Raw genomic sequence first — 53,876 nt, 5'->3', positions numbered from 1 at the left:
CCCCAACGCGCGATCGGTGCTGGGCGCGATGAAGCGCATGGACGCTCTGCCCCCTGTGAACATGGTGGCCACTGGCCACGGCCCCCTGCTGCGCTACAACGTGGCGGAGCTAACCGGGCGCTACCAGCGCTGGAGCCAGGAGAAGGCCAAATCTGAAGATCTAGTGGCGGTGTTCTACGTGTCTGACTATGGGTTTAGCGATCGCCTCTCGCAATCGATCGCCCGCGGCATTACCAAAACTGGCGTTGCGGTCGAAATGATGGATATGCGCTCCGCCGACCCCCAGGAGGTGACCGAGCTGGTGAGCCGGGCCAAGGGTTTAGTCATCGGCATGCCTCCGGCCTCCGGCGTTGGGGCCAAAGAAACCCAGGCCACCCTGGGCACCATTCTGGCGGCAGTCCACAGCAAGCAGACCATCGGCCTGTTTGAGTCCTACGGCGGCGACGACGAACCTGTGGATCCGCTGGCCAACAAGTTTCAGGATCTGGAGCTAATTCAGTCCTTTGCCCCCATTCGCATCAAAGACACCCCCACCGAGGGTATCTACCAGTCCTGCGAAGAGGCGGGCACCGACCTGGGTCAGGGCCTGGCTAAGGCGGGTAAGCTGAAGAAGCTCAAGTCTCTCGATGCCGACCTGGAAAAAGCCCTGGGCCGCATCAGCAGTGGACTGTACATCATTACCGCCCAAAAGGGCGAGCTGTCTAGCGCCATGCTGGCCTCCTGGGTAGCCCAGGCCAGCTTCCAGCCCCTGGGCTTTACGGTGGCGGTGGCCAAAGACCGCGCCATTGAGTCGCTAATGCAGGTGGGCGACACCTTTGTGCTCAACATTCTCGAAGAGGGCAAGCACCTGGGCCTGATGAAGCACTTCCTGAAGCGGTTTGCCCCCGGTGCCGATCGCTTTGCCGGAGTGCGCACTCGCCCCGCCACCAACGGATCGCCCCTGCTGGCCGACGCCCTGGCCTATCTGGAATGCGAAGTCACCAGCCGCATGGAGGTGAGCGACCACTGGATCGTCTACTGCACGGTGCAGGACGGCAAGGTGTCTGACCCCGAGGGCCAAACCGCCATTCACCACCGCAAGGTCGGGAACTATTATTAATCGGGCTGTTAGGCAGGAATGCTGCCAATCCTGCAAGTGGCAATACCTTTGGTATGGAATTTGAGTGGCATCCCGATAAAGCAGCCAGTAATTTCCAGAAACACGGCGTTGCTTTTCAGGAAGCCGCTACGGTTTTTGGCGATGCCTTATCGCTTACCTTCCCTGCCCCTGATCACTCGGTAGGAGAAGACCGCTACGTTACCATTGGGATGTCGCGATCAGCTCGGTTATTAGTGGTTTCCCACACTGATCGGGGCAATCGCATTCGGCTCATCAGTGCTCGACAAGCAACACGTCAAGAGCAAAGGGTCTATGAAGAAGACGGTTGATGACATGGATGATGATCTGCGATCGGAGTACGACTTTTCCAAGATGGCAGGAGGGGTTAGAGGCAAGTATGTCGAGCGCTATCGCGCTGGCACGAACCTTGTACTTCTAGAGCCTGATATTGCCCAGGCGTTTCCAACCGATGCAGCTGTTAACGAAGCGCTGCGGCTGTTGATGCAGATTGCCCAACGCCAGCAGTCGAGCAACTGAGTGAGAGCAGCTTGAGGTCAAAACCAGCCGGGAACAACCCAATCGGTGCTTTGGGTTACCAGGTCTTCTAAGATGGGAGACTCTACGCTGTTTGAGGTCTGTTGTTGTCGTCCTTTGCTGCGATCGCTGTCACCCCCGCTGGGCTCAAGGCCCTCTTGCCTCTGGTCACTGGTCTACCCGCCGAGCTGTGGGTTCTCCCCGCCCTGGTTGCCGAGGCGGAGGCCTGGAATGTCGAGGTTCAGGTCTGCGATCGCCCCCTCAAAGCCGTCCTTGCCGACCTGTGGACCACCCACGACGGCCTCATCTTTGCCCTGGCCACCGGAGCGGTGGTGCGGTTGATTGCTCCCTTGCTAACCGATAAGACCAGCGACCCCGCTGTGGTCGTCGTCAGCGAAACGGGGGCACAGGCGATTAGCCTCTGCGGCGGTCACCAGGGCGGCGGCGACGACCTGACCCGCCAGGTGGCCCACCTGCTCAACGCCAATCCAGTCATTACCGGCTCTGCCCAAAACCACGGCCTGCCGGGGGTGGACATGCTGGGGGTGCCCTTTGGCTGGAGCCGGGGCAGCGGCGACTGGACAGGCGTGAGCGCTGCGGTGGCCCACAGCAAAGCCGTCGAGGTTTTGCAGGACTGCGGCACGTTTCTCTGGCAGGATCACCTGCCAACCACCCATCCCTTTGTGTTTGAATCGGTTCGCGCCCCCGCTGCGCGACTGTGGATTAGCCCGATTCAGCGGCGCTTTGACCCCGACAGCGGCTTCCCCAAGGCCCAGTGGCACCCGCGCGTGCTGTGGGTGGGCATCGGCTGCGAGCGGGGCACGCCCCAGGCGGTGATTGAGGCGGCGATCGCGCGGGTATGCCGGGCGGGGCATTTTGCCGAAGGGGCGATCGCGGGCCTTGCCAGCCTCGATCTCAAGGCCGACGAGGTAGGGTTAGTCGCCCTCTGTGCCGAACGCCAGTGGCCCCTGCGCTGCTTTACCGCTGAAGAACTGAAAGCAATTCCGGTGCCCAACCCGTCCACAGTTGTGGAACAGGCGGTGCAGACCCCCAGCGTGGCCGAGGCCGCCGCCATTCTTGCGGCGACAGAGGCCTCAGAGGGTCAGCTGCGGGTGGCCAAGCAGGTGGTGCGGGTAGAAGGGCAGCCCGGTGCCGTCACGGTAGCGATCGCCCAGGCCGAGCGCGAGTACATTCCCCACCCTGGCCACCTGGCGCTGGTGGGCACCGGCCCCGGTGACCTGAACCAGATCACTCCGGCGGCGAAGGCGGCCATTTCCCAGGCCAATGTGGTGATTGGCTACGGCCTCTACATCGACCAGATTCGCCCCCTCTGCCGCCCTGGCCAAATTGTCGAACCCTGGCCCATTACCCAGGAGCGGCAGCGGGCCGATCGCGCCATTGACCTGGCCCGCTGGGGGCTGAGCGTGGCGGTAGTCTCGTCGGGCGACTGCGGCATCTACGGCATGGCGGGGCTGGTGCTGGAACAGCTTCAGGGCACCGGCTGGGATGGCGAAACGCCCTCGGTCGAGGTGTTTCCCGGCATTTCGGCCCTACAGGCGGCGGCGGCGCGGGTGGGGGCACCGCTGATGCACGACTTTTGCGCCATCAGCCTCAGCGACCTGCTCACCCCCTGGGAGGTGATTGTGAAGCGGCTGGAGGCTGCCGCCGCCGCCGATTTTGTGGTGGCGCTCTACAATCCCAAATCGAAAACGCGCACTGAGCAAATCGCGATCGCCCACCAGATCTTTATGGCCCAGCGATCGCCCGATACCCCAGTAGCGGTAGTCAAGTCGGTCTATCGCCCTGACGAAGTCATTCACCGCACCACCCTGGCCGATCTGCTAGACGCTCCCATCGACATGCTGACCGTGGTGCTGATTGGCAACCAGAGCACCCAGCGCCACGGCCCCTGGCTAATTACCCCCCGAGGCTATAACGGCGGAGCAGCTGTCATAGAAAGTGGCCCAGAGAGCGGTGCAGAAAGCAGCACAGCAGGCGGCCCCAGCAGTCCCGGTTAGAACTGTACCCATCAGGGTAAGGGTGCTGGGGCCAATCCGCAAGTAGGATTGGGGAAGGTGCCGATGTAAGCGTAAATAGGTTTCTTTTCCCCTCACCGAGGAGGTTACGATGCCACCTGAGGATCTGACCGCTGCTGCCCCTGCCCCTGAGACCGCTGCCACGCTAATCAGCGGCCTCAGTGCCTACGGAAGGCTCTACGGGTTGCCCAACTCTTCGGAGCAGGTGCAGGGCATTTTGGGCACCCTGCTGCGGCTTTACCAGCCCGATCTGCCCGCTGCGCTGGTCGATACCGTCGCCCAGCAAGTGCTCGACGGCCTCACCCCTGACGACCTCAAAAATGCCATTGTCGATCGCGCCAGCAGCGCCCTGGCCAAAGCCGCCCACCGCTGGCAGCAACAGCTGAGCGACCAGGCCAAGGGCGTCTTAACCAGCTATGTACAGCGCTACAGGCCCACAGTTACACCAGACGACCTGAGCAGTATGGCAACGTCGGTGATACCGCTGGTGAGCGATGGCGCAATTACCCGCTCAGAGGCCTTGGGCCTGGTGAGTCTGGTGGTGCAAACCTTTGATTTAGAGAGTGCCCTGCGCGGGGTCATTCCGGCAGAGCTGGCCGCTAGGGTCAACGCCACCGCCCCTGCGCTGGCTCAAACCCTCGCCACTGTTCTGAACCAAAAGCCCATGGCCGAGGCCGTCAGCGAAACCGTGGCCGCTTACGTCGAAAAGTACGCTCCTGGTCTCGTTAACATTGGCTCTGATCTGATCGCTACGGCCCTCAGCGCCGTGCTCAAAAACCAGGTCGATTTCGACCTCGACCTCCAGCTCGCCGTTATCGATCAGACACTGCTGATCGAGCAGGTCAGCTTTCAGCTCAATGTTTTGCGGCAGTCGCCGCCGCCCTCCAAGCCCGCCTGGGCGATCGCAGAGCAGGTTAATACCGCCGTCGAGCAATACCGGCAAACCCAGAGCAGCGGGGTCGATATTACCGCTGGCCTAGTCAGCAACGATGGGCTCTCGATCTCAAGCCCGTTGACCTCCACCCGCCGCCTGAGCGATCGCCCCCCTCAGATTCCGCCGCGCTCAAATAGCTGAGCTTCGGCTCGCAGCGCCTCCAGGCCCTGCCACAGATCGCCCGTGTGCAGCCACCCCACGTAGCCCGAGTAGAGGCAGTCGTGCTCAGCCGAGGCCAAGAACACGTGCAGAATGCCCATCGGGCTGCGCCACAGCCGAATGCTGGTGCCATCGGCAAAGGTGTGCCAGGGCGTAGCGCGGGCAAAATCGCGGCGGTGGGCATCGGTCATGCCCGGTATCTGGCGCAGCTGCTCGACCAGAAAGTGGGGCAGCAGGGGGTCGCTGAGGCAGCTGCCGTCCCAAAACTGCTGAATTTGCTCTACGACGCGGGGATGGCAGCGCAGCGCGGCATGGCTAATACCGTCCAGGCAGACAAACTGGCCATGGGGCACCCGCGTGCTCTCAACCGGAATGGTGCCGTCGCTGCCGCCATCGACATCGCCCGCGATGACCAGGGTAGGAATGGCGGCGGCAATGCGGGCCGCTAACGGACGGCGATCGCGGCCCAGGTCAGCGGCAATGCCCACCCCCACCTGCAGCGGGTCGAGAATGCGGCCCAGATCGGCCCCGCCCACCGGAGAGCCGACCAGCACCAAAAACTCAATGCGTGGCCACCATTCTGGGTGTCGGTTCAGCACCTCTAGCCAAATCAGCCCGCCCATCGAGTGGCCCACAACGCGCACGGGCAACCTGGGCTGCCGCACCAGGGTCGCCGTGGCCAGGGCGTCTACCTCGTCTATCAAAGGCGTTATCCGCAGCCAGGTCATGGCGTAGTTGAGGCAGGGGGCCACAATGTGCGCCTCCTCTGCCGCCAGCGCCTCGGCCAGGGCCATCATCGACTGGTTGGTGTCGGCCCAGCCGTGCTGAGCAAAGAGAATGTAAGGTTCTGGCATTTTTCAGCAGCTCTAGGGGCTGTCATCAATTAGCTGCTCAACGTTCAAAAAATCAAGGGTTACAGCCCCTAGCTTGCCTTTTCGGTCAGGCGTGGCAAGGCTTGGTATCCCGAGCTTTTGGTCACAATTGATGACACGCCCTAGACCCCTTGTTTGCGCAGGGCCAGGGCCGCCCCCAGCAGCGAAGATCCAGTCAATAGTAGGCTAATGCCCACGTATAAGCCAATCAGCCAGAGGGCGCTGAAGGGCCAGCGGTTGAACGCCAAAATGCCCAAAATTAGCGTAATGATGCCGTTGATCGCCACAAACCACGACATGGTGCCCCCAGCCCGGTAGGTAAACGCCATGGCAATGGTAAATACGCCCTCAGCCATCAGCAGCAGCCCAAACGCCAGGGTAAGCAGCGCCGTGGCGTTGACCAGGTTGAGCAAGATGTACAGCCCTGCGATCGCGTAGAGAATGCCCACGCCCAGACCTAACCCCTGCCCCCTAAATGCCTTAGCCTGAAACGCCTGCCCAACCTGAAACACCCCGCTGACCAGCGCTATCCACCCAATCACCGAGGTAAAAACAGCCGAGGCGATCGCGGGCATCAAAATGGCCAAGATGCCTAAGCCAATCAGCCCTGCGCTGAGGGCAATTACCCAGCCCGTCGCCGCGTTAGTCGCTCTAATCTCGGTACTTGGGGGAGGTTCCATAGTCATAACAGCACCTCAATGAATGGGATCTGCTGATGGGATACACCAAGTCCAGCTCGGGATCCGGAGTTTTCCGACCGACAAACCTCCACGGCTGGCCCTGGAATCGATGCACCGCAGCCGCTAGTGTCGCCAATTCAGCAACCTTATACCCTACTTTTATAGTGCAACGCTATCCCCTGGAGGAGATAGCTGCCGTGCCCTAACCGCAGCGTTTTTACCCATGACCCATCCCTACAATTTGGTAACCGTCGACTGGCTGGCCCAGCACCTCAACGACCCCAGCGTGGTTGTGGTCGACTGTCGCTTTGCCCTGGCCGCCCCCCAGCAGGGTCAGCAGCAGTACGCCGCTGGCCACATTCCTGGGGCCTGCTACCTCGATCTCAACCAGGATCTGTCTAGCCCGGTGCAGGCCCACGGCGGTCGCCATCCCCTGCCCGACTTAGGGGCCTTTGGCCAAAAGCTGGCCGCGATCGGGGTGAGGTCTACCCCGCCGACTCTGGTGGTAGCCTACGACGACTCCCGCTTTGCCTTTGCCGCCCGCCTCTGGTGGCTGCTGCGCTACCTGGGCCACGACCAGGTAGCGGTTTTAGACGGCGGCTGGTCGGGCTGGGTGCAGGCAGGCCAGCCGACAACGACAGAGTTGCCGACACCGCAGCCAGGTCACTTTACCCCTGCGCCCCGGCCAGAGTGGATCGTCGATATCGAGGCCGTGCGCCAGCGCGAGGCAGAAACGGTGCTGATCGACTCGCGATCGCCCGAACGCTACCGGGGTGAAGTCGAGCCCATCGACCCCGTCGCGGGCAGCATTCCCGGCGCGGTGAACTACTTCTGGCAGGATGTTTCTGACCAGAACGGCCACATGAAAGCCCCATCTGAGCTGGCTCAGCACTGGGCCAGCTTAGACGGAGCCAATGAGGTGATCGTTTACTGCGGCTCTGGCGTCACCGCCTGCGTCAACCTGCTGGCCCAAGCCCTGGCCGAGCGACCGATGGCCAAGCTATACCCAGGCGGCTGGAGCGACTGGTGCTCTTACCAGTCGCCAGTCGCTAATCCTTGAGGGGAAAGGCTGGAGCAGGGTCTTCTTGACTGGAGGAAGCCTCTACCGGGGCGCTGTCCTGAGCCTCTAGTTCGGCAATGGTAGGCACTTTGCCCTGCTCCAAATGAGCCGCTTCGTCGGTAGCCAGGGCCGTACGCTTTGAGAAGCCCCAGGTAAAGACCAGGGCAATCACCAGCACCATCACCCACTCGGGGGGCACCAGGGTGGGGTCAATCACCCGCACCAGCAGGCGAATGCCGACGAACGCCACGGTAATAAATCCGGCGTCTTCTAGGTGCTCAAATTCTTCTAGCCAGCGAATGAACAGCCCTGCCATAAACCGCAGGGTAATAATGCCGATGGTGCCGCCCAGCAAAATCACCACCACATCCTTAGAGAGAGCCAGGGCTGTGGTAACGCTATCGAGGGAAAATGCCAAATCGGTAAACGCAATCACCGGAATCGCCTGCCACAAATTGGCAAAGCGCGGCTCGTGGCCGTGGGCCTCCCCATCGTCCTGGGTCTTGGCGGTGAAGTGCTTAAACACCAGCCACAGCAGATAGGCCGCCCCCATGACCTCAAACTGCCAGAACTGCAGCACCCAGCCAGCGGTCAAAATTAGCCCCATGCGCAGCACAAAGGCCACCACCAGACCCAAATTTAAGGCCCGCCGCTGCATGGTTTCGCTCTCTAGGCCCTGGGCGATTGCGGCCAGGGCGATCGCGTTATCTGCCGACAGCACCGCTTCGAGAGCAATCAGCACCGGCAGCAGCAGCAGGGTATCGACCCCAAAGTTGGTAGAAATATCTAGCAGGCGATCTAGCATTAGCTCAGGTCAGCTACCTAGGGCAGCAAAAGTAAAGGTCTAGGGTAAAGGCACAACGCTCGGCTGGCTCCCGATCGCAGAGGCCATTGCAATCCTACTGGCGCAAGCTCAGGGGCGCAAACCTCCAGAGGCACAACCCATGCCGGAAGGGCTCCCAGCCTGCACCCGGTTTGGTCAGCGGCGTAATGGTTTTAGTCTAACGTGCCCCTCTTCCCTAGAATAGTACGGGTACCATCCACCCGCAGGGGAGACATCTGGAGTGCTAAGTTCGCTGCTGAGTCAATTTCGACAACGGTATCCCCAGGGCAGCCTGCTCTCTGATCTGCTCACTATTCACGATGGGCTATACGTGGTGCGGGTCTGCGCTGGCGTAGATGGCCTCACCCTGGCCAGCGGTCTAGGGGCCAACACCACTCTGGAGGCAGCAGAAGATATCGCCACCACCCGCGCCCTGGAGCGCCTGATTGTCTCAGTTGCCCCGCCGACCAGCCTGGTGCCATCCCCCGGCCTTCAGCCCAGCAGCCTGCCGTCCAATGGTCTTCTGGCCAACGGTCTTCAGCCTGAGATTCTTCAGTCTGACAGTCTTGATACCAGCGCGCCTGCCCCGCCTGCCCGGCTCAAATCTGCGGTCAGCCCCACAGCTGATTCTCAAGTTGGCGTACCAGCCGCCGAGGGCCAAACTTTGCTCAGCGTAGTTCCCCCGAGCCAGCCAGTCGATATGCCTAAGGCCCCTGGCCTCGACCTGCCCCCTACGGCTCTGGCTAGCCCGCCTCGGGCCAAGTCAGCGGCTCAACCGACAGAGTCTTTACCCCCAGATTTTCTGCCTGAGGAGCCGTTAGCCGGTAGCGTTGACGATCGCGACGAATTTATGGATCTAGGCAGCGGGCCAGCCGTCGCTGTTGACCTGTCAGACATCATTGCCCAAACCGATGTCGAGCTTCAGCGGCTGGGCTGGGGCGTCAACCAGGGCCGCGAGTTTTTAGAAAAAACCTACGGCAAGCGATCGCGCCACGACCTCACCGACGACGAACTGCTGGAGTTTTTGCTCTACCTCGAAACCCAGCCCACCCCCGGTAGCCCTTAGACTCCCGTGGCCCGACCGCGCGGGCTGGGCCAAACAAAAGCCCCCCAGTCTAAATTGGGGGGTAAGGGAGATCTAAACGGTATCGGCGATCGGCTGCGTTTACATCACCGCCAGCGGGCGAGAACCCACTGAGGTGCGATCGATTACCTGGTCGATCAGGCCGTATTCCACCGCTTCGTGGGGGCTCATAAAGAAGTCGCGCTCGGTGTCTTCGGCAATTTTGTCGTAGGGCTGGCCGGTGTTGTGGGCGATCGCCTCATTCAGCTGCTTCTTCAGGTAAAGAATTTCTTTGGCCTGAATCTCGATATCGGTGGCCTGGCCCTGGGCCCCGCCGAGGGGCTGGTGAATCATGATGCGGGAGTTGGGCAGGCTCATGCGCTTGCCTTTCTCGCCAGCGGTGAGCAAAAACGCTCCCATGCTGGCCGCCAGCCCCAGGCAGATGGTGCACACCTGCGGCCGAATGTGCTTCATGGTGTCGTAGATGCCCAGACCCGCACTCACCGAGCCACCGGGGGAGTTGATGTACAGGTAAATGTCTTTTTCTGGATCCTCAGCTTCGAGGAATAGCATTTGGGCCACGATCAGGTTGGCCGAGTCGGCAGTGACTTCTTGACCCAAAAAGATAATGCGCTCCCGCAAAAGCCGGGAATAAATGTCAAACGCGCGCTCGCCACGCCCGGATTGCTCAATAACGGTTGGGATCATCGTGATAAGCCACTCATACTGCTTTAACTGATTCTAGCGACTTGTGGAGCCGCAGATTGGAGGGATAGCCGAATCGTAGTTTGCTATATCGTAGTTTGCTATTCTGGCAACCATACCCCTTCCCCAGGCGCAGCCATGGCCGTTAGCGTTGATCGAATTTTGCGGTGGAAGCAGACGGGCCAACCGGCCCAGCCGATCGCCGTACTTACCGCCTGGGATGTGATGTCGGCGCAGATCGTCGATGCGGCGGGGGCCGACATTGTGCTGGTGGGCGACTCGCTGGCGATGGTAGCCCTGGGCTACGACACGACTCTGCCGCTGACCCTGGAGGACATGCTGCTCTGTGCCAAGGCGGTGCGGCGGGGGGTCAAAAATGCCCTGCTGGTCGTAGATTTGCCCTTCCTGAGCTATCAGACCAGCCTAGAAGACGCCATTCGCGCTGCTGGCGGCATGCTCAAAGCCGGTGCCCAGGCGGTGAAGCTAGAAGGCGGCCACGAGGGCGTGGTCGAACGGGTGCGCCATCTGGTGCAGTGGGGCATTCCGGTGATGGGCCACGTGGGGCTAACGCCGCAGTCAGTGAACCAGTTTGGCGGCTTTCGCAAGCAGGGCAAAACCCAGACCGAGGCCGATCGCATTCTCACCGAAGCCAAAGCGCTAGAGCAGGCGGGGGCATTTTCCATTGTGCTAGAGCACATTCCCGCTGAGCTGGCCCGCGACATTACCAAGACTCTGAGCATTCCCACCATTGGCATTGGGGCCGGGAGTCACTGCGACGGGCAGGTGCTTGTCACCGCCGATGTGCTGGGGCTTTCAGCCTGGCAGCCGCCCTTTGCCAAGGTCTACGCCAACCTGCGGCAGCAGGCGATCGAGGCCGCCCAGCAATTCTGTGGAGAGGTGCGATCGGGGCAGTACCTCGCATGAATATCAAAAAACTTCTCTCCATGCCCCCTTGCCCTATGAGGTATGGAGACGTTCTCCGCACGCCACATCGGGCAGTACCCCGCATAAAATTCCGTTAAGCTAAGAACGCTGGCAATTGCCCCAAGCTCCAAGTCCAGGGGTGGCGTTCTACCGGCGGGAAAACGACAGTTCCCGAACTGGACCTGGTACGGCACAGAAACGATTTACTACGGTTGATACCCTCGCTATGACCACAACACTCCAATTTAAGTACGACGTCAAAGACATTTCCCTGGCCACCCAGGGCAAGCAGCGAATTGAGTGGGCCGGGCGCGAGATGCCTGTGCTGCGCCAGATTCAAGACCGCTTTGCCGCTGAAAAGCCCCTGGCAGGCATTCGAATTTCGGCCTGCTGCCACGTCACTACCGAGACGGCCCACCTGGCGATCGCCCTCAAGAACGGCGGTGCCGATGCGGTGCTGATTGCCAGCAACCCCCTCTCCACCCAGGATGACGTGGCCGCCAGCCTGGTCGCCGACTACGGCATTCCCGTGTTTGCCCTGCGCGGGGAAGACAGCGACACCTACCACCGCCACGTCGAAACCGCCCTCGACCACCGCCCCAACATCATCATCGACGACGGCAGCGACGTGGTCGCTACCCTGGTCAAAGAGCGCCAGGCCCAGCTGTCTGACATCATCGGCACCACCGAAGAGACCACCACCGGCATTGTGCGCCTGCGGGCCATGTTCAACGACGGGGTGCTCAGCTTCCCGGCTATGAACGTCAACGATGCCGACACCAAGCACTTCTTCGACAACCGCTACGGCACCGGCCAGTCGACTCTTGACGGCATTATTCGCGCTACCAACGTGCTGCTGGCCGGCAAAAACGTGGTGGTGGCTGGCTACGGCTGGTGCGGCAAAGGTACCGCCATGCGGGCGCGGGGCATGGGGGCCAACGTCATCGTCACCGAGATTGACCCCATCCGGGCGATCGAGGCCGTCATGGATGGCTTCCGCGTCATGCCGATGGCTAAGGCCGCTCCCCAGGGCGACCTGTTCATCACCGTGACTGGCAACAAGCACGTCATTCGCCGCGAGCACTTCGAGGCCATGAAAGACGGCGCAATGGTGTGTAACTCAGGCCACTTCGACATTGAAATCGACCTCAAGTCGCTGGGCGAAATGGCTAGCGAAGTGAAGCAGGTGCGCAACTTTACCCAGCAGTACATGCTGGGCAACGGTAAGTCGGTAATTGTGCTGGGCGAAGGCCGCCTGGTCAACCTGGCCGCCGCCGAAGGCCACCCCAGCGCCGTGATGGATATGAGCTTTGCCAACCAGGCCCTGGCCTGTGAATATCTGGTGAAAAACAAAGGCTCCCTGGAGCCCGGTCTGCACTCCATCCCCGAGGCGGTCGATAAGGAGATTGCCCGCCTGAAACTGGTGGCCATGGGCATCGAGGTGGACAGCCTCACCCCCGAGCAGGAGATCTACATCAACTCCTGGACCGTGGGCACCTAGGGCTAGACCGAAAAATCTAGCTGCTGTACTGATACAGAAGGGGATGGAGGTTATGCCTTTATCCCCTTCTTAGGCTTTATAGGTATGGTCTGGATGATTAGAGTTCTGCATACATTCATGACCAAGCTATTTTCCCGACTGTGGGTTGCTGTTGCCCTGGGCGCAGCGCTAGGAGTAATGGTTCTCAACCTCTTTAGAGTGAGCCCAGCGCTCTCGACCGTAGCTGGTGCCCCCCGCCTGGTGCCCGCCATCCTTAACGGCAATCCTGTCAGCGTGCTGTACGTCACCCGCAGCAGCGATACGGTGCTGGTGCGCTGCTACCCTGGCTTTGAGCCCTCTATGACCCTGCGCCCTATGAGCGGTAACTCGCCCCAGGGTGAGGGAGTTTTGACCTGCGTCAACAGCGAGCCCGCTCGGCCCTGAGCCAGCCCCCAATGCCATTAAATAACCCCCGAGGCCAAGGCTTCGGGGGCTGTTTAGTATAGGGAATTAGCTATAAATTGCGTGCGTCTGTCGTATCTGTACCTAGAATGTCTCAAGTCCAGCGCTATGTCATCCCTGGATAGCCATCTTTACGGCAGGTTGGCCAAGACTTAACGGTTTTCAAGAGTTTTGCAAACTGTGACCCCTGTCACTTACAGGCACTTACAGGGCAGGGCACCCCAACGTTGTAGGAATGGTTGTGCTGAGAGTGGTGTCCTCGCCGCTAGGCAAACAGGGCAACGTTTAAGCTAAAGCCAGGCAGCACAGCTTCACCAGAAAGCCGGGTAGGGAGCGATCGCACCTCCGATTCCTGCCCAGGCCGATAAATTTCTGCCTGCTGATCTGTTGGATTGAGCAGCCAGCCCAGACGAACACCACTGGCCATGTATTCCTGCATCTTCTCGCGCAGGGCCGTGAGACTATCGGTACTCGACCGCACTTCCATGACAAAATCTGGCGCAATGGGAGGAAACCTGCGCCGTTGTTCAGAGGTCAGCGCTTCCCATCGAGATAGCTCTACCCAGGCAGCATCGGGCGATGGCCCTTTGGGCCGGTCTTTGACCATCGCTTGCTGCCGATGGGCAATTGAAAAACCGTAGACGAGCTGAAAACCTTACCAAGCTGGGTTTGCTTATTCCAGAGGTACAGTTCGCCGCCAACCTCCATCTCTTGATTGCCGCTCTCACCGCCTACAGGGGGCATAACGATCAACACTCCCTGGGCATTTTGTTCGATCGCCAGCTCCGGGTTGTGAATGCAAAGCTGGTAAAACTGCTCATCGGTAAAATGAACAGCCTCAAGATTGATTTCGAGGGGTAAGTCCAGGGTGGTCACGGGTTGCTCCAGGGAGAGGGGCAATATCTAGCTGAGGGGAGTGCTTTCTATGGTAGCGATTCGTCTATCTTGTGAAAATCGCTAAAAACCGTTGCAGGCGAACAACTCTACAGAGTGAACTGTCTAAACTATTCACTAACTTGTGCTACCGAGCCCGATTCTGAGCGTGATTCGTCACCGATTTCAGCTCAATCTTCTCAGCGTTTCCCCAATTTATACCTGTCAATGGGGGCAGGTGACCTCTGCCTCACATCGCCCTGGCTGGCTCAGGGCGTTTGGTCTATGGGGGTGTCGCCAGCGGTGGAGCGAGTTACCCATAAACCTCGTTTTTCATTTCCCGTTTGATCATGAGCTATAGCTTTGACATCATCGGCATCGCCCCGGTGCTGCAATTTTTTAACCACCAGCAGCAGGTCGAGACTAAGCGCGATCGCGCCCAGGCCTACCTCGGCAGCTACTGCTGCACCCTCGACGCCTTCATTAGCGCCACCGAAGCCGTCCACCGCAGGCCCGACTGGGACTGGGATGCGATCGTCAATACCATCGTCAACTTCTGGCTGAGCCAAGAAAAGGACGTCCTCCACTGGAAGCAGCTGTTTGCTGCCGCTAAGGATGACCCAACCCTGGGCGACCAAAACCTGATTGTGGCCCGCGTGATCAACTACGACAGCCTGCGCCACGAGTTTGAATCCCTGTTTGACGGCTAAGACGCGAAGAACATGCCAGAATAAAGGCTGAATTTAACATCCAGCATTAGATAGGTTCCGTTGATCAGGCTTCTGGCAAAAACTCGCGATATCTTCCTGCGCTGGTGGGGCGACTTCACCCTCCAAACCCGACTAATGGCCGGGGCAACGCTGGTGGTGTCGCTGATTACCAGCGCCCTCACCTTTTGGGCCGTCAACACTATCCAGATGGATGCCCGCCTCAACGACACCCGCTTTGCCCGCGACCTGGGCCTGCTGCTGGCCGCCAATGTCGCCCCCCTGGTCAACGAGGCCGATCGCAGCGAACTGGCCCGATTTTCCTACAGCTTTTACCAGAGCACCTCTAGCGTCCGCTACATGCTCTACGCCGACGAAAACGGCGACATATTCTTCGGCATTCCCTTTTCAGAGGCCTCGGTGCAGAGTTCTCTTACCCTGAGGCGGCGCATGCAGCTGCCCGAGGGCTACGCCCAAAACACCGATCGCCCCCTGGTGCGCCAGCACCTCACCCCCGTGGGCGAAGTCACCGACGTGTTTGTGCCGCTCAACTACAACGGCACCCACCTGGGCGTACTCGCCCTGGGCATTAACCCCAACCCCACCGTGGTGGCCTCGTCGCACCTGACCCGCGATGTCACCATTGCGGTGTTTGTCTCGATCTGGGTGATGGTCATTTTGGGCGCAGTCTTCAACGCGCTCACCATTACCCAGCCGATCAAAGAGCTAGTAGTGGGGGTCAAAAACATTGCCGCCGGCAACTTTAACCAGCGCATTGACCTGCCCCTGGGCGGCGAACTGGGCGAGCTGATCTACAGCTTTAACGATATGGCCGAGCGCCTGGAGCGCTACGAAGAGCAAAATATTGAAGAACTCACCGCCGAAAAAGCCAAGCTCGAAACCCTGGTTTCGACCATTGCCGACGGCGCTATTTTGCTCGACAGCGACATGCATGCGGTGCTGGTCAATCCCACCGCCCGCCGCATCTTCGGCTGGGAACACCAGCACCTCGATGGCGAAAACATTCTGGAGCACTTCCCGGCCCCGGTGCGGGTGCAGCTCACTCGGCCCCTGTTTCAGGCAGTCAAGGGCGACTCAGAGGCGATGGAATTTCGGGTGCCAATTACCGAGCCCAGCCATCGCACCCTGCGCATTTTGCTCAACACGGTGCTCGATCAGGCCAAAGAAAACGTCAAAGGCCTGGCCATCACCGTACAGGATATTACCCGCGAGGTAGCGCTCAACGAGGCTAAGGCCCAGTTCATCAGCAATGTCTCCCACGAGCTGCGCACGCCGCTGTTTAACATCAAGTCGTTTATCGAAACCCTGCACGAGTACGGCGAAGACCTCAGCGACGGCGAGCGCAAAGAATTTCTCGAAACCGCCAACCACGAAACCGATCGCCTCACCCGCCTGGTCAATGACGTACTCGACCTGTCGCGCCTAGAGTCGAGCCGCCAGTACCAGCTCGAAGCGGTCGATATTATTCAGCCCATTGAGCAAACTCTGCGCACCCACCGCCTCAATGCCAAAGACAAGCGGATCGAGCTGCTGCAGGATGTCGAACCGAACCTGCCCCCGGTGATTGGCAACTACGACCTGCTGCTACAGGTGTTTAGCAACCTGGTGGGCAACGCGCTCAAGTTCACCGAACCTGGTGGCCAGGTAATGCTGCGGGCGCACCAGATTGTGCCGCCAGGGGAGGGCCTCGATGAAGGGGGCTACATTCGCATTGAGATCTGCGATACCGGCATTGGCATTGCCCCCGAAGATCAGCAGGCTATTTTCGATCGCTTCTTCCGGGTCGAAAACCGCGTCCATACCCTGGAGGGCACCGGCCTGGGTCTCTCCATCGTCAAAAACATCATCGAAAAGCACAGCAGCCAGGTGCATCTGGTCAGCGAGGTGGGCATCGGCACCACCTTCTGGTTTGATGTCGCCGCCTACCAACCTGAGGCGATCGAGGTCATGGCTACAGACACTACCCATGTCAAAGCAGAGAGCAAAGATCTGGCGATCGCCGCCGTCAGCCCCTCACCTTCAGAAACCTCGACACTGGTACCCAAAGCCGATCAAACTTGAGTCTCGCCAGAATGTGTATAGTGTGTATAGCTGGTGATGCATGAGGAGTAGCGACATCATCTCCAAGCTAAAGAAGGACGGATGGATTCTAAATAACGTTCGTGGCAGTCACCAACAGTTTAAGCATCCGGCCTATCCAGGTCGTGTTACTGTGCCCCATCCTAAAAAGGACTTACCTATCGGTACTGTCCGAAGCATATTTAAACAGGCCGGATGGAAGTGGCCTCCGTCTGACTAAGAGCTCTTGGTATATTGTTATCAAACATCGCAGAAAAGAATATGCGTTATGTCGTGGTAATTCACAAAGACGAGGATAGTGACTACGGAGTTACTGTACCTGATTTGCCGGGTTGTTTCTCCGCTGGAGATACCTTAGACCAGGCTCTTTCTAACAGTGTTGAAGCCATAGAATGCCATATAGAAGGATTGTTTTCTGATGGTGAAGAGTTGCCTACTTCACAGCCCTCTGAGACCCATATGAATAATCCCGATTACGACAATGCAATTTTTGCTGTAGTAGATGTTGATCTGTCAAATATATCAGGATCCACAAAGCGCATAAACATTTCAATGCCCGAGAACGTTTTAAGCAAAATTGACCGCTTCGTGGATAGTCAGGGCGGAAGTCGCTCTGCTTTTCTGGCAGAAGCATCTCTGGATTATATTGCAAACCGCTCAATTAACTCAGAGCGCTCCTCAATCTCTTTCTCTAAGAGTAGGAGAATCATTCGCCCTGAGGATAAGTCATCTCACCAAGATAATCAATAAAATTGAACCTAAAAAAAGCAGAAAATCGTCTAGCAATTAGTATTGTTGGTAAAAAAAGGCTTTGCAATGCACTATTTATGAAGACTAGAAAGTGCACTGACAGATCCTAAAAATAGAATTTGAGGTTTAGCTATAGCTGTTGCATTTTTTTGAATAATCTCTGCACCATGGCCAGATCTTTGATTCCAGGGCTCTGTTCAACGCCGCTGGACAGGTCAATGCCGTCGGGTTTAAGCATTGAGAGCGCCGTAGACACATTTTCGGGGGTTAGCCCGCCTGCCAGCATCCAGGGGCAGGTGGGTCGAAACGATACCAGGGCATTCCAATCGAGCGTCAGGCCTGTGCCGCCTAGCTGCTGGGGGTGGTAGGCATCGAGCAGCAGGGCATCGACATGGGGGGCATAGGTTTCAGCCCATACCAAATCTGCGGCAGTGCGCACGCGAATTGCTTTGATTAAAAAGATTCCCGGTAGCTCAGCTAGGAGCTGCTGACACTGCTCAGGGGTTTCTTGCCCGTGGAGCTGAAGGTGGCTGAGGTTGGTCTGTCGGGCAACGTCAGCCATCTCCGTCAGAGGCGCATCGGCAAACACGCCCACGGTTTTAATCGCCACTTTGGCGGCATCGAGGGCCTGGGTAATTTCGGCGATCGCCCCAGGAGACAAATAGCGGGGCGACTGGGGCACGCAGATAAAGCCCAGGTGGGTGGCACCGTGGCGGGCGATCGCGATCGCCTGCTCTGCCTGGGTAATGCCACAAATCTTGACCCGCATGTTAACTCTATTGAACATTTCGCTGAGGAGGTGTCGCCGGATTTTTATAATCCAGCTAGGCCTAAATGCCCATGCTAGGGCCACATTTAAGCTAAACGTTAAGCAATCGACGTTAAATTCTGTTGCTCAAGACCCAATTTTAGACCTCTAGCGGAGAAATAACATTGCTGTTTTCTAACCTGCTTGCCGCCTACACTGTGCCCACCACGCCCGAGTGGTCGCCTAAAGTAGCGCTGATCATGATTACCTGCAACCTGTTCGTGCTGGCCATCGGTAAGTATGCCATTCGCAAGCCTGGGGCAGGTCCGGCGCTGCCCGTGGGCCTGCCAATGGTGTTTGAAGGCTTTGGCCTGCCCGAGCTGCTGGCGATCGCCAGCTTTGGCCACATTCTTGGCGCAGGAATGATCTTGGGCCTGGGCAACGCCGGATTGTTGTAGTATCCCCCCTTGTACCGCCCAACGGGAAAATAGGCCAGTTGATAGAATAAAGCCATATCCCAGACCCGCGTGCCCACGTCTTCGATGGGGCACTGGGTCTGGTTTAGCATTTGAGACTGTTAATTAGGGGTTAGGCAATGCAATCTAGCTGGCGGATTGGGGCTATTTTGGGTATTCCCCTGTTTATCGATAGCTCCTGGTTTATTATTTTGCTGCTGGTCACCGTGTCCTACGGCCTAGAGCCGGGCTGGCACTCGGCCTGGGGTAACCTGGCCTGGGCGATGGGCTTTGCCCTGGCCCTGCTGCTGTTTGCCTCGGTGCTGCTGCACGAGCTGGGCCACAGTCTGGCCGCTAAGACCCAGGGCATCGCCGTCAACTCGATTACGCTATTTCTGTTCGGCGGCATTGCCTCCATCGACAAAGAGTCTAAAACCCCCGAAGATGCGCTCAAGGTGGCCGTGGCCGGGCCTTTGGTTAGCTTTGGGCTGTTTTTGCTGCTCACCGCCGTCTCCCTAATTCCGACCCTGCCCACCCCGGTATCGGTGATTACCGGCAGCGTCGCCCAGATCAACTTGGTGCTGACGCTGTTCAACATGATTCCCGGCCTGCCGCTAGACGGTGGCCAGGTGCTCAAGGCTCTGGTCTGGAAGGGAACCGGCAGCCGCATCAAGGGCATTCGCTGGGCGGCCCGCTCAGGTCAGATCTTGGGCTGGCTGGCGATTACCTTTGGTTTGGTCATGGCCCTGGCCTATCAAGCCTTCTCTGGATTTTGGATTGCCGCCATTGGCTGGTTCGCCCTGCGCAATGCCGCCGCCTACAACCAGGTCACCAACCTGCAAGAAGCCATGCTGGCCCTGACCACCGCCGATGCCATGACCCGCGACTTTAAGGTGGTCGATGCCAATATGTCACTGCGGCAGTTTGCCGACACCTACCTGCTTGAAGAAAACCGCGCCCCCGCCCATTTTGCCGCCTCCGACGGGCGCTACCGGGGTCTGGTCAGCATTGACGACATGCGTGCGATCGAGCGCAGCCAGTGGGAAACCCTGCCCCTGACCCATATCGCTAAACCGCTACTCGATATTCCTTCGGTGCGGGAGGGCACGCCGCTGACCGAGGCCATCGATCAGCTCGAAGCGCTCCAGATCCCTAGGCTCACGGTGCTTACCCCCGCCGATGCTGTCGCTGGCACCATCGATCGCGGTGATGTAGTGCGCGCGATCGCCAACCACCTGGGTCTGCGCGTTTCTCCCGCCATGATTCAGCGCATTAAAGATGAAGGCCAGTATCCCCCAGGCTTACAGCTGCCCTCGATCGCTAAAGCGGTGATCGAAGAGGCGCGGGCTTAACCGTATCGCTGGCTTTCCCCCGGTCGCTTCGACTCCGCTCAGCAACAGGAATGAAGTCACCACCGGAGCTACGGGGCTGCCGTTCCCTTCGACTCCGCTCAGGGAACGGCGGAGACTATCTCCTTCAACCCATACCAAATTCGGCTACTAACGCCTCATCCGAATCATCGGCAATGGTGGCCACAATGGTCAGCAGCCGAGAGATTTCAGCAGGCGAAATATCCTTGAGAATGCGACTTGAAATTACCAGCACCTGATCGCCAGAGATGCCAAAGCGGGCTTCCAGGGTTTCGTTGCAGTTTTTCTCTAGCAGCTGCTTCATCATCTGAGGCTCGTTTTTGGCCGGTAGCGATAGCACGGGCGACCACGCTGTCAGGGTGTCAGTTTCGGTTTCGCCGGTTAGCTGTACGTAGACATCGACGCTGCCGTATCTAAACCGCCACAGGTGCCCCTCGGTGGTTTGGCTAACCATCGCCCCATCGCCCTGGTCGAGGCTGGCAATTACCGCCTCAATGGTCTCTAGACAAGGCACTGCATCGATGTCTTTCTCGGTGAGCGAATTGGCGTAGGCCAGTTCCATATCGATCGCGTCGTTAGCCATGACAAACCTTTGTAGCTACTGCCAAACAAACCTAGCGCGGGCCAGTCTGCAGCACGCAGAGTGACCCAACAATGTCCAAATTCTAGGGCTAATTAGCCTAGAAGCAACCTCCTATCTGGAAGATTGCGGTGCCTCCCCAACTCTATCCCCTTCCGCCTGCTGTGGCCATCCCTGTCCCTTAAGCACCCTTAAGCAAAAGATGGACAGGCTCAGTCTGGGCCATTCAGCGCGACAGTCATCGCTATCCGGCGGCTTCAACTTGCTCCTGAAACTGGTCTTCGAGGGTGTCGAAGCTGTAGTCTCGCACCTCGGGCACCTCGGGCGGCACCTCAAACCCGGTTAGGGTGCAGGCCTGGCGGCGCTCGGCCCGCGACGAGTAGCGGCAGAGATGCTCAATAAAGTGAAACACCACCTTGGGGTCAGACCACTTCATTTCGGCCCGCTGCTTGAGAATGATCAGCGCCTCTTTGTCGCTCATGGAGCTACGCCATCCCTTGCGCTGACGGCACGACACCCAGGCGTTGAGCACCTGAAAAATGCGGGCCAGAGAATTTTGCGGAATCGCCCGCAGGTGGTACTGCTCTAGCACATCGGCAACTTCTTCAAGACCCGCATCTCGGGCGAGCTGAGCACTTTCTCTAAACAGCACCTCCATTTGAGCCACGGCGTCGCGGTGGTCGCGGTATTCTTGCTTGAGGCTCTGGTCGTCGAGGTAGATAGCCCCCAGGTTTTTAAAGTGGGCGGCGAGAAACAGAGTTTTTTTATCGCGATCGCCTAGGCCAGCAATGGTGCCGTAGGCCAGGCACAGATCGGCTAAAAAGAGCGATTCTTCGAACAGCCAGGGCTGTCTGCGCTTGAGCAGACTGCGCAGCAACTTGATGAAGCTATGAAAGCTGGGGTAGCTCATGGGTCAAGGGTTCCCTGAAAAGACCTGCGGCAAGCAGGATAAAATGCCGCTAGATAGAGCGTTGTAGGCTGTATAAAGCACTGGGGAGCGATAAACCCGTATTCGCAACCTGCCTACTGGCCAGGCCGCTCTTAGTGCTACTTTTGCCTGCGCTCAACCACTGTTGCCGAATCCGTGAAGCCAGGTTCATCAGTGTTTAAGGGAACACCCCAAGTCTACCCAAGTTTACGTCAGAATTTATAGTGTGACCGTAGGCTGAGCCGCATCTCTCGGCCTTCTCCATAGCGGTTAAGGCACCCAGCCCAAAGATGCCATCCAGTCGGCCAGGCCGTTGAGAATGAGTTGTACGCCGATCGCCATCACAAACAGCCCCAGCAGGCGGCTCATGGCCTGAATGCCACTGGCCCCCAGCACCTTGAGCAGCAGCGTAGACGATCGCAGCGACAAAAAAATGGCCAGCCCAATTAGCCCGATGGCGGCAGCGATCGCCAGCAGATTCAGCGCGGTAGCCACCGAAAAATCGCCCCCGGCCTGGGCGGCGAGGCCCAGCGTCACCGCGATCGCCCCTGGCCCACCCAGCAGTGGAATGGTCATGGGCATGAAAGCAATGTCTTTGTGCTCGTCAACCCGCTGGACGGCCTCCTGACTATCGACATTGGTGAGCTTGGGGTCAGAGTTCATCGCTCGCCAGGCGGCGTGGAAGACCACGATGCCCCCGGCGATGCGCACCACCGCCAGCGACACGCCAAAAAAGCGCAGCACGCTGCCCCCCACCAGCAGGGTGCTTACTAGCAGCACCACCACATTGCGGGCAATGCGCAGGGCATAGCGGTTGCGCAGGCCAGCGGGTACCCCTGTCGTCAGCACCAGAAAAATCGGCACGCTGCCAATTGGGTCTACGACCGGAAACAGGGCCGCAATACCGCCTACTACAAAGTCGAAAAAGATGCGCACCGCAGAGCTGCCCCCAACAGGTCTTGGTCACAGGATACCGCCTGGGACGATGCAGTTCAGTGATCTGGGCAGCAGTCCGCAGGGTGTGCCTCAGCTGAGTCGCTAGAGCAGCGGTCAGAGCAACACGACCCAAACGTAGGTTATCGCCAGGGTTAGCAGGGTCAGGGGCAGGCCAAAGCGCAGGTGCTGCCCAAAGGTGAGGGGGTAACCCTCAGCGGCAGCGCCTTCAACCATGATCAGGTTAGCCACCGAGCCAAACAGGGTGAGGTTGCCCGCCAGGGTAGAGCCCGCCGCTAGCAGCAGCCAGCCCTGGGTATCGCCGGGGGCAATCAGCGTTTGAATCAGCAAGACGGCTGGAACGTTAGAAATCAGGTTCGACAGCACAGCCGTTACCGCTAGCAGTCCGGCAGGGTGGGCCACCCAGGGGGCCACGCGGTCGAGCACCTGAAGCGACTGTACCGCCTCGGTCAGCACAAAGAGCCCCGAGAACAGCACCAGCAGCGACCAATCGACCGCCGCCAGCACCCGCTGGGGCTTAATGCGGCGCGTCACCAACAGGGCCGCCGCCGCTAAAAACGCCGACTCGGCCAGGGGCAGACCCACCACAAAGGCGGCCAGCAGCAGGGTAGAGACCACCAGAGTTTTCACCAGTAGGGGGCGGTGCAGGCGCAGGCGGGGCAGCTGTGGGGGCGGGCAGGGGACCAGCGATCGCAGCTCTGGGTACAGCCACCACAGTAGCCCCACCTGAAGCACCAGCCCCACCAGCGCCACCGGCAGTAGCGCCTGGGCAAAGGCCAGGTAGCCAATTCCCGAAAACGACCCCACCAAGATATTTTGAGGATTGCCGCTGAGGGTGGCGAGGGAGCCAAGATTAGTCGCCCCCGCGATCGCCAACAGGTAGGGCACCGGGTTGAGCTTTAGGGCACGGGTGAGCTGCAGGGTCAGCGGTGTGCTTACCAGAGCCAGGGTGTCGTTGAGAAACACCGCCGACAGTGCCCCTGTTGCCAGGGTGAGCAGCACCAGCAGACCCAGGGGGCTGCGGGTCAGGCGCAGCAGCTGCACCAGGGCCAGCTGAAAGAACCCGGCGTAGGAGAGGTAGGCATTGACCACCATCATGCTGAGCAAAAACACGATGGTGTCGGCATCGATGGCGGCCCAGGCGGCGTCTAGGGGCAGCCTACCCAGGGCCACCAGCACCGCCGCGCTGACCAGGGCAATGGTGGCTCGGTTCATGCGCAGCCCCGGCACGTAGCCCAGGGCCAAACTCAGGTAGCTGAACGCGAGCACCAGCCCCTGGGTCAGGGTCAGTGGGTCAACGGGGGTGGTCATGGTGCCAGACGATCGACCAGCTGGGGGCGGCTCGACAGGGGCGGGTTGAGTTCGATGGTAGCCACCACCTGGCCGTGGTCAGACTGCCAGGGCTCGATGCTGTCTTCGAGCAGGGTTTGGTCGAACAGGTGGTCGTTAAAGACCGAGACGTAGGTGACGCGGCCAATGCGATCGCGGTTTTGGGCCGAAAATTCTTCGCTCACCATAATGTGGTCGAGGCTGTCGTAGTGGCCGTTGTGGATGTGGGTGTAGTAGTGGTCGCCGTAGCCCAGCCGGGCCTGAATGTCTTTCACCTGGTACAGCAGCACGTCCCAGACGGGGGCTTTTTTGCGGTAGGGCCAGCATTCCCAGGGCGGCTGACCCGACACAATCTGTGTTGTTACAGCGGTGTGGTTGTCGTTGACATCGCCCATCACAATTACCGGATAGTTGCGATCGCGCAGCCCCTCCATCAGCAAAAACCGCAGGGCGGTGGCCTCAGCGGTGCGGCGAATCAGCGAGCGGGCGTGGCCTTTGGCAATTTCGACCGGGTCGCTGCGATCGACGCCATTGCTCATCATGGGCCGCTTCGACTTCAGGTGCACAACCACCACGGTGCACTGAATGCTCTCCGTCAGGGCCAAATCCACCGCCAGCACCGGATGCGAAAACCGCCGAATCGGGATCTCCGCCCCCTCCAAATCCAAAATGCTCTCAGCCGGGAACTCGTCATACACCCGCTGCCCCAAAACCGGAAACCGCGTCGCCAGCGCTACCCCCGGCCCCCGACCAAAGCCCTCCGCCATCACAATCTCGTGCTGCTGGTGGTACTCGCTGCGGTGCAGAGCTTCTTTGAGCGCCCCCCGGTGAAACACCTCCTGAAAGCCGCAGATATCGACCGTCATGCGATCGAGCTGGGCCCCAATCCAGGCCAGCTTTTTGAGGTAATCGGCCTGGGAGTGGGCTTCGCCAGGGTAAAACTCGCGATCGGGCAGCATTAAGTTATTAAGGTTAAACGTGCCAATGCGAAACTGATTGCGTTCCATAGCCGCCGCCGAGAAGGGTTAGACGTGCCCTTAAGAATACCGTTGTTACTGCCAGGTGGATTTAGTACAAAGTCTTTCTATTACTCTTTGCCTGTCTCAATTTCATCGTCACGGCTCAAGTATCTGCGGCAATTGCGCGCAGCACTTCATGTCGAGTCATCTAGAGATTGCACGATGCTTGCTATATCTTGCTTTAGGGGAGTCAGTTCTTGTTCTACAACGACCCAGACGATATCGAAGTCAATCTCAAAATAGTTGTGAGTCAAGATATTCCGCATCCCGATGATGTTTGACCAGGGCACTTCTGGATGTTGCTCTCTGATTTCTGACGATAGGGCTCGGGCTGCTTCACCAATAACTTGAAGATTTTGCGTAAACCAGGTCTGAATCAACTCGTTTTGCTCGAAGGCTTCTCTACCCTGAGATGCATAGCGTTCAATACGCTCAATCGCCTCTAGCATATCGTGCATTTTTTCGCGATCGCCTCTCATAGAGGTACAGCTTCAGCGAGAACTCGTTCACGGATTTTGGTGCGCAGTCCTTTGTCAGTAACGATATCAACCGAGCAGTCGAGCAACTCTTGCAGCTCCATCAGCAGGCCACCGAGATCCAATAAGCTGCGCCCAGATTCCATTTCGACCAAGAAATCTACATCACTGGTTGAATCTGCTTCGCCTCGGGCAACCGAGCCAAAAATACGAACATTGTAAGCCCCATATTTCTTAGCCAAGTTTAAGATATTTGCCCGCTCTACCTTTAGACGTTCCTCAAGATTCATCCATCAACCTCTTATATCCCTAGCTCTTCCCTTTCTTCCCTTCATCGCTACAATTGCAATGCCTTCAGCAATTTTGCGAATGAATTTATCTTGATTGTGCCAAACGTAGACGGCTGATGGTTTGCAGATAAATAGGGGAGACAGTGATGATCGCACATCATCTTCCGTCTGTATCTATCTCACCATCAAAAGTAGGGGTATTCGGACTCGGTTCGTTGGGAATCGGTTCGATCGCCATGTCTTCGGGGGCGTTGGTTTCGGCAAACTGGGCCGCTTGTAGGGTGAGCTTGATGGCCGCCAGCACGTGGGAAGTGACCTGCAAAAACGATTGTTTGCGGGAGTTGACCCAAAACTGCGCCTCCAGGTTCACGGTGGTGGGGGTTAGCTCGCGCACCAGCACGATCGGTTCAGGCTCGCGCTCGACCCCCTCGATTTGCCGCATCTGCTGCTGAATGCGGTGGAACAGGTCGGGCAGGTCGGCCTTGTGGTCAATGCCGACGGTGACGCTGCTGAGGCGAATGGGCGAGGCGGTGTTGTTGGTGATGCTGCTCTGAAACACCTCCTGGTTGGGAATAAACACCAGGCGACCGTCGTAGGTTTGCACCGTGGTCGCCCGCAGCTGAATTTGGGTGACGGTGCCCTCGTAGCTGTTGATCACCACCTGATCGCCAATGCAAAAGGGCCGCGTGGCCAGCAAAATCACGCCCGAAATGTAGTTGCTCAGTACGTCGCGCAGGCTAAAGCCGATCGCTACGCTGGTCAGGCCCAGGGTGCCCAGCAGGGCGGCAAAGTTGAGCCCCATCACCCCCAGGGCCACGATCGCGCCCAGGGTCCAGACGCCACCGTAGCAGAGGCGGCTGATTAGCTCTTCGGTGGTGCGATCGCCCTCGGTTTTTTTAGCCCACACCAGCACGGCGTGGCGCACCGCCGCCGCCAGCAGCCAGGTCAGCACCAAAATCACCAGCGCCCCCAGCACAGCAGGCAGGTTATCAATCGTGTTGCGCAACAGGTCCTGGGCTGTGCGCCGAATTCGGTAGGTCACCGCTACCGCCAGGTTGGTGCGGGCCATCGCCTGGTTGAGCAAGTCGGCCCAGCGCTGGGCCAGGGTGTCAAGGTCGGTGTCAAAGTCGAGGGCATCCTGGGCGGTAACGGTCATAATCAGCCGCTGGTTAACCTGAAGAGTGGCCAGGTTGCGATCGCGGTCTAGATTGACCGTCACTGGCGCTAGGTCAACATCCTGGTTGAGCAGGGCGGCAATGCGGCGGTTAATTTGCTCGGCCCGATCAACTGCGCTAGCATCGGGCAGCCCCCCCAGCTGAAAGACTGGCTGCCCCCGCACAATCACGTCGGCAAAAAAAGCATCCTCAGAGGGAACGGTCGTCTGGGCAATTCCGGGACGGATCGCTCCGCAAATCGCCATGCTGCCACAGTGGGGAGAGAGCCCACCCATGAGCGCCAACACCACCCCCAGAACCAAAGCCAAAACCAGCCGCCCCAGCCTAGGGAATGCTCGTTTTAAGTAAATCTTCCCGCAGAACGCCCACTGCCGGGGCCGTCTCCCCCCTAACCACCGTCGATACCGAACCATACCCACCAGCCAGCTAGACCGTTTCTATTCAATCCCATATCTGGCCCTATGGAAAACCAATCCCCCGCAGCGCCCCCTGAAGCGCCCCATTCCATCAGCGACCCCAGCCCGGCCCGGCGACGGCTGTTGGTGACGGGTGCCAGCGGCTTTTTGGGCTGGCACCTGTGCCGCGCCGCCCAGGCCACCTGGCAGGTTGAGGGCACCTACCATCACCACAGGCCGCCCCTACCGGGGGTAACGCTGCACGCCGTTGACCTCACCGACCTCAGACAGGTGGAATTTTGGCTGAGCGAACTAGCGCCCGATGCGGTGATTCACACTGCCGCTCTGTCGCAACCCAACCGCTGTGAGCAAGCGCCCGACCTCTCCTACGCTATCAACGTAGAGGCAACTCGGGTACTGGCCCAGGTGTGCGGCGCTCGCTCTATTCCCTTTGCCTTTACCTCCACCGACCAGGTGTTCGACGGCCAGTCACCTCCCTACAGCGAAACCTCTCCCACCAGCCCCATCAGCCTATACGGTCGCCACAAGGCTGAGGCCGAGGTGCTGATTCAGGCGCTGCATCCCACCGCCGTCGTCTGCCGGATGCCGCTGCTCTACGGCCCCCCCAGCCCAACGGCAGAATGCTTTTTGCAGGGTTTTGTGCGCACCCTGGAGGCGGGGCAGCCGCTGCACCTGTTTACCGACGAGTTTCGCACCCCTGCCTACGTTGAAGATGCTGCCGTGGGCCTGCTGCTCGCGCTCGAAACCACCGGCCTGCTGCACCTGGGCGGCCCTGAGCGGATCAGCCGCTACGAGTTTGGCCTCCGCATGGCCGAGGTCTTTGGCCTGGAGAAAGACCTGATTTTGCCGAGCAAGCAGGCCGATGTTGTCATGCCCGCCGCTCGCCCCCCGGATGTGTCTTCTAATAGCGATCGCGCCTTTGCCCTGGGGTACTGTCCCCGCAGCGTGACGGCGGGGCTAGAGGCAACCAAAACATGGCGGCTCGATTAGCACCTGGGAAATAAGAAGAGGGTTGGGGCAGGGTGAAAGAGCCATCACCGACTAGAGACTGGTTTGTGCCAACGAAGAGCCAGTCATAAAAGCTAGGCATAAAAGTAAGAGTGTTCTCATAAAAGGCCACAGCAGACCATTTCTGTGGCATTCTAAATGACATTAAATACGACCAGAACGGCTCTTAAGCAGGCCGTTCTGCGGTCAGAGTCATCACACATCTTTAGGGCCAAAGCGATATAGGGGCTGGCAAGTAGTTGCCAACTCAAAGGCACCGCCTGCTAGCCTAGCTCGATCAGCTAGCCCACCTACAGCCCGGCTGCTTAAATCAACGGTTTGGTTCTGTACTTTTCTGAAATATTAGAAGGCCTAGAAGTAGAAGGCATAGAAGCCTCAATTCAAAAGCGATTGGTTATCCACGGCACCATTGACGGCTAGGGAAAAATTAGCACGCCCAATCCGCAAAACTGGCCTCTACTAAAAGGTAGAAGCTCAGAATAAAAAATGTAAAGTAAAGTAAACGCAGCGGTTTAGAGGGTTCAGACATGGCGTTTAGACGGCTTCGAGGGGCAAGGCGTGCCCCGATAGGGGTAGCGTTTTTGTTAGTAGGTGGCATTGCGATCGCAACCGTCGGCTGTGGCGGGTCGGTCGAGCCGACGGCCCAGGCCCAGCCTGAGCAGGAAGAGGACAGCGGACCCGCCGTGGTCGATGTGGCCGCAGCCCAGGCCACTGAAGATTCGAGCCGCGTCTACCCCGGCACGACTCGCCCGGTGCGGCAGGTGTCGCTGCGATCGCAGGCCGAAGGGCGACTGCTGAACTTAAGGGCTGATGTGGGCGATCGGGTGCAGCAGGGCCAGGTGGTCGGCAATCTTGACAATGTGCTGCTGCAAACCGCTGTCGGTGAAGCCCAAGCCGAGCTAGCCGCCCGCCAGTTTGAGGTCACCCAGGCCGAAGCCGAGCTAGCCGATATTCGCACCTCCATCGAAGAGTCGCGGGTCAGGTTTCAGCAGGCCAGCAACGATGCCCAACGGCTCCAGACCCTGGCCAGCCAGGGGGCCGTTTCTACCCAGGAGGCCGAACAGGCCCAGACCACCCTGGTGGCTGCCGAACAGGCCCTGCAATCGTCTCAAGAGCAGGTCCGTACCCGGCAGCAGGCCGTTGCGGCGGCCCAGCAGCGAGTCGAGGCCCAGCGCTCTATTCTGCGCGAAACCCAGCAGCGGCTTTCCTTTGCCAACCTCACCGCCTCCCTCTCTGGGGTGGTACTAGAGCGCGTCGCTGAGCCCGGCGACCTGGTGCTCCCTGGGGAGGCGGTCTTGACCCTGGGCGACCTATCGCAGGTGCTGGTGGTAATTGAGATAGCTGACAGCAACCTCAGCGAATTTAGCGAGGGGCAGTCAGTCGAGCTGGCGATCGATGCCTTTCCTGACGAAACCTTCACTGGCCAGGTGACCCGAATTTCGCCCGTAGCCGACAGCACCTCACGCCTGCTGCCCGTAGAGATTACCGTAGCCAACCCCGGTGGCCGCATTGGCAGCGGTCTGCTGGCTCGCGTCACCAGCGTTGGCAGTCAATCTAGTGCAGTCATCGTGCCAGAAAGCGCACTCGAAACCGCCGCAGCCAGCGACAGTCAAATTTTTGTGATCAGCGAAACCGACGGCAGCCCAGCGGTTGAAGCCAGAACGGTGCAGGTAGGCGATCGCGCCGATGGTCAAGTCACCATTCTCTCTGGCCTCACCCCCGGCGAGCAGTATGTCGTGCGCAGCAGCCAGCCCCTGGAGTCGGGGCAGACCGTAGAGCTTAGCCTGACTTCAGAAGGGTAAGGGGATGGAGGGATGAGAAAGACATGCTGCTTCCCCGCCTCATCTTCTTCACCTCCCCACTCCCTCATCTTCCTCACCTCCCTACCCCTCTCCCTCGCCTCCCTACCCCCTCGCTCCCCATGACCCCCTCCTCCTACCCCAACAACCGCTTCAGCATCAGCGGGCTGGCCATTCGACGGCACATCGGCACCCTGATGCTGACGCTGACCGTCTTTGTGATGGGTTTTTTCATCACCTCACAGCTGCCCGTAGACCTGCTGCCCTCGATCACCTATCCCCGCATTGGCCTGCGGGGGGATACGCCGGGGCTAGCCCCAGAAGTGGCGATAGACGAAGTGACGCGCCCCCTCGAAGAAGCCCTATCCGCCACTGAGGGTGTGGTGCAGGTATTCTCTCAAACCCGAGAAGGCCAGATCAGCATCGATCTGTACTTCGAACCGGGCGGCGACATCGACCAGGCCCTCAACGACGCCACCGCCACCCTCAACCGCGCCCGCAGCACCCTACCCCCCGACCTGGAAACGCCGCGCCTGTTCAAGTTTGACCCCTCGCAGCTGCCGGTGTACGAAATGGCGCTCACCTCAGCTCAGCTCAGCCCCCAGGAGCTGCGCATTTTTGCCGAGGAAGAGCTGGCCCGTGAGCTACAGCAGGTGTTAGGGGTAGCCACCACCGATGTTTCGGGCGGCGTCAACGAAGAAGTGCAGGTCAACCTTGACCTGCGCCGCCTGCAGGCCGCAGGCATCGGTGTAACCGACGTCATCGAAGCCCTGGAGGAGCGCAACCAAGACGTCTCGGGGGGTCGTCTGCGGGGCGGTAACGAAGAAAGTCTGACTCGCCTGGTGGGCCGGTTTGAGTCGGCAGACGAGCTGCGAAATATTGCCATTACCGTACCGGGCACCAGCCCCGCCCAGCAGGTGTACCTGCGCGATGTGGCCACGATCATCGACGGCACCGAAGAACAGCGCGTCTTTGTCAACCTCAACGGTCAGCCTGCGGTTAAGGTCAGCATTCAGAAACAGCCCGCGGCTAACACCATTGATGTCGTAGACGGGGTCAAAGCCAAGCTCGAGGAGATGCGCCGAGTGGGCCAAATGCCAGAGGGCATGGAGATGACCGCTACCCTCGACGAGTCGAGGTTTATTCGCAACTCTATCAATAACGTAGCGATGTCGGGTTTGACTGGGGCCGCGCTGGCGGGGCTGGTGGTGCTGATGTTTCTAGGCTCCCTGCGGCAGACCTTCATCATTGTGCTGGCTATTCCTCTGGCTACCCTGATGGCCCTGGTACTGATGGGATTATTTGGGCTGTCGCTCAACGTGTTTAGCCTGGGGGGCCTGGCCCTGGGAGTCGGCATCGTGGTGGATAACTCAATCGTGATGCTGGAGAATATGGCTAAGCGGGCCGAAGAGATGGAGCGATCGCGCCAGGGCGAACGCTACAGCAGCCGTGAGGCGATCTTCCAGGCCGAAGCCAGCAGCCAGGAGCTGGAGAGCGCGCTGCTGGCCTCAACTCTGACCAATCTGGTGGCCGTGCTGCCCTTTTTGCTGATCGGCGGCTTTATTTCGCTCATTTTTAACGAGCTGATCTTGACCGTGAGCTTTTCGGTGGCGGCGTCGCTGGTGGTGGGCCTCACCGTAGTGCCGGCCCTGGCCGCGCGGCTGATTATGGGTCGGCCAACGCGATCGCTGCAAAGCTGGGGGCCATTCCGCTGGTTCAACGCCCGCCTAGAGGGCATAACCGTGGGCTACGGCAACCTGTTGGGCCGCGTTATTCAGCGGCGCATTTTGGTGATCGCCCTGGCCCTGCTGGTGTTTGGCGGCGGCAGCCTCTGGATGGTCGGCCGCATTCCCCAGGAAATTCTACCCAACATCAGCACCGGCCAGGCCAGGGCCAGCGCTCGTTTCCCGGCCGGTACCACGGTTGAGGACAACCAGCGCGTGATGAATGCGATCGACGAGATTTTGCTGGCCCAGCCCGAGACTGACTACGCCTTTACCACCGCCGGGGGGTCGCTGTTTGGCTCGAACACCAGCGAAAACACCCTGCGCGGCAGCAGCACCATTACGCTCAAACCCGGCACCGACACCCTGGCCTTTGTCGAAAAAATGAACGGCGAGCTAGGTCAGCTGCCGGTGGTTGAGACCGACATCAGCATTCGACCCGAGTCGGTACGAGGGCTAATTTTAAGCAACTCCCCGGTGCGCTCAGACCTCGATGTTGGCCTCCAGGGCGAAGACCCTGAGGCCCTGCTACAGGCGGGTCGGCAGGTGGTTGAAGCACTCGGTCAAGCGACCCTGGCCCGCTTTCGCCCCGACGGCGAATCCCCGCAAGAAGAGGTGCGAATTTTACCTGACTGGACCAGGGCCACCGACCTTGGCCTTTCCGCCGCCGACATTGGGGCCACCATTCAAACGGCCCTGAATGGCTCAGTGCCCACCCAGCTACAGCGGGGCAACCGCCTGGTCGATGTCAACGTGCAGATCGAGCCGGGCAGTGTGCAGCGCTCGGCCCAACTGCTCGATATTCCGCTGTTTACCGATGGCGGGCAGCGGGTGCAGCTGGGCGATATTGCCACCGTTGGCCGGGGGCCAGCGCCGGGAGAGATCCAGCGCATCAACCGCCGTCAGGTGTTTTTGATTGCGGGCGATCTGGCCGACGGGGCCAGCCTGGGTGCGGCCCTGGCAGAGGCCGAAGCTATTGTCGCCGACCTTGATTTACCGGAGGGCATTACCCTGCTGCCCAGTTCCGCCGCCGAAACCAATCGCGAGCTACAGCGATCGCTAGCAATCCTCGGTGCCCTAGCGGCCTTTCTGGTGTTTGTGGTAATGGCGGTGCAGTACAACTCGCTGATCGACCCGCTGGTGATCATGCTGACGGTGCCGCTGGCCCTGGCTGGAGGCATTTTGGGCCTGTTTGTCACCCAGACGGCGATCGGGGCGACGGTCGTAGTCGGCGCGGTGCTGCTGGTGGGCATCGTGGTCAACAACGCCATCATCATGGTGGAGCTAGCGAACCAAATCTATACCTCCACCGGCTGCTCCCGCCAGGAAGCCATGCTGCGCGCTGCCCCCCGCCGCCTGCGCCCGATCTTGATGACCACCTGCACCACGGTGCTGGGTCTGTTTCCGCTGGCCCTGGGCATTGGCGAGGGGTCAGAATTCTTGCAGCCCCTGGGCGTGGTGGTGTTTTCGGGGCTATCGCTGGCGACGGTGCTAACGCTGTTTATCATTCCGTGCTTCTACACCCTGCTGCACGGCGGGTTTGGCTCCGGGGATAAGCGACCTGCGATCGCAGACCACGATCTCACCAAACCGATAGACGTGCCCGAAGTGATGCAGCCCTAGTCAATCCGCAGGTTATCGATCACAATTAGGCGTAAGCAGCCCAGGACTTGTTGCCTGAGCTGCTTACGTTTTGAACAGTATTGGCCAAAGCGCTTAATCAGCAAAACCCAGCCAAAGCCTCTAGTCGGTGTTGATCATGCCTTCTTCGGGGTTGACCAGCCGCCAGAGCTTCTGCTTAATCTGGGTATCAAACACCTCCCACTTGAGGCGGTTGTACTCAGAGTTTTCGTAGAAGCCCGACAAAAAGCCCACCGGAATTTCAAACCCGCCCGCCATCGATCGCCCGCCGCCAAAGAAGCGGCCCTCGCTGTCCTGGCCAAAGGCTTCTTTGATAAATTCGTCGGGGTCGAGGGTAATTTTGCTGGTGCGCAGCGAGCCAATCACCACCTCGCGCTCTTCGTCTTCGTCGTGGACAATGCCGTAGACCACGGCGGTATGCACGTTCTCTTCGGTGACCAAAAAGTCAGCCGCTTGGGGAATGGCGTCGCGATCGTCGTAGCGCAGGTAGCCCACCCCGGCGATCGACACATTGTTTTGCACCTTGCGGTTGCGCAGCGATCGCTCGATCACATCCATCACCCGCTTTGAGCGCGAGGCCTGCAGTACCGCGCTGAGCAGCTGGCCGTCGTAAAACTGGCTCAGATAGGCCGCCGCCATGAAGTCGCTGGCTCCGGCATGCATGAGCTGGTTGGTGTCGGCCCGCAGGCCGTGCATGAGGGCGGTGGCACACTTGGCGTGCTTGCTGTTGTTGCGATCGAGGTTGAGCAGCCCCTGCTGCAGGTACTGGGTCAAAATTGTCGCCGTCGCTCGAATGTGGGGCCGCAGGTCTACGTACTCGGCATCGAGCTTAGACTGGGGAGCATGGTGGTCAATCACCAACACCAGGGGCAGCCCGGCCTCCCGGATGTGCTCGTAGAGCTGGCTGGTGGTGCCCTGGTTGTCGACCAGCACCAGCCCCTGGTAGTCGGCCAGGTGAGAGCTGTCGGCGGCATTTAACCAGCGGCGAGCGGGCAGGCCCGTCAGGCGCACCAGGGCAATATTTTCCTGGTGACTCAGGGTGCCAGCGTAGACAATGTCGCATTCAATTTTGTAGTTGGCCGCAATGAGCTTATAGGCCCAAGCCGACGACAGCGCATCGGGGTCAGGAAAATCTTGCAGCAGCACTAAATGCCGATCTTCTCGATGGGCCTCTAACAAGCGGCGTACCGCCTTTACCGGATCGTCAGAATCGCTGTCTGAATCGGGCCTGGGCACTAAAGAAATAGCGCTGTTGCCGTTGGGCAGAGCCTCCTCTAAAACCTCGGAGTCGGAGTTAAACGTCATCATAGACATTATCCTGTGTGACAGCGCACCTGGTACTTAACTGATTTAATGTCCTCACCCTAGAGCCAAAGACACACCTAGACAGACCGCGTTAGCGCCGCGGTCAGGACTGTTCTCTAAACGAAGCGCCCTACCCAAGCATCACTCCCTAGAGAGTCAACAGCGCTGTAGCTCTATGCTTATTATTACAATTTGCCGCAGAACGGACAGTTCAATCACAACCAAAGCCCGATTTCAGCCTTAAGGCATAAGTTAAGCCCCTAGGAAATGCCAATGACATACTTTTTCCATTCCTGGTGTACGCCGCTATGGATTTGGCGGGTAACTTCAAAGTAGAGACTGCTGTGGGGCTTACGGGGCTGGCTAAACAGCGGCATATTGGCCTCTCGAGGAGTACGGTTGCCCTTTTTGACGTTGCAGCGCACGCAAGCTGTTACCATATTTTCCCAGGTATCACCGCCACCCCGCGATCGCGGCACCACGTGGTCGAGGGTCAAGCCATCGCCGCTGTAGCCGCAGTACTGACAGGTGTGATTGTCGCGCTGCAGCAGATTACGACGGGTGAGGGGAATGTCTTTGTAGGGCACCCGCACGTAGTGGCGCAGGCGAATGACCGTTGGCAGCGGAAAGTTAGCATAGACCAACTTGCCGTTATGCTCAACCCGTTCGGCCTTACCCTTGATGACAAGAACAACAGCCCGACGCCAGCTCGTAATATTGAGCGGTTCATAGGAGGCATTGAGCACCAGAACCTTACTCATTCTTTTGCGTAGTAAATGGCTAAAGAATATTAGACCGATGGTAGCACAGAAGCTAAATGAGGCGTTTGGCCCTGATACACTGCCCTGGGGCTAACTCAGGGGTTGGCCGGGCAGCATCTGGCGCTATGATGGGTCGCTAGCACCCCAAGGCCCAAAGCAATCCCCCAGAAAAAGCCCCAAAAAGCCTACGGTGAAGGAGGAGTGACGATGCTGAGTTGGGAACAAACCCCAAGCCTGGCCCCCAGCCTAGAACCCATGCGCTGCTGTCGGGCCTGGGTTGAGGTTAACCTGGCCGCGCTGCGGCACAACGTGCGCCAGCTGAGGGGCATACTGCCTGCCGCCACCCAGCTGATGGCGGTCGTCAAGGCCGATGCCTACGGCCACGGGGCCGTCACCGTCGCTCAGACGGCGCTTCAGGCCGGAGCCGCCTGGCTGGGGGTAGCCACCGTTCCCGAGGGCATTGAGCTGCGGGCGGCAGGCGTTCAAGCGCCAATTCTAGTCATGGGGGCGGTCAACAGCCCTGAAGAAATGCAGGCGATCGCCCACTGGCGGCTGCAGCCCACCCTGGTCAACCCCAAGCAGGCGCTGATCTTTTCTGACACACTCTCGGGACTGGCGGCGGCCCGGCCGGTAGGCGTGCACCTCAAAATCGATACTGGCATGACTCGGCTCGGGTTTCCCTGGGCTGATGCCGTCGATTTTGCCCGGTTCGTGCGGCAGCTGCCCCACCTCAAAATTGACAGCCTCTATTCTCATCTGGCCACCGCCGACAGCCCCGACCCAACCATCATGGAGCAGCAGCACCAGCGGTTTAGAGCCGCGCTGGGGCAGCTTCAGCAGCACCAGTTGCTCCCACCGCGGCTGCATTTTGCCAATACAGCGGCCACCCTGGCCGACCCTGCCCTGCACTACGACCTGGTGCGGGTGGGGCTGGGCCTCTACGGCCTTTACCCAGCCCCCCATCTCCAAAATCGGGTTGATTTACAGCCGGTGATGCAGGTTAAAGCTCGCATCACCCATCTCAAAGACGTACCGACAGGTACGGGCATCAGCTACGGCCACCAGTACGTCTGCGATCGCCCCATTCGCGTAGCCGTTGTGGGCATCGGCTACGCCGATGGAGTGCCCCGCGTCCTTTCTAACCGGCTTCAGGTCATGGTCAAAGGCCGCCTGGCCCAGCAAATTGGCGCAATCACCATGGATCAGCTCATGCTGGATGTCAGCCACATCCCCAACCTGCAAGAGGGCGATGTCGTTACCCTGCTTGGTCGCGACGGCAATCACGCCATTGGCCCCGACGATTGGGCCGCTATGGCCAGCACTATCAGCTGGGAAATTCTTTGCGGGTTTAAGCACCGCCTGCCGCGCATTGCCGTCGAGCAACCCCTGGCCGCGACCACTGTGCCAAGCTAAACGCTGTCCCTGTCCGGCTCAGCAGAATGACCTACAGCTGCTCCAGCGCTGCCAGCAGAGCATCAGGCAGGGCCACCGGGTGCAGCAGCGAAAATAGATGACCGTAGCGCAGTCGCCCCTGGGCATCGAGCAAAAACTGGGCTGGCAGCGGTGCGCCCAGAGCCTGCCCCGTCTTGTAAGCCCGAAAAACGTCTCCCGCCGGGTCACTGAGCAGAGGTAGGCTCAGACTGAGGTCATCTATTACAGCCTGGGTTTGGCGCTGGGGCTGGGGGCTAATCGCCAGCACTTCAGCCCCAGCATTGCGGAACTGAGCATAGGTTTCGTTGACAGCCACCAGGTGGGCATAGCGCTGAGGGCTGTAGGCGATCGCTGCGGCAATGCGGCAAAACACCAGCACCACAGGCTGTTTGCCCCGCCAATTGGCCAACCGTACGGTGCGCCCGTGGGTCACATCCCAGAGGGCAAAGTCAGGCGGAATCTGGCCCAGAGGCAGCTCCAGACGCGGCGGCAAAGGCAGCCAATAGCGCCATCCAGCCGAGGTTGTCGATGGCGGAGCAGTTAGCATACAAGTTCTCCCAAACTACGCCAAAACCTTCTAGGACTTGACCAAGCTGATACTGACAGGAGCCAGCCGCTCTAGGTGCAGGGTTCAAATTATAAGGCCCAGGGCTCGCCTTAAACCTGAAACCTTAAACCATATATCCACTGACCCGTCATCATGAGCTTGGCTGACTACTAAAAGCAAGGGGATCTAGAAGCCATACTGGCATAGCCTGCTCTAAAGCGATGGCCCTGCGCCAATGCGCTACCCGGTTGACCTACCCGGTTGACCAAGCACAGTAGCCTTTAGGCTAAGCGCGGTAACCCGCGATACCCATTGCAGCGCGGCTAAACCTCGGCAAAAAACTCTCGCGACTTGACAGGGTCGGGGGTCATGGTTTTGTCGCCGGGCTGCCAATCGACGGGGCAGACCTCGTCGGGGTTCGTCTGTACATGCTGAATAGCCTGCAAAACCCGCAGGGTTTCATCTACCTTGCGGCCAAAGGCCAGGTTGTTGATGGTTGAGTGCTGCAACACACCATCCCGGTCAATAATAAATAGCCCTCGCAGGGCCACCCCGCTGTCGGGATCAAGCACGTTGTAGGCCGCGCTGATGTCTTTCTTGATGTCGGACACCAGGGGGTAGTTGAGATCGCCTACACCGCCCATCTTGCGCTCGGTCTGAATCCAGGCCAGGTGAGCAAACTCACTGTCAACCGAGATACCCAAGATCTCGGCGTTGAGGGCCTCAAATTCGCTGTAGCGATCGCTAAAGGCAGCAATCTCAGTTGGGCACACGAAGGTAAAGTCGAGGGGGTAAAAAAACAGCACGACATATCTACCCCGGTACTCAGACAGCTTAACAATCTTAAAATCCTGACCGACTACGGCGGTGGCGCTGAAGTCAGGGGCCATTTGACCGACCCGCAAACAGCCGTCTCTCGTATCAGTCATGAACTTACCCCCTCAAGGAGCGGTAAAAATAAAATGGCTCAGGCGTGATTTGAACACGCGACCAAGGGCTTATGAGTCCCCTGGCATCGCTCCCAAGGGCTAAGTATAGCAGTGGTTGTGCAGCCTGTGTGCTCACTTACGCCTAATTTCAGGCCTATTATCTTTCGTTTGTCTCCGGCCAGTGGGGGCAGAATTGAGGTGTCGATCGATAATCCGCAATTCAGTTCTAAAGGGATTTTCAATGCCTGCTGCAACTCTGTCTCAAGTCTTCGGCGCAAACGCTTCTATCAGCTCTGGAACGCTAACAGTATCGCTGGCTGATTTCACCGACGTTGGTTTAACACCAACCAGCACCAGCCCCACCGAAATTCTCACGGCCATCTTATTAAAACTCAAAGCCAATACCCCAACAGATGCAGCCACAAACGATAAAGACTGGGGCATTACCATAGGCGATCCATTCATTTCTGTTGTTCGAGACAATGAGCAATTAGACACACAGTATCCAGTGAGCATCTATCGACCGTTTGCCAACCCAACCTTAGACCCCGATGACGTAATTGGGTAAGCAATGTTCTTGGCAAGGTTAGTAAATGACTGCTCAATATACCTATCGAGCTTACTGGAGAGAGCAAGGTGATTCTGAATGGAATACCGTCACATCCAACCAACCAATTAGTTGGCAACAACAAATAATTCCAGGTTCAGGCAATCCCCAGGCGGGCGGCGACTTTTCAAAGTACGGTGGTGTTACCATCTCAGGCTTTTCTATCAACAATAATAGAACTATCACTCTCAATGTTCTTAGTTACAGCTTTCGATGGACTTACTCTGACGCCCCAGCGGCTTATCCAAATGGACAGCCTTACTATGGAGGCTATAGTTTAATCGGAATTGATTGCATTGGAAACACTGTAATGATTCCAGAGTTGCGCAGCATAACTTACTACGAGAATGGCTCTATTTACAGCGATAATAACGCTATCAGTTCGTTGCGATTTATTGGATCAGAGGTTTGCGGGCCTGGGGAAGACTTTCCGGGTGTTGACAAATGCCAAACCACATTTAGTACAGGCTTAGTCGTTACTAGGGAACAGTGTATCGAAGTAACCCTAGAACCGCAGGATGAATGCCCTTGCTGCACAGCTTTATTAGCAAAAGCGTCTGCAATACTTGCTAGGTTATAGAAATGAGCGATTGCGATGAATTGATGGCTAAGCTTAACGCTATTGAGGCAAAACTCAATGGCCTAGACGGCAAGTACATTCCTAAAAGCGAAAAAGCTGCCATTGTCGAAGAAGGGGCACAAAAAGGAAAAGCGTTGGCTACAGCTGCCATTGTGCCATTGCTAGGAGCCTTTGCAACAAAAGGTTTTGTGATAGGTAAAGTCAATCCAGTTGAAGCCTTGGCTAATTTGGCGAATGGAAATGCTTTGTCTGCCAAAATGGAAGCATCTAACGCTCTAGGCCGAGCCATGAGTGCATCATTTAAGGCTGACGATGCCCTTACTCTGGCAAATAGAGTAAGGCGAGCCGTTGACGATTTAGCCGTTGACTTAGCTCAAAAATTCAATACCATCGTGAAGTTCATTCGCAAGGTCGAGAGCAGATTAGAACAAGTTTTTGATAAAGCATTAGAAGCCTTGCAAATTAGTAAATATGCTAGGGGTTTAGCAAAAGAAGCGCTCGACAAAATTTTTATGGTTTTGGGTCGCCTCTTTTTAATTCTAGATTTAATTGAGACAATATTTAGCCTCTTAAACGCCATTGATTTACGGCGACGGATGGCTAATCTAGAGCGACGAGTTGGACTGGTTGAAGCTGACATTACTCGGATGCTCACAATTTTGCAGCGGTTGGTTAACCAGATTGGCGGCATTGAGAGCTTAGCCAATCAGGCAAAATCCATCGCGCAGCAGGCCCAGGCGGCAGCTCAGCGAGCACAATCAGCAGCTAATGAAGCACGGCAGATCGGTCAATCAGCCCTCACCCAGGCGGCAACGGCGATCACCAAAGCAGTAGCCGCCGCTGCCGCCGCCACATTGGCCCAGGGCGTAGCTCAGCAGGCACTGGGCAAAGCTGGACAGGCATTAGCCCGAGCTGGTCAAGCTGGTCGAGCTGGGCCGAGAGGATTGCAAGGTCCAGCAGGCCCGAGAGGATTGCAGGGCATTGCTGGCCGCAACGGGCTGAACGGTCGCAATGGCCTAAACGGTCGCAATGGGGTAAATGGGCAGCGTGGGCGGCAAGGATTGCAGGGGATAAGAGGCCAGCAAGGGCTGAGAGGCCCAGCAGGCAAGAACGGGTTAGATGGTAAAAACGTCGCAGTAGGGGCTCAGCAAGTGGATAATGCTTTACTCAGGAGAATTCTGGCTAATACTGAGCAGATAAAAGGGACTCAGATTGGCCATTTTGCCACTAGTGTTAAAACAAGTACGGTGGTAGTTCAAACCAGGGCTTATCTCAACACTATGCAAGCGTTTGCGGCTAAAGCCTGGGAAGCAACCAGAATTCAAAAAGCCATTAATGCCCTAACTTTAATTACCAGCGTTCACAATGCCTATTATCTTTCGCGTGATGTAGGGGCAACGCTGGGTGAAATGATTAGCCTATTGCTCGATACTGTTGGTATTGATGATGAGCAGGGCAATCCTCTAGACATAAATACTATGATTGGCAGCAAAGTGAAAAGCGCTGTCAACGCTGCACTAGGTGAAAAGCTGGCTACAAACATTAGCAACGCTTTAACTAAAGCTAGTCGCATCTATCAGAGTGCTAGCAACGTTATTTGGTCACTGCGAAACCTGCAAGACTCAACCACTGACCTACTCGAAATCGCGGCCAACAACACCGGGAAGATTGGCAACGCGCTGAGGCTTAGCCGGGTAGTAGATGCTTTGAGCTACCCCATGTTTAGCGAAAACTACAAAGCGGGCGACGCGACCCGCCGCAAAATGCAACGGGTAATCGACGGCCTGGAGCAAGCCGACGATACGATCGGCACTCTTTACGCAGCTGTGGCTGGGGTGAGAGAGATACAGGAGGAAGTAACGGAGCTAGGGCAAGCTAAAGATCGGCTAGTTGAGGAAGTCGCCACGCTGGCCCCCCGAACAGATGTGCCTGAGAATGAGCCGGTGCTGACGGCCTCTACAGAGGCGGCTGAAGCTTCCCAGGCCCCCGATGCAGACCCTATCGACTTGGAACCCGCAAATGGCACTACCTGAAAATTTCAGCCCTTGTGAGCACCTTCAAGACACGGTTAAACGTTGGTACAACCGCGAAATTGCAGAGCATTTTTCTGACTTGGGGCCAACCGATGACCTCACAATCCCCCGCAGCTCTCTGCGGGTAGCCTGTCGCCATGAGGAACGAGATAGCCTTCCGATGACTTTGCTTAGAGTGCTGCTGTTTGAAATCACTGCCCGGCATTCGTCATCGTTACACCCGGCAATGTTCGGTATTCCTATCGACTCTTTTGAATCTCAGATTATTTATAAACCTCAAATCAAACTATTTTTTGCAGAGCCATCTGACGAGGTTGTCGATGGATTCCCTAGGGTTGAAGGTGAAGTTACTTTTAGAATAGCTAACGAAACCACAAACACTATGACAATGGCCAGGGCGCAACAATTAGCCCAAAGAATCCGCTCTGTTTTTGCTACTCCTCCTTATGTTTGGAAGAAAGGAACGGATAAAGTTGTCTATCAGGACAAAGAAAAAGGTTACGATCTGCGCGTTTTGTGTAGAACAGAAGCAGACGGAAGGGCCTTAATTGAAAACGTTCTAGACATTCAAAACGACTCCCCCGACTGGAGTAATCTAAACATTGTTGAGCCTGTCAATGCAGCAGAGCGATTCCCCTATAACCCTGGCACTAAAATCGTCATGGGTCAAACGGTTCGGAAGCGCCGCCAACGCCCTCGTGTAAACGTGCGCTTTCGGTATGCGACTCTTTCTGTTCACGGCCTACCTAACCCTATAAACTTGGTCGATCTAACTGGGGTGAGAAAAAATCCACTCGTGTAACCTAGGTAAATATTCGGAGAAATTGACCTGGAAAAGTGTACTTGTCCGAGCTTAAAAACTGCCTCAAATGCGGTTAAAACTGTGGAGTGCAACACACCATTACACAGAGGTAGCCACTTATGGCCCGTCGAGTTCCTAGTTACATTTTGGCCGATCGCGCTCAAAAAGCTGCTGCAAGAGAGCAGTACTATGCCAACCGCAATTCAAACCCAGACACCCAAAACACCACTGTTGTAGACCTCCCCAGAATCAACGTTGGCTATCGTTCTTTGCTGATGATGTCGGGCGCAACCCCAGCACCGGCACAAGTGCAACTTCGCACCTCTCAAACCGCCGTCAACTTCTTTGAGGGGCTATCCGAAACCGCCGTCCCCGGCGCTGGAGCTGTGCGATTAGGGCTAGAGTACGTTGCCCTAGATGAATTTCTGCCAGTGACCAATTTCCAGGCAACCAAAATTAAGGCGGTTTTGGGCGGCACCAAGACGGCCAGCTTTACCCCTTGGGGCACCCGAGTCGTTAAGTACACGAAAACGGCTGTAGGCGCAGCCCGCAACAGCTACACGGCACCCCTGAGCGAAAAAACCGGAGCCGTTACCCTGGAAGACCTTCGTACCAGTGCCCAGCTGATTAAAACTGCTGTAGCAGCTGCTCTAGGTGCCAACGGTCGCCTGTGGATCGAGCCAGAGCGCGAGAACTACGTGCTCTAACTGGCAACCACTGCTCAACCACCTGGGGGGCAGCCGCCGCCCTGGCCCCCAGGCCGCACCTTACCTCTCCTACAGCTATGGCCGAAATCCTCATCCCCAAGGGCAACATCAGCGACATGCTAGCCACGCCCTACGTTCACGATCCGAGCCTGCCAGAGCACATACAGAACGTGCTGATGGATGGCATGTGCCTGCGGGCCGTGGCGCTTTCTGAGTACCTGAAGGGCAACCTCACCTATGACGATTACCTGACCGCCCTCGACCAGACCGGCATCGATGCGATCGACTTTCACGAGGGCCTGGAGAACCACGAATGCTGCCTATAGGCAAAACGCTTGATATTGGAGTCGCCGGTAACTGGCAGCTAGAGTGGGCTGGCGTTAAGGTGCCAACTGTTGAGGACAAAGCAACCTACCGCTTTAACCGGCGCTGGCTTCAACCCTTTGACATTCCCGTGCTGATCGACTCGTCGGTGATTGCTATCAAATGCAGCATGGCAAAGGCCCCGCCAACCTGGAATAGTGCGGGCACTCTACTAAGGGTTGTCGATTTCCCTAAGGATGACTTGACGATTGAAGATGACTTTCCGGGCATTCCTATTGCTGTTTTAGACAAGCGTTACATACGGCTAAATTCGGATTTTGAAATCCTCATTTTCAATCAATCTAGTGAAACTCTAAAACTATCGTTTATTCCTAAGCCCTGGCTAACCAGTCTTGGAGTAGTAGTCTACTCCTATTCTGGGGCAGTGGGAGATGAAGTCTTAGACCAGCTCGACGCTACGAGAGTTAAGCTTGAAGCCATTGATGCAAAATTAGGTTAGCTATGCCAGAGGCTAGAACAGTTCAGATTATTACCACCTTTAGAACTGGGGTTCCGTCTCTGACTGACCTATACCAACCGGGCACCCTTGCGACTCCAGATTTTACCGGGGGCCGATGGGCAGGCAAAATCATTCAGCTTCAAATCTTCACCGATAATCGGGCGATAAATGGCATTGCCTTTTCGATGGAAGATGAAAGCGGTTCGGAATATGAATTATTGGAGAACGTGCGCATATCGAAACAGATTAGCCCGGTTAATGTTTTGCCGTTGTTAGGCTTTGAAAAGGGACTCTATATGAGTGCCGATAGTGTAATGAAGGCACGGGTTGTTTACCCTCAAAATGTGCAGGATAGCTTCATAACGATTGTCGGCTTTGCCGTTGAGACTAAGGACGATGCCGCCATCTCCGACCTGATTATTGATGGGGGGGTGTATGACGGAGCATAAGATAATCGTCCGTCGCACCCTGGGCAGTGGGCCTCCGCCTGACTTGCAATTTGGGGAGATGGCCTACAGCGAAGCAGACCAGGCATTCTATGTAGGCCGACCGGAGCCAGAGCCGCCGACAACTTTTTTGCCTGTGAACAGCGACCAATCAGCAGCGATTGACGCCCTCGCCGCTGACATTGCCAGCCTCGACAGCAGCCAAACGATCCAGGACATCGCCATTGCCGCCATTGAGGCAGACGAGAGCGCTCAAAACACGGCGATCGCCGCTCTGTCTGCTGCCAGCTCAGGCCATACAGACGCAATTGCTACCCTCCAAACCAGGCCGACAGCTTTTACCTACGATCAGCAGGCGGAGCCATCGTCGCCAGCGGCTGGAGCAACGTGGCGCGAGCGCAGTGCTGGGGGGCTAATCGTTGAAACTTGGCAGTGGGATGGCACCTACTGGGAGAAGCCCGCAACTGAATTTGTCACGCTTTTTAATTGGGCAACGCAAATATCTGCCACGACGGGCACGTACGGCAACCCTATGGGTTTTGCCTACAAGTTGTTAGGGCATAGGCTCAACTGTGCTTTAGCAAGCGCCCCACAATCAGGGAATGATTACTGGGAGTTTTTCGGCTTAAATGGTGGCCTGATTTTTGACAGCAGAAATTTGGCAGGGCTGACAACAACCGCCGTAAACACGTATGTATCAATGCTTGAGACGCCTTCGATCCATGCTGCTGGGGATTTGCCAGGCTCAGCTATGAGAGCACTAAGGCAAGGATCGGCAGGGGTAATCAGGAGAGGCGGGTTAATAGCTTTATACCGGCGAATACGGGCATGAAAATCTCTGTTAGGGGCTGCATCTTTGATGTGATCGAGGGGCAGCCCGATTTTGCCTCTCAGTTTCCAAATAGCCAGGCGACTCAAGACGCGCTGCAAGCGGCCTACGATGCTGGCGACTGGGAGCCCTACGAGCCGCCCCAGGCCGAGCCGGAGCTGCTGCCCCCCGACTGGCCCGCCTTCCGCCTGGCCCTGCTTCAGTCAGAATCGTTTAGAACGTGGTCAGAGACTCTACCGGCGACCTGGCGGGAAGATCTAAAGATGGCGGCGCTGGTGGCCAATGCAGAGGCGCTACAAGCGACCTATAACCACTGCAAAACTTTGAATCTACCAGGCCATGTGGCCGCGTCAGGGTGGCAGCAGATAGCGACTGAGCACCGAATACCCGTGAAGTTTTCTAATGCCTGAGCAGCCCACTACTCACCGGCTCACCCTCCACTTTGTAGAGGGGTTTGGCGATCCTGTCTGGGAAAAGCTCGACTACGAGCTTCAGGCCCCAGAGCAGGAAACCGGGGAGTGGATTCTAGGCCGCAGCCCTACGGCCCAGCTCACGCTTAATCTGCGCACGATTAGCGCTCGCCATGCGGTGATCAGCTACTCCTACGCCAACGATTGCTGGTCGATTAGCGACCTGGGCAGCGAAAACGGCACGTACCTGAATGGCAAGCGGGTTGCACCGCCCAAGCGGCCTCAACCCATAACGATAGGAGACCGCATTGACCTGGGGCCGCGGGCCAGGATACAGGTAGTAGAGAATGCTCAAGACACGGTGCCAGAGCATGAGCTGGGGCCGCCGACAGTGGCGAGCACTACGCCGATCGACCATCGGCCAGCTGCTGACCCACCAGCACCGGCACCAGCACCAGCACCGCGAACCTATGCCGACTCGCTCTATTACGCTGTCGAGTGGGTTTTCTCGGGCCGAACAACGGCGGGCAAGGTGTACCGGGTAGTGGTGGCCGCGAGCGTGGTGGCCTTGGCCGTGGTGGTGATGGAAGTGGTGAAATAATCAGCCAAATGGCTTACTGATGAGCCTGCACACGGCGGGAATTATTGAGGGGTAAATCTGCAGCCCGGTACATGGCCACACCTAACCCCAACCAACCGCCGCCGCCGCCGCCGTGCGTGGGTTCTAAGCTCAACCCGGCCTACATTATTCCTTTGCCTAAAAGGCCAGCGACCCCGGTACACATTCCCTTGTGGGAGATAGCCCGGCTTGATAAGTACACGGGCAACAGGGCCGCGTCTGAGCGCCTGGTGAGGGCCGTATCTGTCGCCAACCCGACCCGTGATGCTAAATGGTGTGCAGACAAGGCCATTCACGATTTAGAGCGCGATCGGCATTAAAAAACCCCCGGTTTCTCAGCCGGGGGTTACTGGTGTTGGCTAAGGAGCCGAGTCATCGTCTAAGCTGTTGCCTGCTTTGGGGCTTCTCTCCAGCGGAGATACCCCTTCTCTTGCAGGTGAGTTAACCGCGAGTAGTAAGGCCGTGGATCTTTGAGATTTAGACGAGCTAAAATCTCAGACCGCATAACCCGCTTACCAGGAATTAGAAGTTCCTTGATAACTCGATATGTCTCAGCTTGAACTGAGGTGCAAGGGCCAAAGTCAGGGGCGTCCCCCTTTAGAAATTGGATTTCGATGTTCATCGTTTCCACCTAGCTAGAGTGGCCACCAGCCGCTAGGCCGGTTGTCGTTATAGTAATCTTCCGTTTCCTGCTCTGTCGAGCAGTGAACGTCATCATCACGCTGTTCGACCTTATGATCGACCTCTTTGTCTCCAAAGTCGTCCCAGACAGAGCGAGGGTCAACGCCTTCCCTACAATGGTTATTGAGGTAGTCGCGCTCCTCATCGTCGATAGTGTCATCGGTTCCCCAAAAAGGCCAGGGCATTACCTTCTCTCCTCATAGTGGTAACCAACGGCCATAGGGCCATCGTTGCGAATGACCAGCCAGCGATCGCCGTACTGGTAGTAGTCATAGGGGCCGCTAAAGTGCAGCGGGAAACCTAGCAGAGTCGTCATCGCTTCATGGTCTTGCGGCCAGGCCAGCGACTCTACAGTTAGGGCCTGTTGGTCGTTTACCGTGCCGTCTATGCCGTAGGGATGCGCGCCAGGGGCAAACTCCCCCGGCAACGTTCCCCGCTCGGGGGCGGCGACGGGCTCCATGCAGGCGTTGAGCAGGGCCGAGAGAATGAGCAGGCCCACGAGCAGATTCAGGCTTGAGAGGCCGTTTACCTGGGCCATTAGATAGGGTTTGTACCGCACTAATCGCCCTCCTTCTTTTTGTTCCACGGAAGGGGAGTGTCTTTGTTGGACCAGCTTTCGCGGTCATGCCAGCCTTTGCCGTCGCAGCCGGAGCAAGGCCACTTTTTAAGGCCACCGCCTTTGAGGATTTCGGCTATCTTGCCGGTGCCGTGGCACATGTTGCAGCCATGTCTAGGCATCGCCTTCGCCCTCCCGACTGTGAGGCACAACGTCTTCGATCGAGATGTTGCCGTCGTAGTCCACATCGGCGTAGACGGTTGCAGAATCAGTGCTCACAACGGTTCGCAGCGTTTGAGCATCAACGCCTTGGTAGGTTGCCTGGGTAGCGCCGGTTTCTGCTTTGACGACCTTCTCAAACTCTTTTGCTTCGTCTGGGGTGTCCATGTCGTGTCGACGGCCTTTGAATTCATGCAGCATCGGCTTCGCCCTCCCACACGAGCTGGAATAGATAGCCGCGCATCATCTTGCGTAGGCTGCTGATATGGACCTCGGCCAGGGCGCGACTGCCACAGGCCCCCACGGGCACCCATTGATAGCCTCTGAACATGTAGATCTGCCAGGGCTCGCATGGGCGAACGGATTCGGCCCCCGTGGCGGGGGCTGTGCAATTGGGTAGCATCATAGTGTCGCTGTACTAAGTGAACAGTGGACAGGCGCGGGGGTGAGCTTTGGACGGCGACCCCCGTGTTTGCTATGTCGTTTTGTGAATCTCCTCAAAATCAGAGGCTAAATCTTCTGGCCCGCATTGCATCAGTCGACACAACTCCACAACTTGACGGAGAGTCAAGCGCGGTTCGTGCGTACCAGCTTCCCAGAGCTGAATCGCCCTGGTAGACAGACCAATTGAATTTGCCACCTCAGCCTGAGTGAGATTGAGGGCCTTGCGTCTTTTCACAAACGGGTGACCTTTAGACATTTTGCGAAGTCCACTACGTCGAAGTGGACTTCGTGTAGAATACTGTAGCGAAGTCCACTTCGTATTTGCAATAGCCAGGTGAGGGGGCGCGGCCAAGCATTCCCCTCACTTGGTTGCCCAATTATCCCCACAACACGTGACAGACCTGTGATTCAGCCAATTTCAGACAAATCTTGAGCACAAAAAAACGGCGATGGCCCGATGGGGCGATCGCCGTTGTCGTTACTACCTAAAGGCTATGCCATGAAAACCACGCACGTAGAGTTCTCAGCTCTCTTCAACCTGGGCGACTACAGCAACGAGAAGATCGGCTTCAGAGTCCAGTTAGAGGAAGGCGACGACATAGCTCAAGTCGTTGAGCACCTGAGAGATAAAGCCGTTTCGCTCTCTGCCGGGGAAGGCCAAGCGAGGGAGTTTTATAACCGCCTCTACAGCAACCAGCGCGAGCTGAGAGAGCTGGAGAGGAAGATTGCTGAAGCTACCGACCAGTGGAACCAGGTTGCTCAGTTCCTCAGAACCCAGGGCATTAACCCCCAAGCTCCTAACCTTCCATCGCTGCCAGCGTTGACCCCAGGCCAGCCGGACGAGGCAGACGCTGAACTCGTTTTCTAAAAAAACGGCGATCGCCTTCTGAGGGGGCGATCGCCGTTTTCCGTCATCTACTTAGAGAACTTTATGGAACCCCTCCCAAAAAGCCCCCTTGGCCAGAGATTGTGTGAGCTGTTCAGCTACCGCTGGAACTGGCTCGAAGCTTCGTTAGAAGATAGCGCCACAACCACTAAATGGTCAACCAACTCAAAGTATCCCATCAAGCCTAGAAGCCTTTGGACACGCTATCAAGACGCCTCTCAGGTCATCGGTGTCCGGTTTGGGTCGAACACTAAATATGGCCTGATCGACATCGATGCCAACAGTCCCTACATCGACCAGCTCGACCTGGTGCGAGAAGCCCTGGAGACCATCGGCATTGTGAGGACGATCACTATCCGCAGCAGCTGGAGCGGTGGCGTTCACCTCTACTGCCCCCTGCCCAAAGCCTACCCCACCTTCAGCGTGGCATGTGCCCTCACCATGGCCCTTGAGGCCCAGGGCATCCACATTGCCGGTGGCCAGTGCGAGGTCTTCCCCAACATGAAGGCCTACACCAAGTTTTGGCTGGGGGAGTTCAGCAACTACAACGGCCACCGGCTACCCCTGCAACCCGCCGCCGGCAGCTGCATCCTCACCGACGACTGCCAGCCCATGAACGGAGCCTACGACCTGGCCCGTTTTTTTGCCCTATGGGATAACGCTCTACTGCACCAAGACCGAGACGCATTCGAGCAGGCCCTCGTGGTGGCCCGCCGCAACCGCCGCCGTCGGCAGCGTGCCACCGGCCCGGTCGAGAGCTGGCGCAACGACCTGGAGGGGGTGATAGCCGAAGGGTGGACAGGTGCAGGGCAAACCAACCAGCTCCTAAAAGAGTTTGCCTGCTATGGCCGCGTCTTCGAGGGGCTCAGCGGCGTTGAGCTGGCCGAGTACGTCGAGCGCATCGCCACCACCCGACCCGGCTACGAGCGCTGGTGCAGCCACCAGCATGAGATATGGCGCAGAGCCTGCGTGTGGGCCAGGGCTGCTGAGAACTACTACTGGCCGTTGGGCAGTGAGCCACTGCGAGAAAGGCGATCGCTGGTGGACGTCGCCCAGGAGCGCGCCAGCGATGCCCGTGCCCGCATCGCTGAGGCAATCCGCTCCGTTCGGTTTGCTGGCCTCAGCATTCGCGAGCTGGTCAGCAGCCTGTGTACCTATGCCCGGTGCAGTGCCACCACACTCTACAAAAACCGCGATCTCTGGCATCCAGAGCAGGTCACGGAGTGCGATCGCACATCAGAACCTGTAACAGCCCAGCCAGAGGGCGATCGCGCCTCTATGAGCGCTATCCTGGCGCAGGTCAGGGAAAGCCTCGAAAGTGCTGATTTAGCGCCTGTTACACGTCTTTGGGGGGAGAATGAAACGTGTAGCCTGATTTCCTCCGATTTAAAAAACTTATCTCCGGGGGGGAAAGAGGGGGGTGCAGGGGGGAGAGAGGGGTTATCAACAGGGGGCAGCTATGCGTGAACGCCCCATCCTTCGTAAAAATCGCGGCCCCCAGCAGGCGACGGCCACCCCCGCCAGCACCGGCGGCGAATACTTGGGCGATTTGATAGCTCAGGCCGATGTCCTCCGGCTGGAGCTGGGCTACCAGCGCTGGGCAGATCTAAAGCCCATGTGTGGTGGCGAAGACCCCAGGACACTAAATCGGCGGGGCCTGGTGCAGCTGATCGGCCAGCTTGGCCTTCAAAAGCGGCAGCGGCAGCTAACCATCTTTGATGTGCTGGAGGGCCAGGGCCATGACTAAGCTCAACAGCAATTGGGTTACCACCGGCGCGGCCTGCTCAGCCCTGGGCATCAGCGACAAGCAACTGTGGCGGCTGCGCGATGAACTGTTCACGCAGGGAACCCATTACCGAAACATCGCCCGGCCCCAGGCGGCGCGACCAACCTACCGCTGGCATCTAGCCAGGATAGAAAAGCTGTTAAACGTCCCTCAGGAAAACAGGGGGGCGTAGCAGATGACTTACGATCCTGAGTGGGAGTACACAGGCGATCATTGCCCTAAATGCGGCGGGGCAATTCGCACCCAATCCTGTGACACCTGTGGTGGAGAGGGCGAAACTGACCTCTATGAAGAAGATCCCATTAACTTCTCTCCCGGAGAAACAGAGTACTGCGAAGACTGCTCTGGAATGGGGTATCTGGAATGGTGCCCAAACTGCGGTGACATTTCTGAGGACACTTGCCCTACTTGCGATGGATCCGGCTGCGTTCGACATCCAGAGTGTAGTCGATTTGAGACTAGCTACATTACCTGCCCAGATTGCGATGGCGATCGCACTATTGTCAGGATTACGCCATTCCCGATGGCGGTTGAGGCCGATCGGCCCTCGCCATCAGCACCCGATAGGCGCGATCGTGAACCTCCTCACTGATCCATCGGTGGTAGGTGTCGCAATGCACCTTGACCGAGTGCCCCATCTGCTGCGCGGCCAGCTCCACCGGCAGGCCAAACTCTAGCGATCGCACCGCCCAGGCGTGGCGCAAATCGTAGGGGTTAAACGGCACCGCATAGCGCTCAAAGGCCCGCGTCACCCGGTGGCCCAGAGCACTGTTGTTCGCGCCCGTGCAGGGGGGCAACTGGGGACAGTTGAGCCCAAACTGCTCGACCCACTCCGGGTACAGTGGGTAGACCCGGTGAAAGTCGGTCTTGCTGCCGTCGAGCACCAGCAGCACCGGCATCTTTGAGAAGTCGAGATAGAACAGCTCATGATTCCTGAGGCCATAAGCAGCCATCAGCCCATAGGCACACTGCCAGGCCGGGTTCGGTATGGTGGCCCAGGTCTCCGCTATCAGCCCGTCAGGCGGCACCTCTCGCACCTCTGTCGTGGTAGTCGAGTAGTGGCCCTTGAGGGACCTAAAATCGGCCTCTAGGCCTGCGAACGTAGCCAGCCGCCCCAGACAGTCACACACCCGCTTTCGAGTCCGGCTGTCGGGCCTGGTGGCCTCTATGGTGGCCCGCAGCAGATCCACCGTCAGCACCGCCCCTTGGGGCAGCTTGCCGAAGGCCTTCATGTAGTCATCGCGCCAGGTTGTCTCTGTCTTGGCCGACCGCTGGCGACGGGTAAAGTAGTCACGCTCGAAGGCTGTAATCCAATCAGCAACGGTGCGGCTCTCGCCGGTGGCCCCGTAATCGGCCCAATCAAACTCTCTCGCCTCCAGCAGCAGCCCTACGCGCTTGGCTTCAACCTCTGCCAGCTTCAACCCGGCAGGGTTGGCATGGTGGCCCAGAAACAGCCGCTGCTGATATGGCCCTATCTTTGAGCTGCCCGGCCTGGGTGGCAACGTGGCTCGTAGACAAAGCCGCTTCCCGGCCAGCTCGATCGCCACGCCTACCTTGCCGGTGCGAAGGCGACTGTTCGCCTGCTTCAATCTGCCCTGAAAATCCATACGCCTAAAATCTGGCCTAAAAGCCACGGGGGGTTAGGGAGGGTTAGGGAGTATCAGGGAGGGTTAACAAAACGTAAACCGCCCAGAACTCCCTGACTGTAGGGGTTCTGAGCGGTTTGCAGACATTAAAAAGATGGCTCAGGCGTGATTTGAACACGCGACCAAGGGCTTATGAGTCCCCTGCTCTACCACTGAGCTACTGAGCCGTGGCACATGTTTTTGCCAACCAAAGCTGCGCTTTACTAGTCAGCCAACAGTTAATGAATCTATCACAAAACAGGCAACATACCAAGTCATTGACCGCAATTTTGCTGTGACCTCAGCTAGGGCAAAATTCTGCCGACACTGAAGGCAAGCCAATAAAACTATCGGCTCGCCTTCAGCTCATAGAATCATCATCTAGCGGCTTGGCAGATAGGCCATGGGGTTGACCGCTCCACTGTTGGCTGGGTGAATCTCAAAGTGAAGGTGAGGCCCGGTGCTATAACCAGTACTCCCCATTTCAGAAATTTGCTGACCCTGGCTGACCTGCTGACCTTCGCGCACCAGCAAGCGGCTGTTGTGGGCATAGCGGGTCATGCTGCCATCGGCATGGCGGATGTCCACCAGGTTGCCGTAGCCACCAGAGTTCCACCCCGATCGCACAACCACCCCTGAAGCCGCCGCAACAACCGGCGTACCAACCGGCCCGGCAATGTCAATACCCCGGTGCATGCGACCCCAGCGCCAGCCATAGCCTGAAGTGAATACACCCTGGGTAGGCCAAACAAACCCGTTAGATATACTGGGTGCCTCAGGCAAAAACTGGTCAGCCCCCGGCATCATTGGCATGTTAGGCGTAACAGTCTGCCCCACGGGCAGGTTGGGCGCAACCCGGTAGGCATCAGCCCCTAGGGGTGCCGCAGCCAGCAGCTGACTGGGAATAGCCTCACTCTCTGGCCGCACAGTATCTACCTGCGCAGGTTGCTCGGCAGCTGCGCTAGCGGGTTCAAGCACCGTACCAAGGGCAGCAACAGTCTGAGACTCATCCTTAGCAGCGTCAGTAACTGTCCACTGAGTTTCGGTAGTTTGAGCACCCTCTCTCACCGCCAGAGCTGTAGCACTAGCGGATTCAGCACCGCCAATCGCTGGCACAGCCGAAGCTGTAGGCTGGGGCGCGTGATACTCAAGCGATACCCTTGCCGGAGCAGTTGCACTGGTGCGGCTCCGCTCCAGCTCTTGGCGAGCCTCACGAATACGAGCATTTAGCTCATCGCGATCGACTAGGGCGCTGTTAGATTCACGAATGCGAGCCAGGTGATTGCGAATAGCCTGCTCACGAGTTACGGGGGCAGCCGCTAGCTCGTTTGCTGATGCGCTAGGTAGTTCAGTAGCCTCAGCCGCCTCAGCAGGGGCTGAGGCTACTGGAACGCTGATGCTATCGCCAACCAGCAGAGATTCAGGGCTGTCTACAGTACTGTTATGGCTGAGCAGCTCATCTAGGGTGACACCGTTGCTCGATGCAACTGACCAAAGCGTATCGCCTGGTTTTACCTGGTAGGAGCGCAGCGCACTAGCGTCAGTAACGACCTCTGCACTTGGCGATCGCAGAGGTAGTGCCGCCATAGCAACATCTTTCTTGCCGCTTGTGACCCGAGCAGCGACGGTGTCAGGCAGAGGGGCCGGTTGAGAATGAACTACCGATACCTCGTCGCC

Annotated in this window: 60 protein-coding genes, 1 tRNA gene and 1 pseudogene (2 of these 62 cut by a window edge); 36 read left to right on the top strand and 26 right to left on the bottom strand. The window is 57.9% G+C overall.

What is annotated here, in order from left to right; translation table 11 throughout:
* The 5 genes from ACQ4N7_RS01400 to ACQ4N7_RS01380 form a co-directional block, all read left to right on the top strand.
* Positions 1–1,099, top strand: the 3' portion of a protein-coding gene (locus ACQ4N7_RS01400; protein WP_430709828.1) for a diflavin flavoprotein. It extends 626 nt beyond the left edge of the window; only the last 1,099 of its 1,725 coding nucleotides appear in the window; its start codon lies off the left edge, out of view; its stop codon occupies positions 1,097–1,099.
* Between the two features lie 53 nt (positions 1,100–1,152).
* Positions 1,153–1,428: a BrnT family toxin gene (locus ACQ4N7_RS01395; protein ID WP_430709827.1), complete on the top strand. Its 276-nt coding sequence runs from the start codon at positions 1,153–1,155 to the stop codon at positions 1,426–1,428.
* Positions 1,412–1,636, top strand: a complete 225-nt coding sequence (locus ACQ4N7_RS01390; protein ID WP_430709826.1) for a hypothetical protein — start codon at positions 1,412–1,414, stop codon at positions 1,634–1,636. The genes ACQ4N7_RS01395 and ACQ4N7_RS01390 overlap by 17 nt, the downstream gene beginning before the upstream one ends.
* Before the next feature lie 98 nt (positions 1,637–1,734).
* Positions 1,735–3,651, top strand: coding sequence for a precorrin-3B C(17)-methyltransferase (gene cobJ, locus ACQ4N7_RS01385; RefSeq protein WP_430710060.1), 1,917 nt, complete (start codon positions 1,735–1,737; stop codon positions 3,649–3,651).
* A gap of 109 nt (positions 3,652–3,760) precedes the next feature.
* Positions 3,761–4,744, top strand: coding sequence for a hypothetical protein (locus ACQ4N7_RS01380; RefSeq protein ID WP_430709825.1), 984 nt, complete (start codon positions 3,761–3,763; stop codon positions 4,742–4,744).
* Here the strand turns inward: ACQ4N7_RS01380 and ACQ4N7_RS01375 are convergent.
* Together ACQ4N7_RS01375 and ACQ4N7_RS01370 are read right to left on the bottom strand one after the other, a co-directional pair.
* The gene (locus ACQ4N7_RS01375; protein WP_430709824.1) at positions 4,717–5,616 is read right to left on the bottom strand and encodes an alpha/beta fold hydrolase; all 900 of its coding nucleotides are present in this window, start codon (positions 5,614–5,616) and stop codon (positions 4,717–4,719) included. The genes ACQ4N7_RS01380 and ACQ4N7_RS01375 overlap by 28 nt on opposite strands.
* Before the next feature lie 140 nt (positions 5,617–5,756).
* A complete protein-coding gene (locus ACQ4N7_RS01370) occupies positions 5,757–6,320 on the bottom strand; it encodes an HdeD family acid-resistance protein (protein ID WP_430709823.1) in 564 nt (187 codons plus the stop codon).
* Positions 6,321–6,537: 217 nt separating this feature from the next.
* Between ACQ4N7_RS01370 and ACQ4N7_RS01365 the strand changes: the two genes are divergently transcribed.
* On the top strand, positions 6,538–7,374 hold the full coding sequence (locus ACQ4N7_RS01365; protein WP_430709822.1) for a sulfurtransferase: 837 nt from the start codon (positions 6,538–6,540) through the stop codon (positions 7,372–7,374).
* Here ACQ4N7_RS01365 and ACQ4N7_RS01360 read toward each other — a convergent pair.
* A complete protein-coding gene (locus ACQ4N7_RS01360; RefSeq protein WP_430709821.1) occupies positions 7,364–8,179 on the bottom strand; it encodes a TerC family protein in 816 nt (271 codons plus the stop codon). The genes ACQ4N7_RS01365 and ACQ4N7_RS01360 overlap by 11 nt on opposite strands.
* 259 nt (positions 8,180–8,438) lie before the next feature.
* Here ACQ4N7_RS01360 and ACQ4N7_RS01355 point away from each other — a divergent pair, with 259 nt between their 5' ends.
* Positions 8,439–9,263, top strand: a complete 825-nt coding sequence (locus tag ACQ4N7_RS01355) for a hypothetical protein (RefSeq protein ID WP_430709820.1) — start codon at positions 8,439–8,441, stop codon at positions 9,261–9,263.
* Between the two features lie 99 nt (positions 9,264–9,362).
* Here ACQ4N7_RS01355 and clpP read toward each other — a convergent pair whose 3' ends face one another.
* Positions 9,363–9,968: an ATP-dependent Clp endopeptidase proteolytic subunit ClpP gene (gene clpP / locus ACQ4N7_RS01350; protein ID WP_430709819.1), complete on the bottom strand. Its 606-nt coding sequence runs from the start codon at positions 9,966–9,968 to the stop codon at positions 9,363–9,365.
* Positions 9,969–10,103: 135 nt separating this feature from the next.
* Here clpP and panB point away from each other — a divergent pair, with 135 nt between their 5' ends.
* The 3 genes from panB (at position 10,104) to ACQ4N7_RS01335 (ending at position 12,813) form a co-directional block, all read left to right on the top strand.
* Entirely contained in the window at positions 10,104–10,889 is a 786-nt protein-coding gene (panB, locus tag ACQ4N7_RS01345) for a 3-methyl-2-oxobutanoate hydroxymethyltransferase (protein ID WP_430709818.1), read from the top strand.
* Between the two features lie 226 nt (positions 10,890–11,115).
* Positions 11,116–12,390, top strand: coding sequence for an adenosylhomocysteinase (gene ahcY, locus ACQ4N7_RS01340; RefSeq protein ID WP_430709817.1), 1,275 nt, complete (start codon positions 11,116–11,118; stop codon positions 12,388–12,390).
* 117 nt (positions 12,391–12,507) lie between these two features.
* Positions 12,508–12,813, top strand: coding sequence for a hypothetical protein (locus tag ACQ4N7_RS01335; protein ID WP_430709816.1), 306 nt, complete (start codon positions 12,508–12,510; stop codon positions 12,811–12,813).
* Between the two features lie 283 nt (positions 12,814–13,096).
* On the opposite strand, the pseudogene ACQ4N7_RS01330 reads toward ACQ4N7_RS01335, so the two are convergent.
* Positions 13,097–13,707: pseudogene (locus ACQ4N7_RS01330) on the bottom strand (Uma2 family endonuclease).
* Between the two features lie 347 nt (positions 13,708–14,054).
* On the opposite strand from ACQ4N7_RS01330, the gene ACQ4N7_RS01325 reads away from it, so the two are divergent.
* Genes ACQ4N7_RS01325 through ACQ4N7_RS01310 form a run of 4 tightly spaced genes read left to right on the top strand, consistent with a single transcriptional unit; the run spans position 14,055 to position 17,261 of the window.
* Positions 14,055–14,414 (top strand): hypothetical protein, encoded by a 360-nt coding sequence (locus tag ACQ4N7_RS01325; protein ID WP_430709815.1) that lies wholly within the window; start codon positions 14,055–14,057, stop codon positions 14,412–14,414.
* A 60-nt stretch (positions 14,415–14,474) separates the two neighbouring features.
* Positions 14,475–16,493, top strand: a complete 2,019-nt coding sequence (gene nblS, locus ACQ4N7_RS01320; protein WP_430709814.1) for a two-component system sensor histidine kinase NblS — start codon at positions 14,475–14,477, stop codon at positions 16,491–16,493.
* Between the two features lie 40 nt (positions 16,494–16,533).
* Positions 16,534–16,731: a type II toxin-antitoxin system HicA family toxin gene (locus ACQ4N7_RS01315; RefSeq protein WP_430709813.1), complete on the top strand. Its 198-nt coding sequence runs from the start codon at positions 16,534–16,536 to the stop codon at positions 16,729–16,731.
* Between the two features lie 41 nt (positions 16,732–16,772).
* Complete coding sequence (locus ACQ4N7_RS01310; RefSeq protein ID WP_430709812.1) at positions 16,773–17,261, top strand: type II toxin-antitoxin system HicB family antitoxin; 489 nt, start codon at positions 16,773–16,775, stop codon at positions 17,259–17,261.
* A gap of 130 nt (positions 17,262–17,391) precedes the next feature.
* On the opposite strand, the gene ACQ4N7_RS01305 is transcribed toward ACQ4N7_RS01310, so the two are convergent.
* Positions 17,392–18,030, bottom strand: a complete 639-nt coding sequence (locus tag ACQ4N7_RS01305; protein WP_430709811.1) for a phosphoribosylanthranilate isomerase — start codon at positions 18,028–18,030, stop codon at positions 17,392–17,394.
* Between the two features lie 164 nt (positions 18,031–18,194).
* On the opposite strand from ACQ4N7_RS01305, the gene psaK reads away from it, so the two are divergent.
* Positions 18,195–18,467, top strand: a complete 273-nt coding sequence (gene psaK / locus ACQ4N7_RS01300; protein WP_430709810.1) for a photosystem I reaction center subunit PsaK — start codon at positions 18,195–18,197, stop codon at positions 18,465–18,467.
* Between the two features lie 137 nt (positions 18,468–18,604).
* On the top strand, positions 18,605–19,816 hold the full coding sequence (locus ACQ4N7_RS01295; RefSeq protein ID WP_430709809.1) for a site-2 protease family protein: 1,212 nt from the start codon (positions 18,605–18,607) through the stop codon (positions 19,814–19,816).
* 124 nt (positions 19,817–19,940) lie between these two features.
* Here ACQ4N7_RS01295 and ACQ4N7_RS01290 read toward each other — a convergent pair whose 3' ends face one another.
* The 8 genes from ACQ4N7_RS01290 to ACQ4N7_RS01255 form a co-directional block, all read right to left on the bottom strand.
* Positions 19,941–20,396, bottom strand: a complete 456-nt coding sequence (locus ACQ4N7_RS01290; RefSeq protein WP_430710059.1) for a YbjN domain-containing protein — start codon at positions 20,394–20,396, stop codon at positions 19,941–19,943.
* A gap of 262 nt (positions 20,397–20,658) precedes the next feature.
* Positions 20,659–21,324 (bottom strand): hypothetical protein, encoded by a 666-nt coding sequence (locus ACQ4N7_RS01285; protein WP_430709808.1) that lies wholly within the window; start codon positions 21,322–21,324, stop codon positions 20,659–20,661.
* 288 nt (positions 21,325–21,612) lie between these two features.
* Entirely contained in the window at positions 21,613–22,278 is a 666-nt protein-coding gene (locus ACQ4N7_RS01280; protein ID WP_430709807.1) for a MarC family protein, read from the bottom strand.
* 114 nt (positions 22,279–22,392) lie between these two features.
* Positions 22,393–23,607 carry an anion transporter gene (locus ACQ4N7_RS01275; RefSeq protein ID WP_430709806.1) on the bottom strand — a complete coding sequence of 405 codons (1,215 nt, stop codon included), beginning with the start codon at positions 23,605–23,607 and terminating at the stop codon, positions 22,393–22,395.
* A complete protein-coding gene (locus tag ACQ4N7_RS01270) occupies positions 23,604–24,632 on the bottom strand; it encodes an endonuclease/exonuclease/phosphatase family protein (protein ID WP_430709805.1) in 1,029 nt (342 codons plus the stop codon). Before ACQ4N7_RS01270 ends, ACQ4N7_RS01275 begins: the two co-directional genes overlap by 4 nt.
* A gap of 146 nt (positions 24,633–24,778) precedes the next feature.
* The gene (locus ACQ4N7_RS01265) at positions 24,779–25,123 is read right to left on the bottom strand and encodes a HepT-like ribonuclease domain-containing protein (protein ID WP_430709804.1); all 345 of its coding nucleotides are present in this window, start codon (positions 25,121–25,123) and stop codon (positions 24,779–24,781) included.
* Entirely contained in the window at positions 25,120–25,410 is a 291-nt protein-coding gene (locus tag ACQ4N7_RS01260) for a nucleotidyltransferase family protein (RefSeq protein WP_430709803.1), read from the bottom strand. Before ACQ4N7_RS01260 ends, ACQ4N7_RS01265 begins: the two co-directional genes overlap by 4 nt.
* 157 nt (positions 25,411–25,567) lie before the next feature.
* Positions 25,568–26,830 carry a mechanosensitive ion channel family protein gene (locus ACQ4N7_RS01255; RefSeq protein WP_430709802.1) on the bottom strand — a complete coding sequence of 421 codons (1,263 nt, stop codon included), beginning with the start codon at positions 26,828–26,830 and terminating at the stop codon, positions 25,568–25,570.
* Positions 26,831–27,046: 216 nt separating this feature from the next.
* Here ACQ4N7_RS01255 and ACQ4N7_RS01250 point away from each other — a divergent pair, with 216 nt between their 5' ends.
* From ACQ4N7_RS01250 to ACQ4N7_RS01240, 3 genes are all read left to right on the top strand, one after another.
* On the top strand, positions 27,047–27,991 hold the full coding sequence (locus tag ACQ4N7_RS01250) for an SDR family oxidoreductase (protein ID WP_430709801.1): 945 nt from the start codon (positions 27,047–27,049) through the stop codon (positions 27,989–27,991).
* Positions 27,992–28,536: 545 nt separating this feature from the next.
* On the top strand, positions 28,537–29,811 hold the full coding sequence (locus tag ACQ4N7_RS01245) for an efflux RND transporter periplasmic adaptor subunit (protein ID WP_430709799.1): 1,275 nt from the start codon (positions 28,537–28,539) through the stop codon (positions 29,809–29,811).
* A gap of 119 nt (positions 29,812–29,930) precedes the next feature.
* On the top strand, positions 29,931–33,155 hold the full coding sequence (locus ACQ4N7_RS01240; RefSeq protein WP_430709798.1) for an efflux RND transporter permease subunit: 3,225 nt from the start codon (positions 29,931–29,933) through the stop codon (positions 33,153–33,155).
* Positions 33,156–33,275: 120 nt separating this feature from the next.
* Here ACQ4N7_RS01240 and ACQ4N7_RS01235 read toward each other — a convergent pair whose 3' ends face one another.
* Together ACQ4N7_RS01235 and ACQ4N7_RS01230 are read right to left on the bottom strand one after the other, a co-directional pair.
* Entirely contained in the window at positions 33,276–34,478 is a 1,203-nt protein-coding gene (locus ACQ4N7_RS01235) for a DHH family phosphoesterase (RefSeq protein ID WP_430710058.1), read from the bottom strand.
* Positions 34,479–34,738: 260 nt separating this feature from the next.
* Positions 34,739–35,239 carry an HNH endonuclease gene (locus ACQ4N7_RS01230; protein ID WP_430709797.1) on the bottom strand — a complete coding sequence of 167 codons (501 nt, stop codon included), beginning with the start codon at positions 35,237–35,239 and terminating at the stop codon, positions 34,739–34,741.
* Positions 35,240–35,446: 207 nt separating this feature from the next.
* On the opposite strand from ACQ4N7_RS01230, the gene alr reads away from it, so the two are divergent.
* Entirely contained in the window at positions 35,447–36,652 is a 1,206-nt protein-coding gene (gene alr / locus ACQ4N7_RS01225) for an alanine racemase (protein WP_430709796.1), read from the top strand.
* A 31-nt stretch (positions 36,653–36,683) separates the two neighbouring features.
* Here alr and ACQ4N7_RS01220 read toward each other — a convergent pair whose 3' ends face one another.
* Positions 36,684–37,217, bottom strand: a complete 534-nt coding sequence (locus ACQ4N7_RS01220) for a peroxiredoxin family protein (protein WP_430709795.1) — start codon at positions 37,215–37,217, stop codon at positions 36,684–36,686.
* Between the two features lie 323 nt (positions 37,218–37,540).
* Positions 37,541–38,146, bottom strand: a complete 606-nt coding sequence (locus ACQ4N7_RS01215; protein WP_430709794.1) for a peroxiredoxin — start codon at positions 38,144–38,146, stop codon at positions 37,541–37,543.
* 241 nt (positions 38,147–38,387) lie between these two features.
* Here ACQ4N7_RS01215 and ACQ4N7_RS01210 point away from each other — a divergent pair, with 241 nt between their 5' ends.
* From ACQ4N7_RS01210 to ACQ4N7_RS01155, 12 genes are all read left to right on the top strand, one after another.
* Positions 38,388–38,714, top strand: coding sequence for a hypothetical protein (locus tag ACQ4N7_RS01210; protein ID WP_430709793.1), 327 nt, complete (start codon positions 38,388–38,390; stop codon positions 38,712–38,714).
* A 25-nt stretch (positions 38,715–38,739) separates the two neighbouring features.
* On the top strand, positions 38,740–39,333 hold the full coding sequence (locus tag ACQ4N7_RS01205; protein ID WP_430709792.1) for a hypothetical protein: 594 nt from the start codon (positions 38,740–38,742) through the stop codon (positions 39,331–39,333).
* A 2-nt stretch (positions 39,334–39,335) separates the two neighbouring features.
* Positions 39,336–41,366, top strand: a complete 2,031-nt coding sequence (locus tag ACQ4N7_RS01200; protein ID WP_430709791.1) for a hypothetical protein — start codon at positions 39,336–39,338, stop codon at positions 41,364–41,366.
* Positions 41,353–42,168, top strand: coding sequence for a hypothetical protein (locus ACQ4N7_RS01195; protein ID WP_430709790.1), 816 nt, complete (start codon positions 41,353–41,355; stop codon positions 42,166–42,168). The genes ACQ4N7_RS01200 and ACQ4N7_RS01195 overlap by 14 nt, the downstream gene beginning before the upstream one ends.
* 119 nt (positions 42,169–42,287) lie before the next feature.
* The gene (locus ACQ4N7_RS01190) at positions 42,288–42,875 is read left to right on the top strand and encodes a hypothetical protein (protein WP_430709789.1); all 588 of its coding nucleotides are present in this window, start codon (positions 42,288–42,290) and stop codon (positions 42,873–42,875) included.
* Between the two features lie 77 nt (positions 42,876–42,952).
* Entirely contained in the window at positions 42,953–43,201 is a 249-nt protein-coding gene (locus tag ACQ4N7_RS01185; protein ID WP_430709788.1) for a hypothetical protein, read from the top strand.
* On the top strand, positions 43,189–43,698 hold the full coding sequence (locus tag ACQ4N7_RS01180; RefSeq protein ID WP_430709787.1) for a hypothetical protein: 510 nt from the start codon (positions 43,189–43,191) through the stop codon (positions 43,696–43,698). Before ACQ4N7_RS01185 ends, ACQ4N7_RS01180 begins: the two co-directional genes overlap by 13 nt.
* Positions 43,699–43,700: 2 nt before the next feature.
* Entirely contained in the window at positions 43,701–44,147 is a 447-nt protein-coding gene (locus tag ACQ4N7_RS01175; RefSeq protein WP_430709786.1) for a hypothetical protein, read from the top strand.
* A 58-nt stretch (positions 44,148–44,205) separates the two neighbouring features.
* Positions 44,206–44,976, top strand: a complete 771-nt coding sequence (locus tag ACQ4N7_RS01170; RefSeq protein WP_430709785.1) for a hypothetical protein — start codon at positions 44,206–44,208, stop codon at positions 44,974–44,976.
* Positions 44,973–45,383 carry a hypothetical protein gene (locus ACQ4N7_RS01165; protein WP_430709784.1) on the top strand — a complete coding sequence of 137 codons (411 nt, stop codon included), beginning with the start codon at positions 44,973–44,975 and terminating at the stop codon, positions 45,381–45,383. Before ACQ4N7_RS01170 ends, ACQ4N7_RS01165 begins: the two co-directional genes overlap by 4 nt.
* Positions 45,376–45,984, top strand: a complete 609-nt coding sequence (locus ACQ4N7_RS01160) for an FHA domain-containing protein (protein WP_430709783.1) — start codon at positions 45,376–45,378, stop codon at positions 45,982–45,984. Before ACQ4N7_RS01165 ends, ACQ4N7_RS01160 begins: the two co-directional genes overlap by 8 nt.
* Before the next feature lie 71 nt (positions 45,985–46,055).
* Positions 46,056–46,322, top strand: a complete 267-nt coding sequence (locus ACQ4N7_RS01155) for a hypothetical protein (protein WP_430709782.1) — start codon at positions 46,056–46,058, stop codon at positions 46,320–46,322.
* A gap of 315 nt (positions 46,323–46,637) precedes the next feature.
* Here ACQ4N7_RS01155 and ACQ4N7_RS01150 read toward each other — a convergent pair whose 3' ends face one another.
* From ACQ4N7_RS01150 to ACQ4N7_RS01130, 5 genes are all read right to left on the bottom strand, one after another.
* Positions 46,638–46,868: a hypothetical protein gene (locus ACQ4N7_RS01150; protein ID WP_430709781.1), complete on the bottom strand. Its 231-nt coding sequence runs from the start codon at positions 46,866–46,868 to the stop codon at positions 46,638–46,640.
* The gene (locus ACQ4N7_RS01145; protein WP_430709780.1) at positions 46,868–47,242 is read right to left on the bottom strand and encodes a hypothetical protein; all 375 of its coding nucleotides are present in this window, start codon (positions 47,240–47,242) and stop codon (positions 46,868–46,870) included. The genes ACQ4N7_RS01150 and ACQ4N7_RS01145 overlap by 1 nt, the downstream gene beginning before the upstream one ends.
* Positions 47,243–47,413: 171 nt before the next feature.
* On the bottom strand, positions 47,414–47,659 hold the full coding sequence (locus ACQ4N7_RS01140) for a hypothetical protein (protein ID WP_430709779.1): 246 nt from the start codon (positions 47,657–47,659) through the stop codon (positions 47,414–47,416).
* Positions 47,649–47,864 carry a hypothetical protein gene (locus ACQ4N7_RS01135; protein ID WP_430709778.1) on the bottom strand — a complete coding sequence of 72 codons (216 nt, stop codon included), beginning with the start codon at positions 47,862–47,864 and terminating at the stop codon, positions 47,649–47,651. Before ACQ4N7_RS01135 ends, ACQ4N7_RS01140 begins: the two co-directional genes overlap by 11 nt.
* 69 nt (positions 47,865–47,933) lie before the next feature.
* On the bottom strand, positions 47,934–48,158 hold the full coding sequence (locus tag ACQ4N7_RS01130) for a helix-turn-helix transcriptional regulator (RefSeq protein ID WP_430709777.1): 225 nt from the start codon (positions 48,156–48,158) through the stop codon (positions 47,934–47,936).
* A 243-nt stretch (positions 48,159–48,401) separates the two neighbouring features.
* Between ACQ4N7_RS01130 and ACQ4N7_RS01125 the strand changes: the two genes are divergently transcribed.
* From ACQ4N7_RS01125 to ACQ4N7_RS01110, 4 genes are all read left to right on the top strand, one after another.
* On the top strand, positions 48,402–48,770 hold the full coding sequence (locus ACQ4N7_RS01125) for a hypothetical protein (protein WP_430709776.1): 369 nt from the start codon (positions 48,402–48,404) through the stop codon (positions 48,768–48,770).
* Between the two features lie 63 nt (positions 48,771–48,833).
* Positions 48,834–50,255: a hypothetical protein gene (locus ACQ4N7_RS01120; protein ID WP_430709775.1), complete on the top strand. Its 1,422-nt coding sequence runs from the start codon at positions 48,834–48,836 to the stop codon at positions 50,253–50,255.
* Positions 50,248–50,535 (top strand): hypothetical protein, encoded by a 288-nt coding sequence (locus ACQ4N7_RS01115; RefSeq protein ID WP_430709774.1) that lies wholly within the window; start codon positions 50,248–50,250, stop codon positions 50,533–50,535. The genes ACQ4N7_RS01120 and ACQ4N7_RS01115 overlap by 8 nt, the downstream gene beginning before the upstream one ends.
* On the top strand, positions 50,528–50,746 hold the full coding sequence (locus ACQ4N7_RS01110) for a DNA-binding protein (protein WP_430709773.1): 219 nt from the start codon (positions 50,528–50,530) through the stop codon (positions 50,744–50,746). The genes ACQ4N7_RS01115 and ACQ4N7_RS01110 overlap by 8 nt, the downstream gene beginning before the upstream one ends.
* A gap of 337 nt (positions 50,747–51,083) precedes the next feature.
* Here the strand turns inward: ACQ4N7_RS01110 and ACQ4N7_RS01105 are convergent, their stop codons facing one another.
* From ACQ4N7_RS01105 to ACQ4N7_RS01095, 3 genes are all read right to left on the bottom strand, one after another.
* A complete protein-coding gene (locus ACQ4N7_RS01105) occupies positions 51,084–52,181 on the bottom strand; it encodes a site-specific integrase (RefSeq protein WP_430709772.1) in 1,098 nt (365 codons plus the stop codon).
* Between the two features lie 134 nt (positions 52,182–52,315).
* Positions 52,316–52,387 (bottom strand) — tRNA-Met (locus tag ACQ4N7_RS01100).
* Between the two features lie 193 nt (positions 52,388–52,580).
* Positions 52,581–53,876 carry the 3' portion of a peptidoglycan DD-metalloendopeptidase family protein gene (locus ACQ4N7_RS01095; RefSeq protein WP_430709771.1) on the bottom strand. Its footprint extends 792 nt past the window's final position, so only the last 1,296 of its 2,088 coding nucleotides appear in the window; its start codon lies off the right edge, out of view; it ends in the stop codon at positions 52,581–52,583.

It is taken from the genome of Nodosilinea sp. AN01ver1 (genome assembly GCF_050565655.1).
In the GTDB taxonomy this organism is placed as follows: Bacteria; Cyanobacteriota; Cyanobacteriia; order Phormidesmidales; family Phormidesmidaceae; genus Nodosilinea.
Note: the sequence above shows the minus strand (reverse complement) of the source record. Positions and strands in the feature narration are given on the sequence as shown.

What these genes read in the sequence shown, in the direction of transcription:
- ACQ4N7_RS01395 (WP_430709827.1), top strand. Translation starts at nt 1,153, where the DNA reads ATGGAATTTGAGTGGCATCCCGATAAAGCAGCCAGTAATTTCCAGAAA.
- ACQ4N7_RS01390 (WP_430709826.1), top strand. Translation starts at nt 1,412, where the DNA reads ATGAAGAAGACGGTTGATGACATGGATGATGATCTGCGATCGGAGTAC.
- ACQ4N7_RS01380 (WP_430709825.1), top strand. Translation starts at nt 3,761, where the DNA reads ATGCCACCTGAGGATCTGACCGCTGCTGCCCCTGCCCCTGAGACCGCT.
- ACQ4N7_RS01375 (WP_430709824.1), bottom strand. Translation starts at nt 5,616, where the DNA reads ATGCCAGAACCTTACATTCTCTTTGCTCAGCACGGCTGGGCCGACACC.
- ACQ4N7_RS01370 (WP_430709823.1), bottom strand. Translation starts at nt 6,320, where the DNA reads ATGACTATGGAACCTCCCCCAAGTACCGAGATTAGAGCGACTAACGCG.
- ACQ4N7_RS01365 (WP_430709822.1), top strand. Translation starts at nt 6,538, where the DNA reads ATGACCCATCCCTACAATTTGGTAACCGTCGACTGGCTGGCCCAGCAC.
- ACQ4N7_RS01360 (WP_430709821.1), bottom strand. Translation starts at nt 8,179, where the DNA reads ATGCTAGATCGCCTGCTAGATATTTCTACCAACTTTGGGGTCGATACC.
- clpP (WP_430709819.1), bottom strand. Translation starts at nt 9,968, where the DNA reads ATGATCCCAACCGTTATTGAGCAATCCGGGCGTGGCGAGCGCGCGTTT.
- panB (WP_430709818.1), top strand. Translation starts at nt 10,104, where the DNA reads ATGGCCGTTAGCGTTGATCGAATTTTGCGGTGGAAGCAGACGGGCCAA.
- ahcY (WP_430709817.1), top strand. Translation starts at nt 11,116, where the DNA reads ATGACCACAACACTCCAATTTAAGTACGACGTCAAAGACATTTCCCTG.
- ACQ4N7_RS01335 (WP_430709816.1), top strand. Translation starts at nt 12,508, where the DNA reads ATGACCAAGCTATTTTCCCGACTGTGGGTTGCTGTTGCCCTGGGCGCA.
- ACQ4N7_RS01325 (WP_430709815.1), top strand. Translation starts at nt 14,055, where the DNA reads ATGAGCTATAGCTTTGACATCATCGGCATCGCCCCGGTGCTGCAATTT.
- ACQ4N7_RS01315 (WP_430709813.1), top strand. Translation starts at nt 16,534, where the DNA reads ATGAGGAGTAGCGACATCATCTCCAAGCTAAAGAAGGACGGATGGATT.
- ACQ4N7_RS01310 (WP_430709812.1), top strand. Translation starts at nt 16,773, where the DNA reads ATGCGTTATGTCGTGGTAATTCACAAAGACGAGGATAGTGACTACGGA.
- ACQ4N7_RS01305 (WP_430709811.1), bottom strand. Translation starts at nt 18,030, where the DNA reads ATGCGGGTCAAGATTTGTGGCATTACCCAGGCAGAGCAGGCGATCGCG.
- ACQ4N7_RS01295 (WP_430709809.1), top strand. Translation starts at nt 18,605, where the DNA reads ATGCAATCTAGCTGGCGGATTGGGGCTATTTTGGGTATTCCCCTGTTT.
- ACQ4N7_RS01290 (WP_430710059.1), bottom strand. Translation starts at nt 20,396, where the DNA reads ATGGAACTGGCCTACGCCAATTCGCTCACCGAGAAAGACATCGATGCA.
- ACQ4N7_RS01285 (WP_430709808.1), bottom strand. Translation starts at nt 21,324, where the DNA reads ATGAGCTACCCCAGCTTTCATAGCTTCATCAAGTTGCTGCGCAGTCTG.
- ACQ4N7_RS01275 (WP_430709806.1), bottom strand. Translation starts at nt 23,607, where the DNA reads ATGACCACCCCCGTTGACCCACTGACCCTGACCCAGGGGCTGGTGCTC.
- ACQ4N7_RS01270 (WP_430709805.1), bottom strand. Translation starts at nt 24,632, where the DNA reads ATGGAACGCAATCAGTTTCGCATTGGCACGTTTAACCTTAATAACTTA.
- ACQ4N7_RS01265 (WP_430709804.1), bottom strand. Translation starts at nt 25,123, where the DNA reads ATGAGAGGCGATCGCGAAAAAATGCACGATATGCTAGAGGCGATTGAG.
- ACQ4N7_RS01260 (WP_430709803.1), bottom strand. Translation starts at nt 25,410, where the DNA reads ATGAATCTTGAGGAACGTCTAAAGGTAGAGCGGGCAAATATCTTAAAC.
- ACQ4N7_RS01255 (WP_430709802.1), bottom strand. Translation starts at nt 26,830, where the DNA reads ATGGCGATTTGCGGAGCGATCCGTCCCGGAATTGCCCAGACGACCGTT.
- ACQ4N7_RS01250 (WP_430709801.1), top strand. Translation starts at nt 27,047, where the DNA reads ATGGAAAACCAATCCCCCGCAGCGCCCCCTGAAGCGCCCCATTCCATC.
- ACQ4N7_RS01245 (WP_430709799.1), top strand. Translation starts at nt 28,537, where the DNA reads ATGGCGTTTAGACGGCTTCGAGGGGCAAGGCGTGCCCCGATAGGGGTA.
- ACQ4N7_RS01240 (WP_430709798.1), top strand. Translation starts at nt 29,931, where the DNA reads ATGACCCCCTCCTCCTACCCCAACAACCGCTTCAGCATCAGCGGGCTG.
- ACQ4N7_RS01235 (WP_430710058.1), bottom strand. Translation starts at nt 34,478, where the DNA reads ATGACGTTTAACTCCGACTCCGAGGTTTTAGAGGAGGCTCTGCCCAAC.
- ACQ4N7_RS01230 (WP_430709797.1), bottom strand. Translation starts at nt 35,239, where the DNA reads ATGAGTAAGGTTCTGGTGCTCAATGCCTCCTATGAACCGCTCAATATT.
- alr (WP_430709796.1), top strand. Translation starts at nt 35,447, where the DNA reads ATGCTGAGTTGGGAACAAACCCCAAGCCTGGCCCCCAGCCTAGAACCC.
- ACQ4N7_RS01220 (WP_430709795.1), bottom strand. Translation starts at nt 37,217, where the DNA reads ATGCTAACTGCTCCGCCATCGACAACCTCGGCTGGATGGCGCTATTGG.
- ACQ4N7_RS01215 (WP_430709794.1), bottom strand. Translation starts at nt 38,146, where the DNA reads ATGACTGATACGAGAGACGGCTGTTTGCGGGTCGGTCAAATGGCCCCT.
- ACQ4N7_RS01210 (WP_430709793.1), top strand. Translation starts at nt 38,388, where the DNA reads ATGCCTGCTGCAACTCTGTCTCAAGTCTTCGGCGCAAACGCTTCTATC.
- ACQ4N7_RS01205 (WP_430709792.1), top strand. Translation starts at nt 38,740, where the DNA reads ATGACTGCTCAATATACCTATCGAGCTTACTGGAGAGAGCAAGGTGAT.
- ACQ4N7_RS01200 (WP_430709791.1), top strand. Translation starts at nt 39,336, where the DNA reads ATGAGCGATTGCGATGAATTGATGGCTAAGCTTAACGCTATTGAGGCA.
- ACQ4N7_RS01195 (WP_430709790.1), top strand. Translation starts at nt 41,353, where the DNA reads ATGGCACTACCTGAAAATTTCAGCCCTTGTGAGCACCTTCAAGACACG.
- ACQ4N7_RS01190 (WP_430709789.1), top strand. Translation starts at nt 42,288, where the DNA reads ATGGCCCGTCGAGTTCCTAGTTACATTTTGGCCGATCGCGCTCAAAAA.
- ACQ4N7_RS01185 (WP_430709788.1), top strand. Translation starts at nt 42,953, where the DNA reads ATGGCCGAAATCCTCATCCCCAAGGGCAACATCAGCGACATGCTAGCC.
- ACQ4N7_RS01180 (WP_430709787.1), top strand. Translation starts at nt 43,189, where the DNA reads ATGCTGCCTATAGGCAAAACGCTTGATATTGGAGTCGCCGGTAACTGG.
- ACQ4N7_RS01175 (WP_430709786.1), top strand. Translation starts at nt 43,701, where the DNA reads ATGCCAGAGGCTAGAACAGTTCAGATTATTACCACCTTTAGAACTGGG.
- ACQ4N7_RS01170 (WP_430709785.1), top strand. Translation starts at nt 44,206, where the DNA reads ATGGCCTACAGCGAAGCAGACCAGGCATTCTATGTAGGCCGACCGGAG.
- ACQ4N7_RS01165 (WP_430709784.1), top strand. Translation starts at nt 44,973, where the DNA reads ATGAAAATCTCTGTTAGGGGCTGCATCTTTGATGTGATCGAGGGGCAG.
- ACQ4N7_RS01160 (WP_430709783.1), top strand. Translation starts at nt 45,376, where the DNA reads ATGCCTGAGCAGCCCACTACTCACCGGCTCACCCTCCACTTTGTAGAG.
- ACQ4N7_RS01155 (WP_430709782.1), top strand. Translation starts at nt 46,056, where the DNA reads ATGGCCACACCTAACCCCAACCAACCGCCGCCGCCGCCGCCGTGCGTG.
- ACQ4N7_RS01150 (WP_430709781.1), bottom strand. Translation starts at nt 46,868, where the DNA reads ATGCCCTGGCCTTTTTGGGGAACCGATGACACTATCGACGATGAGGAG.
- ACQ4N7_RS01140 (WP_430709779.1), bottom strand. Translation starts at nt 47,659, where the DNA reads ATGCTGCATGAATTCAAAGGCCGTCGACACGACATGGACACCCCAGAC.
- ACQ4N7_RS01135 (WP_430709778.1), bottom strand. Translation starts at nt 47,864, where the DNA reads ATGATGCTACCCAATTGCACAGCCCCCGCCACGGGGGCCGAATCCGTT.
- ACQ4N7_RS01130 (WP_430709777.1), bottom strand. Translation starts at nt 48,158, where the DNA reads ATGTCTAAAGGTCACCCGTTTGTGAAAAGACGCAAGGCCCTCAATCTC.
- ACQ4N7_RS01125 (WP_430709776.1), top strand. Translation starts at nt 48,402, where the DNA reads ATGAAAACCACGCACGTAGAGTTCTCAGCTCTCTTCAACCTGGGCGAC.
- ACQ4N7_RS01120 (WP_430709775.1), top strand. Translation starts at nt 48,834, where the DNA reads ATGGAACCCCTCCCAAAAAGCCCCCTTGGCCAGAGATTGTGTGAGCTG.
- ACQ4N7_RS01115 (WP_430709774.1), top strand. Translation starts at nt 50,248, where the DNA reads ATGCGTGAACGCCCCATCCTTCGTAAAAATCGCGGCCCCCAGCAGGCG.
- ACQ4N7_RS01110 (WP_430709773.1), top strand. Translation starts at nt 50,528, where the DNA reads ATGACTAAGCTCAACAGCAATTGGGTTACCACCGGCGCGGCCTGCTCA.
- ACQ4N7_RS01105 (WP_430709772.1), bottom strand. Translation starts at nt 52,181, where the DNA reads ATGGATTTTCAGGGCAGATTGAAGCAGGCGAACAGTCGCCTTCGCACC.